Genomic DNA, 57,671 nt, shown 5'->3' on the forward strand with positions numbered 1-57,671 from the left:
CCGTGGTGGTCGAGGAGGGCCAGCATCTCGGCCCGGTTCATTCCCCGGACGCGCGTGGCGAACTCGTCGGCGACGGTCTGCCGGAACTGGCCGACGACCTGCGGGTGCAGCCGCCCTCCACTGCGGCCCACATGGCCCTCGACATAGGACCGCATGGCCCTCAGCACGACCCGCGAAGGGCCGGTCGTGGTGCGGAGTTCGCGGCGTACGGTGTCGGGGTTCCCGAGCCAGTCGTAGGCGGCGGGGTCGGTGGCGGCGAGTCCGGGCAGACGGCTTCGGATGTGCACGGGGTCGCCGGCCATGACGGAGTAGAGGAGGCACTCGCCCGTGCCGGGCACGGGTACGCGGCGGCCTCTCGCCGGGCCGCTGTCGCGCTCCGGCTCGGGGATCTTCTTGTCGCCCTTCGGCCCCGTGACCTCGGGCTCCACGGCCTTCGTCTTCGGGGCCGGCGGCTTGGTCGCGTGTGCCGCTTTGGGCGGGGGCTCGGCCCCCTTCGGCAGGGGGGCAGTGCCCTTCGGCAACGGTTCTGTACTCTTCGGCAGCGGCCCGGAGGCCTTCGGCAGAGGCTCCGCGCTCTTCGGCAGGGGCTCCGCGGCCTTCACCAGCGGCTCCGTGCCCTTCGGCAACGGTTCTGTGCTCTTCGGCAGCGGCTCGGGGGCCTTCACCAGCGGCTCCGCGCTCTTCGGCAGAGGCTCCGCGCTCTTCGGCAAGGGCTCCGCGCTCTTCGAGGGCGGCTCCGGGGCCTTCGGCAGAGCCGCTGCGGTCGGCAGCGCCAGTTGGTAGTGGCGGTCGTCGAGGCTCAGGACCACCTGGGCGTCGGAGTGGGGGGACGCCCCCACGAGGGTGTGGAGGGCCGGGTCCCCCGTGGGGCCCCCGGGGTGAAAGTCCTGGAAGGAGCCGTCGCTGCCGACCACCGTGACGCGCACGCCGAAGGTCCGTGCGGCGAGCAGCGGGAGCAGGTCGGACGCGGCGTGGTTCCAGCCGGCCTCGGACGGGGCGTCACCTCGGCGCAGGAGCTGGGCGATCGCCAGTTCGGCCCGTACCTCGGGCGTCAGGTCGACCGCGTGCGGCACCAGTCCGCCGAGGCCGTCGAACTCACGGCGCCCGGGTGTGTCCGTTCCGAGGTCCAGGCCCGCCGCGGCGATCTCCTCCGCGCTGAAGGCGTCGGTGTGGTCGGGGGCGACGGCGGCCAGCAGGTCCTCGTCGGCGTGGTCGGTGAGCCAGGTGGCCATCCTGCGGCGCAGGTCGGACATCGCCCGTGGATCGTCGAGGTCGACGCCCTGCGCGGCGAGCAGCCCCGGTGCGGCGCGTTCGAGGCCGAGGGCGAACGCGCGGAAGAAGGCGTCACCGTCCCTCGGCACGTCCTGGAGCGTGTACCTCTCGTTCGTGGGTGACGTGAGGACGACGTCCGGTGCGGTGCCGGTCCTGGTGTAGCGGGGCGGGGCCGGGGCCTTCGGCGCGGGCGCCTTGGGCGGGGCCTCGTAGGTCACCGGGGGCGGTTCGGCGAGGCCGTCCAGTTCCTCCCGGCCCTCCGCGGTGGCCGCGAGCCGGTGCCAGCGGGTGAGCTGGTCCGCCCCGGCCCGTACGCGGTGGTATTCCGCGGCGGCCTTCTCCGCCGTGTCCCTGAGCGCGTCCAGCTCGGCGCGCCGGGTGTCGAAGGCGTCGCGTGCCGTGTCCCGGCGGGCGGTGGCCTCGTCGAGGGCCCGGCCGGGCGCTCTCGCGGACAGCAGGGCCGCGTCGAGCCGCGCGTCGGCCAGCGCCTTCTCGGTGCGCGCGGTCTCCAGCCGCAGATCGGCCGCCTTCCGCAGTTTCCCGGCGGCGTCCTCCGCGTCGGCGAGGCGGGCCAGGGCGGCGTCCCGTTCGTCCCGCAGGAGTTCCGCCCAGCCGTCGTGCTCGGGCTGGGTGTACTCCCCGTCGGGGAGGGCGTCGACCTCGGCCCGCGCGGCGGCCACGTTCGCGTCCGCGATGCCGTGGTCCCGGCGTGCGTCGGCCTCGGCCCGTGTCAGGGCCCGGTCCGCGTCCTCGACGCCCGTCCTGGCGAGGTCGACCGGGCGTGCCGCCGCGCGGGCGACCGCGGCGGCGTCGTCGAGGGCGGTCTGCGCGGCGTCGAGGTCCGCGCGCAGCCCGCCGGAGGCCCGCCGCTTCTTCCAGTAGGCCTTGTCCGCGTCGACCCACGCCTTGCTCGCGCTCTCGACCGCGTCCCACGCCTTCGCGACGCGCTCGGGGAAGTTCGCGTCGGTGATGATCCGCAGCTCCCGGGCGACGTCCTCCCGGATCCAGGTGACGACGTACGCCTCGGACTTCATCGCCTGCGGACCCGACCGGGCCTTGGCGAAGGTCCCGCCACGGATCCGGTTGGCGAGTCTGGAGTCCACGATGCCGCGGTGCACGTCGCCGACGCCGATCCAGGTGGCCGGGACGGCGAACAGGAACGAACGGCCCGTCTTCGGCTTGAGGTTGCGGGAGGTCAGGTGGTCGTCCCCGACCGGCATCCCGTCGCCGTCGAGGTCGTTGGGGCCGGGACCGAAGACACCGATCTGGTTGAGTCCGGCGTTGTTGGGAGAGTCGTACAGGAAGCCCGCGCCGAAGCCCGAGGACTGGCCGTGCTCGACGGACGACGACGTGCCGGCGTTGTCCCCGTACCGTCTGAGCACCTCCAGCTTCTTGCCGTCGGCGACCGTCAGCAGCAGCGCGCGGCTGAAGTCGGGCGCCGAGCGCAGCGTCAGCCGTCCGGTGTCGGTGCCCACGAGGGACTTCTCGGTCAGCCCCGCCACCTGGTAGCCGTCCGGCTCGGTGGTGCGCGGGAAGAACGCCGTGATCGCGGTGGAGCTGGTGCCGTCCTCCAGTGCCTGCGCCGAGCCGGTGCCCAGGCGGGTCAGTCCGGTCTCCCTGGTTCTGCGCAGGAGTTCGGTGAGGGTGTCGTCGTCGGGACCGTCCTCGTCCTCCAGGGCCCGGAGGGAGAAGCCGACGTCGTACGCCTTCGTGAGGAGGAGGTCGCCGGCCATGCGGATGTTCTCGATGCCGATGATCCCGCGCGGGTGCATGCCGTTCTCCGGGAAGGTGAACGGCCGTGTGACGCCGTCCCCGTCACGGACCGTCAGCTCGTCCCCCGCCATGGGCAGGGGCACCGGGCGGGGCGGACCGGTCAGAGCGGGGTCGGCCGCCGGGTTCGGCGCGGGCAGCAGCCGGCCGGGTCCGGACGGGCCGGTCCCGTCCACCGCCTCCGGACGCGTCGGCTCCATCAGGCTGAGCGGCACGTGCTCGCGCAGCTCACCGACGTCGTCCTCCTCGACGATGCGCAGCCGGCCCCGGAAGCGGTCGAGGGCCGTGGACTGCGCCTCTTCCAGGTCCGGGTCGGCCGGGGCGCCGGTGTTGGGGGTGTCGTCGGCCTCCAGGGTGATGCGCATCCGGTAGGGGGTGAGGACCTCCGCGTGCGGTTCGGTGGACGCCGCCCGGTAGATGGTGACGGTGGTGACCGTGTGGCTCGACGCGACCGTCTTCCGGTTCGAGCCGCCCTCGGTGTACGTGGGTCCGGCGGCCGCGACCTGCGCGTTGCCGGTGTACACCAGCTGGCTGGTCAGGAAGCCCAGGTCCGCCCCGGACGAGGACTCCGAGTTCTGCTGGGCGGTCTCGATGGCTCTCCGGTTCTCCTCCAGCTCCGCACTGTGGTCGAGTCCGTCGAACACGGGTGTCCCGGGGATCAGTTCGACGCGTGCCCGCACCCGCCGACTGCCGATCCGGACGCTGTCCCAGCCCCACCTCCCGGAGGTGACCAGGGTCGACGGGCCGGTGGTCGTCATCTCCCCCTTCAGTGCCCGGGTGGCGCGGCCCGTCACCAGTTGCCGGATCCGCTCCCGGCTCTCGTCGTCGAGCCCCAGTCGCCGGATCCGCTTGTCGAACGCGAGCAGGACGTCCGTGGGGTCCAGCGCGTTCACCGCGTACGTGCCGAAGGCGGCGCCGCGCATCCAGGGCTGCGGTGTCCACACGTGAGCGGTGTAGCGGGGGACGTCGCCCATGCCGTCGTCGATGAGCCCCATCCGGTGCGCGCTCTTCTCCGGCAGGTGTCCCAGCAGACCGCCGGGGCTGGTCAGTGCCGTCCCCGCCGCTCCGGCGAGGGAGCGCGGTACGAGGGCGCTCGCCGCCGCGGCCGTACCGATGCGGCCCGTGCCCAGCCGGCTGGAGAGCAGCGCGAACCAGTGCTGCACGTCGCCGGCCACCAGCACCTGGTGGGTGAAGCCCTTGCGGTTCATGTCCGCGACGACCGTGCGTACGACGCTGAGGCTGTGCGCGTGGGACGTCGAGAGGGGGTTGGCGACGATTCCGTACGCGCCCATGAGGCCGTGTCCCGGATTCTGGGCGACGGAGTAGACCAGCTGGCCGCCGAAGACGAAGCTGGTGCTGTTGCTGATCTTGCCGGCGGCCTGCCGGGTGCCGCCGAGCGTCATCTCGGTGTCCATGGACATCGACGGTGTGAGGGCACGCAGGTTCCCGACCGTCGTCGCGTACCGGAAGGTTCCCCACAGTTCGCCGTACGGTCCCTTGCCCAGCAGGCCGCTGCCCACCAGGCCCAGCGGCCCCGAGCTCTGGTCGAAGCTCGACGCCAGGTACTGGGGGGTGAAGGTGCGGACGATCGCGTCCCGGGTGGCGGCGCCCTCCTTCACCAGCTGCCAGACACTGCCCGACGCCGTTCGCAGGACCCGGTCCACCTCCGCGAGCAGCGCGGGCGACAGCACCATGTTCACGATGACGAACGGATGCTGCCGGAACTCCTCGAACTGCCGTGTCCCGCGGTCGGCGAGCCGCCCGGCGGGCTGGCTCGCGTCGGGGCCCGCGGGCAGTACGAGGTCGCCCTTCGCCAGTGCGAGGGCCCGCTCGGTGGACAGGGACGTGGGTGCGGGCTCGTCGGACAGATAGGGGTTGAGCGCCCCGTCCGCGTACGGGTCGGCGTCGGGGGTGTGCTGGACGGGGACGCCGATGAGCACCTGGCCGGTCATCGGGCCGCCGCCCCGCAGGTGGCCCAGCGGCGTCCGGCCGAAGAGCACGTTGACCGGCTCGTCCAGGACGAGCAGGCCCGGCAGCCCGAGGCCGAGGCCGCGGATCAGGCCGCGGGGCCGCCAGTAGCCGCCCATGGTCGCGGTGAGGGAGAGGTCGTAGCGGTAGAGGTGGGTGGGCTGGTTGCTCACCGACATCGGTTCGTTGGTGACCGTCGAGCCGAAGGCGGTCTCCGCCTCCCACTGCCATCCCTGGCGCGCCCCCAGCGTCAGCCCGAGCGTGTTCCGGGGCAGTCCCGCTTCGTCGACGTTGTTGTCGCGGCCCGAGAACGTGCCCTCGAAGCCCAGGTCCACGCCCCGTTTCGCGCTGGTCTGGCCGTCGAGCCGGTCGATGCCCTGGGCGCTGAAGCGCATTCCCTCGTCGACGTCCTTGCCCTCGTACCGCCGCCCGGTCAGGGTCCCGTGCACCCGGACGGTGTAGTAGGTCTGTCCGACGGAGTCGGGGTCGGTGAGTCTGATCGGCAGGCCGATCGTGGTCAGGGCCTCCAGGTTCGCGGTGACGTTCTGCTGGGACAGCACACCGAGGACCTGCAAGGTGTTCTGGAGCGCGATCCGGTACTTGACGGGGTCGGTCCAGCGGGGCGGCATGGGAAGGCTCTCGGCCGCCCGGAGCACCCGGTCGGGCTCGCGCTGGAGCAGGGCGCCCAGGCCGGCGCGCCAGCCCTTCGGCAGGTTCGGCGGCAGCAACTGGTCGAGGGGCACCACGAGCCCCTGGCGCAGATTGGAGATGGCGTCCACCACGCCGTCGGCGAACGCGTCCAGCAGGGTGCGGCCGACGCCGTCCGCCGCGTCCGGGGTGACACGGGTGCGGCGGCCGTCGTCGAAGGCGAACTCCTTCACCCGGTGCATGCCCAGGGTGCGCGGGCGGTCCACGGTCAGATAGGCCGGGACGAACGGCGGGGCGGCGCCGTTGCGCAGGGCGAGTGAGGTCCCGTCGTCCCATCCGGCCAGCCGCCGCGCCTCGGAGCTGGTCATCCGGTCCAGGCTCCAGGTGAGGAAGCGCGTCGGCGGCCCGTTGTCGCCGGCCCGCCGCACCCGCACCGACTTCACCACCAGGTAGAGGGCGGTCCTGGGGCCCTTCACCTGTCCGGCCGACTTCAGGGTGCCGGCCGCGCCGAGCCCGACCGACCAGGTCTTCGCGTACGAGTACTGGACGGTCGGCCCGACCTGGAGCCGCAGGTCGAAGGGGGCCGTGCCGGGGTCGAAGAAGTTGAAGGCGGGTCCGGCGACGGCTTGCAGCAGCAGGCTCCTGCCCTGTGCCCGGCTCCGCTCGCTGCGGACCGTCGAGGTGTTGATGTCCCGCATCTCGGCCTGGTCGGTCTCCCCGACGAGCACCGCCGACTGCGGAATCAGTTCCTCCACGACGAAGACGCCCAGCGGTGACTTCTTCTTGTCGTCGGCGAACAGCGGCGGGGTGGTGATGCGGCCGCGCGCCATCGTGCCGCCGTGCCGCTGGAAGCTGTCGCCGGAGAAGAAGATGTCCAGCTCGGTGTAGGCGGAGCTGCCGGGCAGGGCTCCGATCTGTGCGGCGGCCCAGTCGCGGATCGCCGCGACGGGGCCGAACCCCTCGATGCGGACGAAGCGGTACTGGGAGTCGCGGTCCAGGTCGATCGACCTGGGGATCCGGCCCGGCTCCGGAATCCTCGTCACGCTGTCGGGGAGCCGCACCGAGAGCCCCTTGCGGATGCCGAAGGTGAACCGGGCGGGCGCGGCCGGGTCGGTGTCGGTGCCCGTGACGACCCGTCCGGCGGGGTCGGTGACGCGTATCTCGTAGTGGATGTCGTCCAGGTACGAGCGGGACTTGTCCAGCGTCCGGGTCTCCATCTGGTTCATGCGCTGGTCGGTCAGCGTGTAGCCGACCTTGTTGATGAAGCCGAACCGCAGGGCGAGACGGCCGAAGCCGCCGAACGCGGCCGTGCCCGCCGGGCCGATCGGCCCGCCGAGGCCGTACTGGGAGTTGGCCTGCATGTTCTTGGTCAGCCCGAAGGTCGCGGCCGCCCGGTGCATGCTGTCGATCTTCGTCGAGTCACCGATGCCGTCGTCGAACGGGGCCCAGTTGCCGTGGTGACGCGCTCTGATCCACAGGACGCGGGCCTTTCCGTCCGCGTTGACGTACGGGAACGGACGTCCCCCGCCGTCCGCCAGCGTCTTCGGCTTGTCCCGGAGCGTCTGCCGGATGTCGTCCAGCAGCTGGGCGCCGTCCGCGGGCCGGGCGTCCGGCCTGGTCCCCAGTTCGCTGTCGATCGTGTCCAGGGCCTGGTCGAGGCCGCGCAGGACGACCGTGCTCTGACCGAACGTGCTCGGATTGGCGAGGAGTTGTTCGAGCTCGGCGGCGGTCAGCCGGGACGGCAGCAGCGACGGGAGGTCGTCGACGTACGCGGGCATCCGCCTGCCGTCCGGGAACCGGGCCGGGGCGCGGCGCCTCGGCGGGGGCGCCAGGGTGCGGTCGAGACGCGGGGCGTCCGGGGACGACGGGCCGGGAGCGGTCGCGGTCACGCCGCCGGTCGTCGCGGCCATGGTGGGCGGTATGGGGGTGTTCGCCGGGGACGCGGGGGCCGGGCTGACGGCCGACCAGTCGTCGGCCTGCTGACGCCGGCCGTCCGCCATGGGGAGCAGGGAGAGGACGTGCGGCCTCGACGGGTCGCTCTGCGCGAGCAGACCCACGGGCCCCGGTGAGGTCCATACGCGGCGAGCGGTGCCGGCGCCGAGGAGGGCCCGCCGGTCGGTGGTCCCCGGGTCCGTCGGGGTCGTGGTCGTGCTCGTGGAGGCGAGGACGATGTCGGCCTGGCGCGGGAAGTCGTTCAGCGACGGGTCCACCGCGAGGAGTTCGGCGAGCTCCTCGTAGGGGACCTTGGCGCGGAATCCGCCGGGCAGTTCCATGGTCAGATGGTCCGGCCCGGCATCGCCCCGCACCAGGTACGGGGCGGGCCTGGTGGTGTCGGCGGTCCAGGGCATCTTCGCCCGGCGCAGCGGACGGTGGCCGCCGTCCGGTGTCGCCGCCATGACGAGGGCGGTGCCGACGTCCACCGCCGCGCCCGGCGCTCCCCGCACCCAGCTCCGGCCGGCCGGGGCGCCCGCTTCGTCGAACAGCTGGGTGTCCGGCGCGAGGGCGCCCAGGGTCTCCAGGTGGAAGGCGGCCAACGCGGTCGGGTCGTCCACGTCCACGCCGACGGACGCCGCCCGCGCCACCAGCTCCAGGAGATCGGACAGCCGGGACGGGTCCGGCCGGTCCAGGTGCAGCACCCTGCCGGTGAGGGCCTCCGGGTCGGGGGTCCTGCTCTCCCATTCCAGGGTCCTCACGGTCGCCCAGAACAGGCGTGCCCGCTCGGGCGCCCCGATGTCCGCCCGGTCCGGGTCCAGCCCCAGGACATGGGCGGCCTCGGCGTCCACTTCCTCGTCCGTGAGACCGTTCAGCCCCTCGGCCACGGTGGTCACGTGCGGCAGGGTCACGAAGTCGGTGAGCACGGCGCCGGGGTTCAGGCGCACGGCGTCGACGGCCCTGGCGAGCAGGTCCCGGTAGGCGTCGGGTCCCGGTTCGGTGTCCGGGTCGCCGTGCTCCGTCGCGAGGATCTCGCGGGCCGCGCGCTCGAGCAGGTCCAGGCTGAACGGCACGACGTCGCGCAGCGCCGGGTCGGACGCCCGCAAGGTCTCCAGCGCGCCGATCCCCGCGAGGAGTTCGCCGTAGCGGCTGTCGTCCTCGATCGCCACCCCGAACGTCAGCCGCAGCGCGCGGACGAGTCGCAGCGTCCGCTCACGGATCTCCTCCGAGGCCGGTCCCTCCGGGTCGGTGTGCAGGCCCGCCGCGCGGGCGCGGTCGTCCAGCAGGGCGCCGGTGGGTTCCGGCCGGTGCTCCACCCACTCTCCGCGCCGGCCTCGCGAGTCCGTGATCATGAAGTGGGAGACGTGGCCGTCGTCCCACTGCTTGAAGCCGACCTCCTGGGTGGCGCCGTAGACGGTCCGGCCGGTCTCGTTGGCCACGTGCTGGCTCTGGCTGACGTCGGCCAACGGGTCGGGGACGAAGGTGTCCGTGACGAGTCTGCGCCTGCGGGTGAGGCCCGGCGGTGTCGCGGCGAAGCACTCCTGCATCAGGATGGCGTGGTCCTTGGGGAGCCGCGCCAGGCTCGGACGGCGCCTGAGCATGCCGCCCGTGGCCCGCTCCCGTTTCCGGTGGCGGGGGTTCGACCGGGTCGGCAGCGCCGTCTCGCCGGGCAGGCCGTGCGCGGCCCAGACGTACACCGGCTTGCCCGCGAACGGGACGGGCCGGTCGTCCTTGGTCCACGTCCCGTCCAGCCGGTTGACGTGGTAGAGCTCCGTGGCCGTCGCCGCGTGCCGGATCCCCGGCAGCAGTCGTACGCGTTCGCCGTCCCGGAACACGGCCCTGCCGATCGGCCCGTCGTCGGTGACGATGGTGTGGGACTGGAGGTCCTGTTCCCAGTAGGGGGCGTCGGCGGACTCAGCGGGGTCGGGCAGCAGGCCGGGAGAGCTGCGGATCCAGTCGGTGCGGTCGGCGCGCCGGCCGCTCCGCAGCGCCACCGCGTAGGGGTGGGAGGCGGTTCCGTCGGGCCCTTGGGCCACGCCCACAGCGCCGTTGGCCGACCAGACGTCCCGGCCGATCCGGTCCGCCAGCCGTCGCGGCGGCTCCAGACCTCCCGCGCCGGCGTCGGAGACGAGCAGCAGCACCGGCACGTCCGCCGGGAGTCCGCTCAGCTCCGGGTCGAGGGCGAGCAGTTCGGCGAAGACGTCGTACGGCACCTCGCGCGGGGCGCCGTCGAAGCCGCGCACGACGACATGGTCGCGGTCGCCGTCCGCCCTCAGGACGTACGGCTCCGGGCCACCCGGCCGATGCCAGGGCGCGGTCCCCATGTCGCCGGGCAACAGGCCGCCGTCGGTCTCGGGTCCGTCGCTGCCCGTACGGGTGAGGTCCAGGTCGGGGAGCCCGTCGGTGCCGTGGGTCCAGTCGCGGCCGCGGGCGCGCCCGCCGGGGCCCGTGGACAGGGCGGTGCTGGGTGACAGCGCGCCCTGGCCGCGCAGATGGATCGCCGCCAGGGTGGCCAGGCCGGTCGCCGACCGCGCCGCCTGGTGACCCGCCGCCGCCAGGAGGGCGCTGCGGTGGGCGCCGGTCACCGCAGTGGTCACGTCCAGGAGCAGCACCCGGCGGGCCACCGCGTCCAGGTCGAGCGGGCCGAGGTCCAGCAGCGGGTCGGTCGTGCGGAGCCGGTCCAGGCGCGTGATGGCGTCGAGGAGCTCGGGGTACAGGGGGCCGGACAGGGCGTCGGGGCCGTACACGTCCGCCAGCAGTTCCCGGTACCTGGCCTCCTGCGGGTCCGGCTCGTCGGCCGGGTCCGCGAACAAGGCGTCGTCCAGGTGGTCCGGCAACGAGGCGTCGGGGCCGGCCAGCACGGCGTCCAGGCTCGGCAGCGGCACGTCGAGCCCGCCGGCCGGTCCGGGATCCAGCAGGTCGGCGAGAGCGGCGGGCGGCGGCCCGGTCGCGGGGCCGTCCGCGAACGTGATGTCGTTCGCTCCGGTGTCGCCGGGCCGGACGGCCGACCAGTCGGCCGCCGCGGGACGCCCCGGCGCGCTCGGCAGCAGGGAGGGGACGTACGGCCGCGAGGGGCCGGCCGGGGCCAGGCTCACGCTGCCCTGCGAGGCCCACACGGCACGACCGGTCCCGGCGCTGACGACGGCCCGCGGATCGGTGTCCGGGGTGCCGTCGGCGGTCGGTCCGGTGGATGCCGCCGGGGCGGCCTTCGGGACGGCCAGGACGATGTCCGTGGTCTCCTGCGGGAGGGTGTTGAGCACCGGGTCGCGGGCCAGCAGCGCGGCGACCTCGTCGTAGGGCACCCGGGCGCGGAAGCCGCCGGGCAGATTCATGAGGAGGTGGTCCCGGCCGCCGCCCGCCCACACCAGGTAGCCGGGTGACCGGTCGGGGGCGGTCCACGGCGGGCGTTCCTGCGCCACGGCCTGGTAGCCGCCGCCCTGTTTCGGGGCCGCGACGACGACACGGTCGGTGGCCGTGGTCGTGGTCGCGTTCGGCGGGGTCGGGGCCCAACGGCGTCCGGTGGGCACGCCGTTGAGGTCGAGCAGCCTGGTCTCCGGCGCGAGGGCGCCCAGGGTCTCCAGGTGGAAGGCGCCCAGTTCGGTCGGGTCGTCCACGTCGACACCGACGGCCGCCGCCTGCGCGACCAGGTCGAGCAGCTCGGGCCGCCGGGACGGGTCCGGCCGCTCCAGATGCAGGATCCTGCCGGTCAGGGCGTCCGGGTCGGGGGTCCGGCCTTCCCATTCGAGGGCCTTCACCGTCGCCCAGAACAGCCGGGCCCGCTCGGGCTCCCCGACGGCCGCGGGGCCGTCGTCGAGGCGCAGGACGCGGGCGCCCTCGGCGTCCAGGTCCTGGTCCGGGAGGCCGCCCAGCCGCTGCGCGGCGGCGGTGACGTGGGGCAGGGCGACGAAGTCGGAGAGTACGATGCCCGGTCGTCCGCGTACCGCGTCGGTGGCCCGGTCGAGCAGCGCGCGGTAGGCGTCGGGGCCCGGAGTGCCCTGCTGGTGCGCGTGGGCGGCGCGCTCGAACAGGTCCATGCTGAACGGGCCGAGGTCACGCAGGAGCGGGTCGGCCGCGCGCATGGTCTCCAGCGCGCCGATCCCGGCGAGGAGTTCGCCGTAGCGGCTGTCGTCCTCGATCGCCACCCCGAACGTCAGCCGCAGCGCGCGGACGAGTCGCAGCGTCCGCTCACGGATCTCCTCCGAGGCCGGTCCCTCCGGGTCGGTGTGCAGGCCCGCCGCGCGGGCGCGGTCGTCCAGCAGAGCGCCGGCGGGTTCCGGCCGGTGCTCCACCCACTTGCCGCGCCGCCCCCGCGAGTCCGTGTACATGCGGTGGACGAACTTCCCGTCCGGCAGGACCGCGAAGCTGACCATGTGGGTGCCGCCGTACACGGTGCGCCCGGTCTCGTTGGCCACGTGCTGGCTCTCGCTGACGACCGCCAGCGGATCCGGGACGAAGGTGTCGTCGATGCCCCTGCAGGTGCGAACCACACCCGGCGGCGTCGCGCTCGAGCACGCCTCCATCAGGACGGCGTGCTCCCGGGGCAGCTGCGCGAGGCTCGGACGCCGCTTGAGCATCCCGCCGGTCTCCCGCTGCCGGGAGTGGTGGCCCGGGTCGGTCATGGTCGGTACCCGGGTCGCGCCGGACTTGCCGTGCGCGCTGAAGGCGTACAACGGTTTGCCGGCGAACGGGACGGGCTCGTCGTCCAGTTCCGACTCCCCGGTCACCGGGTTGTAGTGCCACAGCTCCGACGACTCCGTGGCAAGTCGCAGCGCCTCCATCCTGCGCGGGGCCTCGGAGTCCTGGAACACGCCTCTGCCGACGGTGGTGCCGCGTTCGGTGACGACGCTGTGGGACCGCAGCTCGTGCTCCCAGGCCGGGGCGTTCTCGTACTCGGCGGGGTCGAGCACCTGACCGGGGGTGCTGCGGATCCAGTCGGCGCGGGGCAGCCCCTCTCCGAACAGCAGGGAGACGACGTACGGCTGGGACGGGTCCTGCTGCGGGGACACCTTCACGGTGCCGTTGGCCGACCAGACGTCCCTGCCGATCCGGTCCGCCGCCCGGCGCGGCAGATCCAGGCCCCGGGCACCGGCGTCGGGAACGAGCAGCACCACGGGGGTGTCCGGCGGCAACCCGGCCAACTGCGGGTCGAGGGCCAGCAGTTCGGCGAACACGTCGATCGGGACCTGACGCGGGGCGCCGTCGTAGCCGCGTACGACGATCCGCCGGTGGTCGCCCTCGGCCATCACGACGTACGGCTCCGGCTCGCCGGGACGGTGCCAGGGAGCGGTGTTCACATCGCCGCGGCCCAGGGCGCCGTTGGGCTGTCGGACCGCCTTTCCGGTGTGGGCGAGGTCCAGGTCGGGGATCGGGGCGTTCGTCCAGTTGCGGCCACGGACAGCGCCGCCGGGGGCGGTCATCGCGCGCGTGCCGGACAGTACGCCCCGCAGCTGGAGGTGGAACGCGGCGAGCGCCGCCAGACTGCCCGCCGACTCCACCGCCGGGTCCGTCGCCACCCGGAACAACTCGCCGCGCTGCGCGTCGGTCACCGGGGCGGCCGGGTCCAGGAGCAGTACGCGGCGGGTCAGGGCGTCCAGGTCGAGCGGGCCGTCGCGCAGGGCGGGATCGGCCTGGCGGAGCTGGTCGAGGTGGGTGAGGGCGTCGCGGAGGGCGGGGTAGATCCGGTTCGTCTCGATGCCGGGGCCGAACGCGCCCGTCAGCACCTGGTGGTGGAGGGCGTCGGTGCCCGTACCGTCGTCCTCGCTGTCCGCGTCGTCCTCCCAGTCCATGATCATGTCGACCGAGTCCGGGGAACCGGGCGAGTCGGACGGGGAGGAGGGGCCGGCGGGGCCGACCGGTGTCTCCGCGGGCGCCTGCGAGCTGAGCGGCATCCCGTCGACGGTGCCGGGCGGTACGAACGGCACCTCGCGGGAGACGGCCGGGGCCGGCTCCAGCGGGTCGGCGGTGACCGGCAGTTCCTCGGACTCGGTCCGGACGGGCCGGTACGGCGGCGGCACATCCGATGCGGCCGGCGGCTCCGCGGACTTGGGCGTGCGGGTGTCGGCCGGGGTCCCGGTGTCCGAGGGCGACGGCTGGGAGCTGACGGCCGGGTCTTCCGTGGTGACGGGGTCGGCGTTCGCGGGGGTGGGGGCGGTCTCGCCGGGCGGGACGGTCTGCGGCCGGTGCTGCGGGGTGGTGTTCGGCGCGGAGGATGCCGGGGCGGGGGACGTGGTGGGTGCGGGGGTGGTGGCGGGGGGCGCGAGGGGCTCCTGCGGGGCGCGCTGGTCCCGCCGGTCCGGCGCGTGCGGGGTCTCGGGCGTCCTCGACGTCTCGGGCGTCCTCGACGTCTCCGGCGTTCTGGAGGTGTCCCTGGGGGTGTCGTCGGAGAGGTCCTCGGGGACGCCCTCGGGGATGTCCTCGGAGGTCTCGCTGTCGTTCGTCGACCACTGCCGCTCGGACTCGTCCGGCGCGAAGGTGTTGCCGCCCGTCTGGGTCGGGGGCAGTCCCGGGGCGGAGGAGCCGACGGTGGAGGGCATGTTCGTCGGCAGCCCGTTGTCCGTGTCGGCGGTCCAGTCGGTGCCCGGTGTCGTGGTCGCCGGGGGGTTGAGGGTGGAGAAGACGGTGTCCGGGTCCAGGTTGGACTCCGGCTCCGGAACCGTGTTGTCCACGTCGTCCACGGTGGGGTCCCCGTAGGCGTTCCCGTAGGCGTCCGTGCTGGTGGGCGTGGTGGAGTACGACGGTTTGACCCCGCCCAGCGCCCCCGGGCCGGTCGGGGCACCGGTTCCCCCGTTGACCAGGCCGCCGGCGTCGTAGTCGGAGCCGTGGTCGGAGCCGTAATCCGAGACGGAGGAAACATCGCTGATGTCGCTGCTGTCGCTGAAGATCGATTCGACGTCGCTCGTATCACCGACGGAGGACGCCGTGTCGAAGGTGTGGTCGCTGGTGTGGTCGTAGGTGTCGGAGGGGTTGTCCCAGGAGTCGGTGGTGTCGACGGTGGAGAACGTCCGGGGGCTGGGCCGGGGTCCGGCCGTGTAGTCGTTCGGGGTGTTGTACGTGATGTTGTTCGGCGTGTTGTACGGGGTCTCGTACGTGGTGTCGTCCGTCTTCCCGTAACCACCCCCGCCCGTCGAGTGGTTGATGTCGTCGGGGCCGAAGTCCAGGTTCCGGAAGAACTTGTCGTACAGGAACTTTCCGCCGTACTCCGCGCCGGTGGAGGCCGCTTCGAAGACGAGGCCGCTGAGTCCGGCGCTCAGGAACGTCGCGGGATTGAGGGCGAACGTGCCCAGGAAGATGAGGCTGGTGAAGGCCTCCGCGAAGGTTTCCGCCTGCCCCTCGTTGACGAAGGCGAGGGGCAGGTCGAACACCTCCTTCCACGTGTTGTTGTTCTTGAAGATGTTGCGGACGATCGGGTCGGCGAACTGGGAGAAGATCCCGCCGAAGAGTCCGGCGAAGGCACCGGCGACCGCCGACTGCCCGATGTCCTTCCAGTCGAAGTGGGTGCGCCGGCGGTCGGGATCGTCCGGCGCGGTCATCGAGATCAGCTGCGCGGCGAAGGTGACGAACGCCTCCTGGATGGCCTCCAGCAGCACCGAGAGGGGTGTGGGGACGGCGCGGCCCAGCCGCTGGAGGATCAGCAGAATGGCGAGTCCGGTGCGCGCCTTCTGGATGGCGATCTCGGTGAGGGACGTACCGCCGGTGAAGACGGCCAGCGCGGCGATCAGAGCCAGCTCGATGTTCATGATGATGAACTCGATGAGGATCTGGTACTTGCCCTCGGCGAGCTTCATCGAGCGGTCCACCTGCCGGGAGCCGATGTCCCGGAGTTCGTCGGCGAACTTCTGAAGGTGGTTCTGGCCGTTGTCGTCGACGAAGAGCTTCATCGCGGCGACGAACTCTTTGGCGATCTCCGGCGGGAGCGAGTTGCCCGCGGTGGAGATCGCTCCCTTCATCGCGTCGGACAGCGCCATGACGTCGTCGGCCGCGGTGTAGTAGGGCTCGCGGCTGGCGAACCCCAGGTCCTCGTTGCCGGTGGCGACGTTGGCGCCCACCCAGACCTCGACGAACTCCCGGAAGCCGTCCGGGAAGGTGATCGCCATTCAGCGCCTGTTTTCGCCGTCCGTGTCGTGCGCCCCGATGTCGTCCAGCGCCTGGTTCTGCGGCCGCTGCACATGGTCGGCCTCTGCGGCGACCGCGTCGACCAGCGCCAGGAATCCCCCGGTGATCGACGTGATCGTGGCCGCCACCTGCTCCTGCTCCAGCCGGACCTGATATCCGACCGCGTTGGCGAACTCGTCGTCGCCGCCCTCCTCGCCCCACCAGCCCGCGTACGCGGCGCAGCCCTTCTCGAATCCGGGCAGCAGCGCGTCGCCGTACCGGACCGCGTCGGCGAGGTGCCGGGAACCCTGGAGGATCGCCTGGATGTCGGCGGAGTAGTTACCGGCCATGGCTACGCGCCCTCCTGGCGTTCCTGTCGTCGGTCATCCGTGTCGCGGGTCCCGGGCGGGACGGCGGAGTCCTCGTCCTCGACGATCTCGTCGCGGAGCCGGCTCATCGCCGTCGGCCCCTTCGTCACGGACGTCTCGCTGAGCAGCGAGCCGAAGATCGACTTCCAGTCGACCCCCATCCGCTCGGGGGCGGCGCCCCGTGCGGTCATCCTGGTCAGCGGGTCGAGCGTGTCGACGACCCGGCGGGCCATCTCGGCCCGCGCCTTGTTCGTGGCCTCCAGTACGGCCGCGGACAACTGGGCGGCCGCCATGGTGCGGTACTTGCCGTCGAGGAACTCCAGGCTCGTCAGTTCACCCTTCGCACCGACGCTGACCCGGACCGAACGGTCCGCCGAGCGCGCGGTGACCGAGGCCGCGTCCAGCTCGGCCCGCGCCGAGGCCGCGGCCCGCTCCGCCGCCTTGAGGTGGGCCATCGCCTGGGCCACGCGGTCCTCCATCGACTGACTCAACTCGGTGTCCTCCCTGTCAGCGGCCCAGTGCCTGGGGCGCGCCGCCCTCGTCGGTGCCCCACACGTCCTCGTCCTCGGCGAGCCACGTGGTCCGCTCCCTGTCCCCGCTCTCCGTCTGCGGCCTGCCGTCCCCGGCCCCGCCCATGGGTCCCATGGGCGGCATGAAGGGCGTACTGCTGCTGGTCTGCGTCCCCCGGGGGGCGACCCGGTGCTCCTCCTCGTCGGTGGTCGGCGTGGGGGGCGCCACCCTGCCCGGCCGGCCGACGGTGGACTCGATCACGTTCCTGGTGCGCTCGCCGGAGCTGCCGCCGGCCTCGCCTCCGGCGCCCCGCATCATCGGCGGGTACATGCCGGGCGATCCGGCTCCCGTGCCGGTGCCGTCGGCGGTGGCGCCCGCCATCGCGTCGCCGCCCTGGGGACGGCCCAGCGCCGAGGCGAGGTCGTCCTGGTTGTAGAGGTTGTCGTTGAAGGCGGAGGAGTACGCCGAACCGGGCGATCCGCCACCGGGGTTGTAGGCGGAGAGGTCGGGGGGCTCGGGGAGGTCCGCGACGCGCTGGCGGATCAGTTCGTCGATGTTCTTCTGGTCGGCGTTGATCCGGTCGTACTCGGCCTGGATGTCGCCCATGCGCTGGTCGTACTCGGCCCTGGCGTCCTTCCGGGCCTGTTCCGCCTCCGTGCGCGCCTGGTCCCGCTCCTCCTGGGCGGCGGCCTTCTCCTGTTCGTACTCGCTCCGGGCCTCCCGCTCGGCGGCGTCCGCCCGGTCGACGGCCTCGCGTTCGGCCCGGTCGATCTCCGCGAGCCGGTCCTCGTACTCCTGCCGGGCCGCGTTCTCGTCGGCGCCGGCGGCTATCTCACGGTCGTACTCCCGGCGCGCCTCCGCCCGGTCCTGCTCGGCCTCTTCCCGCGCCTGCTCGCGCTGTTCCTGGGCGGCGGCCTTCTCCTGCTGGTACTCCCGCCGCGCCTCCGCCTCCTGGCGGTCGGCCTCCCGTTCGGCGGCTTCGCGCTCGGCCCGGGCTTCGGCCTTCTGCTGGTCGTACTGCTCCTGCGCGTCGGCCTTGGCCTGTTCGGCCTCCAGCCTGGCCTGCTGCTTCTCCTGGAGGGCCTCGCGACGGGCCTGCTCCTGCTGCGCCTCCGCGTCCGCCCTGGCGTCTTCCTGCTCCTGCTTGGCGGCTTCCCTGTCCTGCTCGTACTGGGCCCGGGCCGCCTCCTGCTCGGCTTTCGCCTCGGCCTTGGCCTGGGCCTGCTCCTGCTTGGCGGCTTCCTTCTCGGCCGCCGCTTCGGCCTTGGCCTGCTCCTGCTCCCGCTCGGCCTCCGCCTTCGCGGCTTCCTGCTCCGCCTTGGCGGCGGCCTTCTCCTTGGCGGCCTCTTCCTTGGCCGCCTGCTGCTCGGCCTCGGCCTCCGCCTTCTCCTTCTCGGCTTCCGCCTTGGCCGCTTCCTTCTCCTTCTCGGCCTCCGCCTTCGCGGCTTCCTGCTCGGCCTTGGCCTCCGCCTTCTCCTTGGCGGCCTCTTCCTTGGCGGCCTGCTGTTCGGCCTTGGCCTCGGCGCGGTCGGCCTCGTTCTGGGCCAGGGCGCGTTCGCGTTCCTTCTTGGCCTCGTCCTGCGCCTTCTGGTTCTGCGCGAGGATGAAGGCCCGCTGCTCGTCGGCCTCCTGCTTGGCCGCCGCCTTCTCCTTCGCGGCCTCTTCCTTGGCGGCCTGCTGTTCGGCCTTGGCCTCGGCCTTCTCCTTCTCGGCTTCCGCCTTGGCTTCGGCCTTCTCCTTCTCGGCCGCCGCCTTCTCGGCGTCCCGCTCGGCCTTGGCCTCCGCCTTCTCCTTCTCGGCCTCCGCCTTGGCCTCGGCCTTCTCCTTCTCCGCTTCCGCCTTGGCTTCGGCCTTCTCCTTCTCGGCCGCCGCCTTCTCGGCGTCCCGCTCGGCCTTGGCCTCCGCCTTCTCCTTCTCGGCCTCCGTCTTGGCTTCCGCCTTCTCCTTGTCCGCTTCGGCCTTCGCCGCGGCCGCCGCCGCTTCGGCGTCCGCCTTCGCCTTGTCGGCTTCGGCCTTCGCCGCGGCCGCGTCCGCCTCGGCCTTGTCCTTCGCGGCCTCCGCCTCCGCCTCGGCGGAGATCTCCGAGAGGGGCCGGTCGTCCCTGTCGGTGATGCTGGTGTCGAAGGCCTTCTCCGCGGTCTTGAAGGCATTGTGGATCTCGACGATGGCCGTGGCGCCCGCCGTGCTGAGCCAGTCCTGTACGGACTGTTCCCACCGGCGCACCGCCTCGTCGGCGATCGCCTTCCAGGTCGACATCTCCTTCGGCGGGCCGTACGACTTGCCCTCGATTTCGATGTCGTACTTGAAGCCCGCCGTCGACACCACGTAGTTGTGCCAGGTGGTGGCCATCCCCGAGCCGCTGGACACCGTCTCGATGTCCGTCTTGTCGAACTGCGTGTCGAAGAGGGTCAGTCGGGCGTCCTGGAGCATGTCGTAGAGCCAGCGCTGCGGATTGCTCTCGGGCTTCCACGCCTCCCAGGCGTCGTAGAGGTTCTGCGCCTGGGTGAGGATGGTCTGCTGGGCCTTGGCCAGGGCACGGGCCGGCTCCGAGGTCACCGTCACGTCGTCGATGGTGACCTCGGAGCCCTCGCCGCCCTTGCCGTTGAGCTGGTCGGCGTACCCCTCGTAGTTCCGTGCCAGCTTGTGGATGAGCTCCTTGAAGATGCCGGCCGAGTTGCCGTCCCAGGAGTCGCTGCCCTCACCGATGTTCTCGGTGTCCCACTTGCCGACGGTGACCGCGCCGTCCTCGAAGAACTTGACCACCCGGTCGAACGCCTTGGCCGCCTCCGTGAAGGACCGCAGATCGACGTAGGCGTCGTCGTACACGGGGATGCCACGGTTCTCGAAACCGTGGGTGGAGTACGGCCACATGGTCAGCTGCGCGAGGGCGGCCTTGGAGCCGTAGATGTACTGGACCAGGGGGTTGGTGTCCCAGTCGAGCTTCTCGCCCTCCTTGTTCCAGCCGCCCTTGTCCTTCAGGACCTCGCTGGTCTTCGTGTAGCCGGGGATGACGTCGTCCCCGCCCGGCGGAGCGTCCTGACCGGACGCGAGGAAGGTGATGTACGCCCGGTACTGGTAGAGGTAGCTCCCGTCTGACACCTCCGTCGAATCGCCACTGGGGGCGTAGAACGGAATGGTGTAGTCGGTGTTGTGCGTCTTCCACCCGCTCGGCGAAATGAAACCGGACGAGTAGCCCGGCCCGCCTTCCTTGTCCAGCCGGACGTGGATCAGCGGGATGTCGTCGTTACCCTTCAGAGTGTCGAACAACGTTTTGCGATCCGGCAGCAAATAGCCGGTGAGCATGTCAACTGCCTTTTTCCAGTTGTCGTTGTTGTTGTCCTCGGGGTTGGCCATCGCCGAGCTCCGCCGCCCTAGTCTTCGTCCTCGGTAGCACCGCCCGGATTCTCGAGGTCGGTGTCGACGTCCTCGAAGATGTCCATGAACTCGTCAGCGGTGATGTTCTCGAGGTTCTTGCCCTGGCCCTTGGCCAGGAGGTCGATCGTGTCCCACATCGCCTGCTCGAGGTCCTCGAAGAGGATTCCCTGCGCCTCCAGGATCCGCTCGACCTCGGTCGCGCCCTGCTGGATGACCTTGTTCAGATCGCCCCCGCCGACCGAGTTGTTCTCACCCGCCATGAGGCCGATGACGAGTGGCTTCGAGGAGTCGATCGTGGTGTCCGACATGCTGTCGACGAGGAACGAGATCGCCCGTCCGGCGTGCGGGTCGTCCTTGAGGATGTTCTCCAGTTCCGTCCTGAATTCATCGATGTGGTTCTTGATGAACTGCTTCAGGAATTCACTGTCGAGGACCGTGACGGCCACGTCATCACCCTTCCGTCACCGGCCGGCGTCAGCGGCTGCCGATCCGGATGTCGCCCCACCGCTGCGAGAGGTTCTGCTCCGTGTAGCGGTAGTTGGAGGAGATCTCGGTGAGCAGGCCGGAGTGGTTGGCGAGCAGGTTCTTGATGTTCTCGACGGCCTGGTCCCACGCCGCCTGCACTTCGCTGTAGACGTCCTTGTCGTCACCGATCCAGCTGTTGCGGAGCTCGGCCAGTTCCATCTCGAGGTTGGCGAGAATGCTCATGATCGCCTGGGACTGGCTGACCATGTCGTCCGCCGCGCCTTCGGCATGGTTGTAGTCGACGTAGATATAGCCGTCGGAGAAGTCCATCGCAGTCCTCGATTCGCCGGGAGAGAGTACGCGTTACGGTGAGATGCGCGGCGTCGGCCGGTGGGCGGGCCGGGGCCGCAGAGCGGTGGTTCCTGGTTTGCCGGGAATCAGGACGCCGACGTGTTGGTGCCGTTGAGCTCGTCGAACACTGCGGTCGAGCGCGAGTACTCGGCGTCGATCGCGTCACTCGTGGAGCCCTGCACCAGACCGTGCTCCCGGAGGGTGCCGTTGAGCTCGTCGACCATGCGGTCCAGGTTGATCAGGATGGTGTCGACGTGCCCGTCCCACTGCTCCAGCAACTGCTTGTACTTCCCGCCGTCCGCGCCCCCGTAATTCGAGGCGAGGGTCTGCGCCGTGGACTGGACGTCCTGCTGACAGCGCTGAACACCGCTGAAGGCCTGTTCCAGCGCCATGATCCCGTTGCGGGTCGACTGTTCTTCCGACTGCTGCATCGCCATGAGAGAACTCCCTTTCGGCGAAAATCACCGATCTGCGGCCCCCACCGCACTCCGTGGGCAGACGAAGTGTCCCTGCGTCACGACTGGTTCGCCGGGTCATGGGGTGGCCAGATGCTATGCAGGCTGCAACTTGTTTGGCAATTGCCCACCGAACCCGTGCGTCACTCCCGCACCACAATTCCGGACGCTCAAGTGAGCATTTCCCAGTGAATTTACGCGCTCATGTGAGCAACGATGTAAAGGCAGCCGGACAGATCGGGCATCCTCGCCGTCCGTCGCCGCGCGGCCGGGCTCCCGGCTGAACGCGAGGTGACCGAGTGAAATCCAAAAGTTTCCCCTGGCGGGCGATCCCCCGGCGGGGCCGAGTGTTCCCTCTCGCCCGCTATTTCCGCGGGCACCGCAGCGTCACCCGCGCCTCGCCCGAGGACGCCGCTTCCGGGGTCAGGTCCGGGCCGCTGGGCAGCATGGCCAGCATCGGGGACGGCATCGTCCGCTCCGGGACGCCCTCGTAGCCCAGCGCCTTCACCCCCTCCTGGGACAACAACCGGTACTTCACGCCCTCGTCGGTCACCAGGTAGGTGGTGTCGCCCAGTGCGCTGCCGCTCGCGCTCAACGCCCTGACCAGCGCGCCCTTCCCGGCCCGTACCGCGATGGCGTCGACCTTCAGGCAGCCGGGTTCGACGTCGGGAGCCGGTTCCTGCACGGGTTCGGGCAGCGCGCTCTCCGGCAGCACCGACGCGCCCACCCGCACACCGGTGTCCGCGGAGTCGACCGCGGCGCAGGCCACGGAACCGGCGCCGGCCGTGACCGCCGTCGGCGGCTTCGCGGGCAGTCCCGCCGAACCCGCCCCGCCACTAGCGGAGTTCGGCGCGAGGTGCTCGGTCAGCGTGTCCGCGCCGAGCGTCGCCACGGTCGCGGCGTCACCGTCGTACGCCTTCTCGCGCGTCCGCGGATCGCCCAGCAGGAGGGTCGCCCCGGTGGCCGTGAGGGGGACGAGACCCTCCCGGGTGAGCAGGTGGTAGCGGGGGTCGGAGCCGGGCACGTCGACCCGGAAGAGCTGTCCGATCCTGGTGCTCCGCCCCGCCAGTTCGGGGCCCTCCTCGCCCCGGCCGGGGACCTCGGCGGGGGCCAGGTCCGGGCCCAGCGGGAAGGCGTCCAGGAAGGCCGCTGACACGGGACGCGGGGTGACGCTCCCGTAGCCGAGGGCCTCGGCGGCGTTCGCCCGCTCGTCCAGGCGCAGCCGGCTGCCCTGCCACAGCAGATACGTGGCCTTGTCCGGCCCGGTGACCAACAGACCCTCGCCCTGGCTCAGTTGCTTGCCGCCGGGTACGTCCTGCGGCGCTTCGGTGCCGAGGGCGAGCGTGGTGGTCGCCGTGACCACGCCCGTCGTCCTGGGGCGGACGCCGGAGCACACCAGCCAGGGGGTGCGGTCCAGGTCCCCGGCGCCCGGCAGCGCCTCGGGCCCGCCCGGGATACCGATCGGCGTCCCGTGCGGCGTACCGGCCAGCGAGGACGTGCCCACCGTCGTGACGCCGACGTCGCCGCCGGCGACCAGCCGGGCCGACGCGTAGTTGCGCACCGGGCGCAGCCGCCCGTCCAGGTACAGGTAGCGGGCGCCGGTCTGCTTGTCGACGACCAGCTTCTCGCCCGAACGCCACGAGTCGTTGCCGCCGGGCCTGATGAGCCCGAAGACGAAGGCCCCGGCGCACACCAGCACGGCGATGATCACGCCGATCGCGGCACCGCGGTTGGTTCTGCCGAGCGGGCTCTCCGGGGCGTCCGGCTCGGCGCGCAGCATGGCCGAGGCGAGCCGGCCCATGATGAAGAGGTGCGCCTGTACTTGGTCGCGCTTGCTGTGCATGGTGGCGGTTCTCCCGGGTTCAGCCGTTGATGCCGCGGAGCCATCCGTAGACGCCCATCGACCAGAGCGTCAGCGGCAGGATGCTGATGGCGGCGAGTGAGTGCAGCAGCTCGGCGGCGCGGCCCCAGTACGGCACGAGCCGCCGGCCGGGCACGGTCCACGAGGCGATGGTGATCGCGGCCGCCAGCCCCATCAGGCCGGCCGTCAGGGTCAGCCGGTCCGCCGGGTCGAGGGCGAGCGCGGCGCCGAACAGCAGCAGCACCACGCCCCAGGCCCCGGCGGTGGTCAGCGCCAGCCGCTGCCAGACGTTCCCCAGCCCCCGGCTGTGCAGCAGCAGGAGCAGCGACAGGGCCACCACGGTGAGGATCTCGGCGAGGCCCGGCTCGGCGGCGAGTGCCACCAGGCAGGGCAGACAGATCAGGCCGATGGCGCCGTAGAAGGCGGTCATCCAGCCGTCGGCCAGCGTGGACCTCACCTCGACGTCCGAGGACGGGTAGGGGTCGATGCCCTGTTGCAGCTGCTGGACGTTGGTCGGCAGCGGCGGCATCCGCATGCCGGCCAGCCGGAAGGACAGGGAGGGCACGAAGCCGCCGAACAGGACCACCACGACCGCCACCACGCCGGCCGCCTGCTCCGGCGCCAGTTCCAGGATGATCAGGGTGGCGCCGAGGGCCCCCGCCACGGCGACGCAGCCCACGCCCATGAACAGCGCCGGGTACACGCCGACCGCCGCCAGGGCGAGGATCGCTCCCGCGCCGCCGGCGGCGGACGCCGCCAGCAGCCGTGCGCCGAGGACGGCTTCGCCGTCGGGGCCGCCCAGCTCCCCGCCGGGCAGCAGCCAGCCGGCCAGGGCGAAGTAGGGGGCCGCCATCAGGCCGAGCGCCGAACCGGCTCCCGCGTCCCCGACGGCGCGGGTGGCGGAGCCCGCCCCGGCGAGCAGCAGCATCCCGGCGGCCGAGGCGGCGACCGCCCGCACCCAGCCCTCCGTCCCGGGCATGGCCAGCAGTACCAGGCCCAACGTGAGGGTGGCCACGGCCAGTCCGCGCAGCAGCCGCCGCCCGGCCTCCGCGCTCCAGCCGTGCGGCCTGGCGTTCATGCTGGTGGAGATGCCGTCGACCAGGTCGTCGATGTGCACTTCGGGCAGCGCGTCGGCGCGTGGCCGCAAGTGAAGTTCCTCGCCGTCCCGCAGACCGAGGGAGTCCAGGGTACTCTCGGGGTCGAGCGGTGGGCCGCCGAGGCGTTGCAGTACCCAACCGCCGTGTTCCAGGCCGGATTCCTCCAGATCGTCCCCTCCGTAACCGATCACAGTGGGCAGCAGATCGGCGACGGGGACGTCGGACGGCACGGCCAGGTCGACGGTCCTGGCCGGAGCACGTACGGTGACGCGGCACAGGCTTGCCGCCTGGGTTTCAGTCATGGGTTTCGGGTTCACGCTTTCTGGCGGACCACGGGATACGCGGTGGCTGGAAGGTGGCAGCGGCGCCGGTCGGTCGCGGAACGCGACGGAACGTCGGACGGGGCACGCGCCCGACGAGTTTGACCGCACGCCGGGCCTTTTCGCAACACCACTCAAGAGTTCAGCTTTCCACAACCCGGCGGAAATTTACCCGCTGCCGTCCCGCCGGACGCTGGCTCATTGCGACCGTAACATCTCGCTTTCGCGGCACCGGACTTCGGGCGAACCGGTGCGCGGGCGGACTTCGGAACTTTCCCGCGACGTTTCCGCGGAATCCTTCCGAAATCGTTGAGGAGGACATTCGTTGAGCGTGATCCTGTTCCGCAGGCCGGCCCGCCGCAAAGGCCCGGAAATGCCGTCGGGGGAACTGAGTCTCCAGGAGCCGCCGACGCTTCCGGAAGTCGTGCCGGACAGTTCCGCGGTGTGGACGTATCTGCCGATGGCGCTGATGTCGGTGTCCATGATGCTGATGTTCATGCGCCCGGGGATGAGCCGGGACAGCGGTGGGTTCATCTACATCGCGCTCGGTGTGATGGTGGTCGCGTCGGCGGGGATGATGCTGGGCCAGGTCATGCGCCGCAACGCCGAGCGCAAGCAGCGGATGAAGGGCGAACGCCGTGACTATCTGCGCTATCTGCGGCAGACCCGGCGCATGGTGCGGTCGTCCATCGTCGACCAGCAGCGCGCCCTCGCCTGGCGTCATCCCGAGCCCGACGCGCTGTCGTCGCTGGTGCGCAGCACCCGGCTGTGGGAACGCCGGGCGTCCGACGAGGACTTCGCCGAGGTCCGGATGGGCGTCGGCGACCAGCGGCTGGCGCTGAAACTGACTCCGCTGTCGACGAAGCCGGTCGAGGACCTCGAACCGCTGTCCGCGCACGCGCTCCGCAGCTTCACCCGGGCCTACTCCACGGTCCGGGACCAGCCCATCGCGATCTATCTGCGCGCCTGGTCGAAGGTGCTGTTCCGGGGGGACGAGGAGCGGATACGGGCCCTGGTGCGCGCCCTGCTCGGCCAACTGGCGGTCTTCCACTCCCCCGACGACCTGTGGATCGCGCTCTGCGTCTCGGACGAGCGCCGCGCGGAGTGGGAGTGGGCGAAGTGGCTCCCGCACAGCCTGCACCGGCACGAGGAGGACGGCGCCGGGCCGGCCCGGATGATCGCGTCGGCCTTCAACGAGCTGGAGAACCTGCTCGGCGCCGAGTTCCTGGAGCGGCCGGGCGCCGACCCCGACGCGGTCCCGGGGCGCGAGGAGCCGTACACGATCGTCGTGATCGACGGCTGCACGGTGCCCGCGGGGCACCGCTTCGACGGGTACGGGTTCCGCAACGCGGTGGTGCTGGACCTGTCGGAGGCCCTCGCGTGGAAGCCGGGCCGGACCACGCTGCGCCTGGAGGTGGACGAGGACGGCGTCGCACTGGTGCGCACCGACCGCGACCGCAAGGAGCAGTCGACGCCGCTCGGCCGTCCCGACGCGCTGGGCACGGTGGGGGCGCTGGCCCTCGCCCGGCTGCTCGCGCCGTACCGGATGAGTGTGGGCGGCGACGACTCCAAGCCGCTCGCCAACGACGTCGAGCTGACGTCGCTGCTGAACATCCCCGATCTGCACCGGCACGAGCCGGCCACCCTCTGGGAGCGGTACACCGGCAGTGCCCGGCTGAGGGTGCCGATCGCGGTCAGCGGCGAGGGCAGGCCGGTGGAGCTGGACATCAAGGAGTCCGCGCAAGGCGGCACGGGGCCGCACGGCATGCTCATCGGCGCCACCGGCTCCGGCAAGAGCGAACTGCTGCGCACCCTGGTGCTGGCCCTCGCCCTCACCAACTCCTCGGAGACGCTGAACTTCGTCCTCGTCGACTTCAAGGGCGGCGCCACCTTCCTCGGCCTGGACGAGCTGCCGCACACCTCGGCGGTGATCACCAACCTGGCGGACGAGGTGGCGCTGGTGGCGCGCATGCAGGACGCCCTGCACGGCGAGCTGATCCGGCGCCAGGAGCTGCTGCGGGCGGCCGGGAACTACACCTCCGCGCTGGAGTACGAGAAGGCCCGGCAGTCCGGGGCGCCGTTGCAGCCGCTGCCCAGCCTGTTCGTCGTGGTCGACGAGTTCAGCGAACTGCTCGCCTCGCACCGCGACTTCATGGAGCTGTTCGTGATGATCGGCCGGCTCGGGCGGAGTCTCGGGGTCCATCTGCTGCTGGCCTCGCAGCGGCTGGACGAGGGCCGTATGCACCAGTTGGAGAGCCATCTGTCGTACCGGATCGGTCTGCGGACCTTCTCGGCGATGGAGAGCCGGGGTGTGCTGGGGGTGCCGGACGCCTACGAGCTGCCCGCGCAGCCTGGTGCCGGTTTCCTCAAGAGCGGTGTCGACGCGCTGACCCGGTTCCGCGCCGCGTACGTCTCGGGGCCGTACCAGCGGCGCCGGGCCGTCGTGCAGGCGCAGGTGGCGCGTCAGGTGGTGCCGTGGACGGCGGAGTGGGTGGTGCCGCGGGCGCCGGCCGACCCGGACCTCACGGGTGAGCCCGACGAGACGGAGCCGGAGCCGGACGGCGAGGGGGACGGCACGGGCGAGACCCTGCTGTCGGTGGCGCTGGACCGGCTGCGCGGCTCGGGGCCGCCCGCCCACCAGGTCTGGCTGCCGCCGCTGGGCCGGCCGGCCACCCTGGACCAGATCCTGCCACCGCTGGCGCCCGATCCGCGGTATGGGCTGACCACGGCGGACTGGCCGCTGCGGGGGCAGCTCACCGTGCCGGTGGGCGTGGTGGACCGGCCGTTCGACCAGCTGCGCGACCTGCTGACGGTGGACCTGTCGGCGGCCGGGGGCCATGTGGCGATCGCCGGGGGTCCGCAGAGCGGCAAGAGCACCCTGCTGCGGACCCTGATCACCGCGCTGGCCCTCACCCACACACCGCGTGAAGTGCAGTTCTACTGCCTCGACTTCGGCGGCGGCACGCTCGCCGCGCTCGATGAGCTGCCCCATGTGAGCGGGGTGGCGGCCCGGGTCGACACCGAGCGGGTGGGCCGTACGATCGCGGAGGTCACCACCCTGCTCAGCAGGCGGGAGCGGTTCTTCCTGGAGCACGGCATCGACTCCATGGCCACCTACCGCAGGCGGCGCGCGGCGGGCGAGTTCGCCGACGAGCCGCACGGGGACGTCTTCCTGGCCATCGACGGCTGGGCCACGGTGCGCCAGGACTTCGACCGGCACATTCCGACGTTCAACGCGCTGGCCGCCCGCGGGCTCAACTACGGCGTCCACCTGCTGGTCACCACCGCCCGCTGGGTGGAGCTGTCGTCCTCGGTGCGCGACCAGACCGGGACCCGCCTTGAGCTGCGGATGGGTGACCCGATGGACTCCCAGATCGACTCCCGCAAGGCGGCGACGATCCCGCGCAGCGCGGGGCGGGGGCTGACCTCCGAGAAGCTGCACTATCTGTCGGCGCTGCCGCGCGTCGACGGGGTGGAGGACGCCGACGACCTCGCCGAGGGGGTCGCGGGGCTGGTCTCCGCGATCGGCGAGAGCTGGACGGGGCCGGCCGCGCCCCGCGTGCGGATGCTGCCGTCCAGCCTGCCGGTCGGGGAGCTCCCGGAGCCGGAGGGCGAGCACGGGCTGCGGATCGCGATCGGTCTGGACGAGAACGAACTCGCCCCGGTGTGGCACGACTTCACCGAGAATCCGCACATGATCGTGGTGGGCGACAGCGAGAGCGGCAAGACGAATCTGCTGCGGCTGGTCGCTCGGGGGATCACCGAGCGGTACACGCCCGCGGAGGCGCGCATCATGACGGTGGACTACCGGCGGGAGTTGGTGGAGAGCGTCCCCGAGGCGTACCGGCTCGGCCACGCGGTGTCCCTGGACATGCTGCGGGAGCTCGTGGACGGGGCGGCGCGGGCGGTCAAGCAGCGGGTTCCCGGGGAGGACATCGCCCCGTCGCGGATGCGGCTGGCCGACTGGTGGCAGGGGCCTCGGCTGTTCATCCTGGTCGACGACTACGACATGGTCGGCAGCGGGCCCATGGCGCAGCCGTTCGCGCCGCTGCTCGACCATCTCGCGCTGGGGCACGAGGTGGGGCTGCACCTGGTGGTGGCGCGGTCGTCGGCGGGGGCGGGGCGTGGGCTCAACGAGTCGTTGCTGCGGCGGTTGCAGGAGGTCAATACGCCTGGGCTGCTGATGTCCTGTCCGCCGAGTGAGGGGTATCTGTTCGGGAGTGTGAAGGGGCGGGAGCTGATTCCTGGGCGGGCGGTTCGGATTGCCCGTCGGAAGACTCTGCAGGTGCAGACGGGGCTGGTGGATGCGTCGTGACGCGTCGTGCGTGCTGGTGCCGGCCGGGGGGTGTTCGCGCGGCCCGGCGCTTGCGGGGTGCCGTCGCGCCCACCCTCCCCCACTCTCGGCTTCGCTCGAGCGGGGGGACCCCCATCGCCCCAGCGGCACGACTGCCCGCGGGAACGAAAAAGCGAGCGTGCCCGGCAGCGGGAACGGAAACGGGAGCGGGAGCGGGCCCGGCAGCCGGCGCGGGAGTCGGCGCGGGCGCGGGCCCGGCAACCAGCGCGGGAACGGAAGCGCGAGCGTGCCCGGCAGCCGGCGCGAGAGCCAGCGCGGGAGCGGACGCGGCAGCCGGGGCGGGAGCCGGCGCGGGCGCGGGCCCGGCAGCCAGCGCGGGAACGGAAGCGCGAGCGTGCCCGGCAGCCGGCGCGGGAGCCGGGGCGGGCGCGGGCGCGGGAGCCGGGGCGGGAGCCGGGGCGGGCGCGGGCGCGGGAGCCGGGGCGGGCGCCGGTGGTGGGCTACGGGGTGGTAGGGGGGCGCCAGTTTCGGGCTCGGCCTCTAGGGAGGACTGCGGCCAGGGCCGCTATCAGGAGGACGGTCGTCAGGGCTGTCGCGGCGATCGTCAGGGAGCGGTTGGTGGAGGTGGGGTCCGGCGGGGGTGGGAGCTGGGCCGGGGCGGGGTCGGGGGCGGTCGGCTCGGTCTTCTCCTGGATCAGGGACAGGGCGGCGTACGGGTCGAGGCGGGGCGTGTCCGACGGGTAGGCGGTGGCGAGCAGTTGCTGCGCGGTCTCCTCCGCGGTCAGCTCGGGGCGGTACGCGCGGACGAGCGCGGCGGCCCCCGCGACACCCGCCGCCGCCAGCGAGGCGCCGGAACCGATGTAGTGGCCGGAGCCCTTGGGCCCGACGCTGACCATCCCGCTGCCGGGCGCCGACAGGTCGGGCTCGTGGGCGGGCGGCGCGTTCTTCTGCCGTACGCCGCTGGGCCCGAAGTCCACGACGGCCAGTGCGCCGGAGACGGCGGCCGGCCAGTACGGGCCCTCGGGCATCTCACCGTCCGGCCCGAGCTCCTCGCGGGGCACGGCGTCCGGAGCCGCGGGGGCGACCACCAGTGCGTCGCGCCGCGCGGCATGGGCGACGGCGGCGGTCAGTTCGGCCCTGCCGGTACGCAGGGCCTGGCCGACGTAGATGACCCGCGCGCCCCGGTCCGCGGCCGTCCGGATGCCCTGGGCGACCCGTTCCGCAGAGGGCACCCCCCGGTCGTCGGTCCCCGGAAGCGCGAGGATCTCCGCCTCCGGGGCGACCCCGGTGATGCCGCTGCCCGTCTCGGGCGCCGCGGCGATGAGCCCCGCGGCGAAGGTGCCGTGGCCCACGCAGTCCTCGTCCGCCCCGCCGACGGACTCCACCCGGCCGGACAGGCTGGAGACCCCGGAGGCGACCCCGGTGTCGACCACCGCGACGGTCACCCCGCCGCCCCGGGAGATCCGCTGGGCCCGGGACAGTCCGAGCGCCGACTGCGACCAGGCGGCCCCGGTGGCCGTCTGCTCCGAGGCGCCGGTGCAGGCGTTGCCCTCGCCGAGGCGGACGGGCAGCGGGGGCAGCAGCGTGGCCCCCGGATCGTCGGCCCCGGGACTCGCCGACGGGGCGACCGGGGCGGCGACGGCCGGTCCGCCGGTGACCGGCAGGGTCACGGCGACCGCCAGCACGAAGCCCGTACACCCGCGTTTCACGACATTCCGCATACCGCGCATGATATGCACACAACATGTACGGCGCACAACGCCAACAACACAGCGGCACAAGGAGGTTCGAGGCGTGGCACGCCAAATACTCACGGTCGGCCCGGAACGGTCGGACGGCTTCCAGACGATCGGTGAGGCACTGGCCCAGGCCCGCACCGGGGCGGTGATCCGGGTCCGTCCCGGCCGCTACGCCGAGAACCTCGTCATCCGGCACCGGGTGACGATCGTCGGCGACGGCGAACCGGGCACCGTCGAGCTCTGTCCGCGCAGCGGTTCCGCCGTCACGCTCATGGCCGACGCCGTGATGCTCAACGCCCTGACCGTCCGGGGCCGCGACAAGGAGGCGGCGGTCGTCGACGTACCGGCCGGCCAGGCCGCCCTCGACGGCTGCACCGTGACCGGTGCCGGATGGACGGCGCTGCTGGTCCGCGGCAAGGGCTCGCTGGCCGCCCGCGGCTGCCGGATCAGCAACCCCGGCGGCGCCGGACTCGTCGACTCCTCGGAGACCGAGAGCATCGTCGAGGACTGCGTCTTCGAGAACTTCGGCACGTCCGCCGTGGTCATCGGCGAGACGGCCGGCCCGCTCGTCCGCGACTGCCGCATCCGGGGCGCCCGGGCCAACGGTGTCCTGGCGAGCGGCGAGGCCCGGGGCATCGTGGAGGGCTGCGACATCTCCGGCACCGACAAGCCCGCCATCGCCCTGGAGGGCCACAGCTCGACGCGGGTGGTGCGGTGCACCGTCCACCACACGTCGGTGGGTCTGCTCGTGACCAGCATGTCCCGGCCGGAGATCGAGGAGACGTCCTTCGAGACCATCGCGCAGAGCGCCGTCGTCATCTCCGGCGGAGCCGACCCGCTGCTGAACCGGTGCGCCACCCGGCGCACCAAGAGCAGCGGACTGCTCGTCCTGGACCGCTCCCGCGGAACCCTGGAGGGCTGCGCCTTCCACGGCTCCACCGAGGCCGCCGTCCGCGTCGTCGAGGGCAGCGCCCCACTGCTGCGGGACACCACGGTGACCGACTGCGCCGACACCGCCGGGGCGGTGCTCCTCGCGGACGACTCCACGGCCGAGTTCGACCGCCTGGAGGTGCTGGACGCGGCGGGCGTCGGCATCTCGGTCCGCTCCGCCGCCAATCCCCTGCTGCGCCACGCCCGGGTCACCGGGGCGGGCGGCCACGGCATCGAGTTCACCGACGACAGCCGCGGCCGGGTGGAGCACTGCGAGATCGAGTCCGCCGGCGGCAGCGCGCTCAGCATCGACGACGACTCCGACCCCGAGATCAGCGACACCGTACTGAACTCCGCGGCGCGCTCGGGTCTCGTCGTGGGCGAACGCGGCCGGGGCACCCTGCGGGACTGCGCGATCAGCGACAGCGCCGACGCGGGGGTGAGCGTGCGGGACGGTGCGGAGATCACCCTGGACCGGGTCCGGGTGACCGGCTCCAGGGCCCACGGCGTCCAGGTGTCGCGCGGCGGCCGGGCCACCCTCACCTCCTGCGAGATCACCGGCAGTACGGGCGACGGCGTACGGGTCGACAGCGCCGAACCGGTCGACGTCACCCGGTGCGTGGTGCGCGACAACCGGGGCGCGGGCCTGCGCCAGAGCCGCGCGAGCGAACGGCTCTCGGTCGAACTGCTGACGAGTGCGGACAACGGCCTGCCGGACAGCTGGGGCGAGGGTGCCGAGCCGGCCGGCGAGGACGGGACCCCGGGCGGGCCCGGCAAGGAGCACAAGCCCGAGGGCCCGCTGGCCGAACTGGAGGCGCTCATCGGCCTCGACAACGTCAAGCACCAGGTGAACACGCTGGTCAACCTGAACCAGCTCGCGGAGCGCCGTCGCCGGCTCGGCATGCCGGTCCCGTCGATGAGCCGGCATCTGATCTTCGCCGGGCCGCCCGGCACCGGCAAGACGACCGTCGCCCGCCTCTACGGGAGCATCCTGGCCGACCTGGGCGTCCTGCGCAGCGGACATCTCGTCGAGGTCGCCCGCGCCGATCTGGTCGCCCAGGTCATCGGCGGTACGGCCATCAAGACCACCGAGGCGTTCACCAGCGCGCTGGGCGGCGTGCTCTTCATCGACGAGGCGTACACCCTCACCGTGGAGGGCACCTCCAACGACTTCGGCCGCGAAGCCGTGGACACCCTGCTGAAACTCATGGAGGACCACCGCGACGACGTCGTGGTGGTGGCGGCCGGCTACTCCGAGCAGATGGAGTCGTTCCTGTCCGCCAACCCGGGTCTCGCCTCCCGCTTCACCCGCACCATCGAGTTCGGCAACTACGCGGTGGAGGAGCTGGTGACCATCACCGAGAGCATGTGCGCCCAGCACCAGTTCGAACTCGGGCCGCTGACCCGTGAGGCCCTGGCCGTGCGCTTCGAGCAGATGACGCGCGACGCGTCCTTCGGCAACGGCCGGGCCGCCCGCGCCGTGTTCGAGGACATGGTGGACCGGCAGGCGTTCCGGCTCGCGGCGATGACCGACCCGGCGGAGAACGACCTCACCCTGCTGCTGCCGCAGGACGTCGGGGACGCGGAGGCGGCGGCCGTCGGCGGGACGGCCCAGGACACCGACGACGCGGCCGATCCGATGACCGAGCTCACCGCCATGGTGGGACTCGGAGCCGTGAAGCGGGAAGTCGCCGACCTGGTCAGCCTGCTCACCAACGCCAGACAGCGGATCGCGGCCGGACTGCCCGCGCCCCGGATCAGCAACCACCTGGTCTTCAGCGGACCGCCCGGCACCGGCAAGACCACCGTCGCCCGGCTGTACGCCAGGCTCCTGCACTCGCTGGGGGTGCTCCCCCGCGACACCCTGGTGGAGGTGGCGCGGGCGGACCTGGTGGGCCAGTACGTCGGCCACACCGCCCAGCGCACCAAGGACGTCTTCACCAGCGCGCTCGGCGGTGTGCTGTTCATCGACGAGGCGTACACCCTCACCCCCGAGGGATCGTCCAACGACTTCGGCCGCGAGGCCGTGGACACCCTGCTGAAACTCATGGAGGACCACCGCGACGAGATCGTGGTCGTCGTCGCCGGATACACCGGGGAGATGGAGCGCTTCCTCGCCTCCAACCCCGGACTGACGTCCCGGTTCTCCAAGTTCGTGCACTTCGAGGACTACAGCACCGACGAACTCGTCACCATCGTGTCCCGGCACGCCGCCTCCTCCGGGTACGAGTGCGCCGAGGACACCCTCGAAGCACTGCGCGCCCACGTGGACGCCATTCCGCGCGACCGGTCCTTCGGCAACGCCCGGCTGGCCCGGCAGTTGCTGGAGTCGATGATGACGAGCCAGGCCCGTCGGCTGGGCGCACTGCCGTCGCCCACCCTCGCCGACCTCACCACGCTGCTGCCCGAGGACCTGCCGCCCGCGCGGCGGCACCAGTCGGCCCTGTAGTCCGTGAGGGTGAACGCCCGCCGGCCGGTGCCGACGGGCGTTCACCGCGCCGCGTCCCTCACACGGTGAACTTGACGGCCTCCAGCCAGAGCTGGGGTTCCGTGGAGCCGCCGAAGATCCAGCCCTCGGGCGACTCGCACGCCAGGCCGCCCCAGTCACGCTCGCCGAGCTTGTGGTTCTGGCAGACGTTGCCCGCCTCGACACCGATGGTGAAGCCACTGAGGCTGGGCGCGTTCGCGGCGGCGCTGCCCAGGACCAGGTCGACCCCGTCGGCCGCGCCCGACCACTTGGTCGTCCATCCGTCCTTCTGGACGAACTCGTTGCCGTTCACCCGCTTCGTTCCGGACACCGCGATGTTCATGGCCGTGATGGGCCGTCCCTTGCCCACGTGTCCGGCGGTGGCCCCGTCGCACACCGGGGCGGTCCAGCCGGAGCCCTTCACATGGACCCGGTAGCAGATGTGCCGGCCGGGGTTCGACGCGGCGAGCCGCTGGACGGCGTAGGCGGCGGTGTTGGGCGGCAGCTTCGGGGGCCGGTGCTCCTTCACCACCTCGGCCTCCGCCGTCTTCTCCGGCTCGCGGGAGGGAGTCGAACTCGGCGTGGGCGGCGGCGCCTTGACGACGGGGGCCGGCTTGGCGGACGGCTTCTTGGTCGACGGCTCCGGGGTGGGCTCCGCCGGGGCGTACTCGCCCTTCGGCGCCTCCAGGGGCTCCTCGTCGAGCAGCGTGTCGGAGCCGGCGGCCACCTCCACGTGGTCCGTCTTCTTCTTCTCCGAGTCGTCCGTGGCCCAGATCAGCAGCGGTACCGCGAGGAGGACGACGCCCGCGATGCCGGCGGCGGCGAGCAGGGGCTTCTTCGGGTTCCCGGACGGCGGTTCGTCGGCGCCGCCCGAGGCCGCCGTACCGCCGGTGCCCGCCGTGGCGCCGCCCTCGGCGGCTCCGTCCGCCGACGCCTCGGCGTCCGGCTCCGGTCGCCGGAGTGCGGCGGCGGCCGGCCCCTCCGCCGTCCCGCTCGCCGTTGCGGGGCGTACCGGGGCCGTCGCGTTCTCCGAGGTGTCCGGGGCCGGTCGTGCCGCTTCCTCTTCCTCGTTCCGTCCCTCGGTCTCGTTCCGGCCCGGCGTGGCGGAGGGGCGTGCGGCCGGTGTCGGCATCAGGCCCGGGTCGGCCGCGGCGGCCGGCCCCAGGGAGACCGCCCTGCGGACGGACGCCCCTTCTCGCTCCGGCCCGTCGGGGGAGGACTGTGTCTGACTGCTTGCCATCATTCTCCTCGGACTGTGCACGTGATCGGTGGTGGTGTCGGTCCTGCGCGTGCTCGGTGGTGCGTGCGGTCCCCTCGCTACCCGTCCTGGCCCACCGGCCCGGAACAGCGCTCCGGCCAGCCCCGGCCCTCCCCCGCGCGGAACCCCTTGGTCAGCGCGTCCTCGAGGTGCCCGAGTGCCTTGAGGTCCAGGCCGCTCAGTTCTTCCGATCCGTCCATGTAGGCGGTGGCGTTCCCGGGGAGCTCGCGCAGCAGCACCACGGGCGGGCCGGCGGGCACGGTCCGTACCCCCAGCACCCGGAAGCCGGTCCCCGGCACGAAGACGATCTCCTCGTCCGCCTCCGGGGAGCCGGCGGGCCGGTCGAGCAGTTGCCGCACCTTGCGCCCGGTGACGGACCAGATCGCATAGCGCACGGCGGCTCCGGCGGGGAGCGGCGCGGTTCCGGCCAGGGTGCTGACCGGCCCGGGGTCGTGCAGCAGCGTGCCGACCCCGGGTTCGGGGCCGGCGGCGTCCCCGCCGCGCAACGCCACGCCCCGGTAGGACGGCAGCCGCCGCAGGGCGGACGCCAGACAGCCGGCGTAGGGCAGCAGCCGCCCCTCGCCGGTGCGCAGGTCCCGGATCAGCTCGCGGTGGTGCAACGGCCCCTCCACGGTCGTGAGGTAGGCGTGCGCGGCGACGAGATCGGTGCGCGCCGCCTCCAGTTCGTGGCCGCGCAGCGCGGGCATCCGGGTGAGCATCCGGGACACGGCCGCGGCGTGCCCCTCCCAGGCGCCCGCCGCGAAGTCCCGGAACGCGGCACGCTCGGCGGCCCCGCTGACATGCCCCGGAACGAACGGGAGGTGCGGAACCTTCGGCGGAGGGCTCGGGACCGCTGCCGCAGGCGCGGGTGCCGCGGCGGTACGGGCCCGTTGTGCCGGCACCGGCGGCGGCTCGCTGTGCGGCTCCGGGCCACCCGAGCCGTCACCTGCGGGCGCCTCACCGCCACCTTCCGGCTCAACAGCCGTCACCGCTCCGGCTGTTGAGCCAGGCCCGCCCGTCTCACGCTCAGGTTCCGCACCGCGCCCCGAGGCGGACGAACGCGTCGAGGCCGGCTGCCCCCCGCCGACCGCCCCGGTGTCACCACCACCGCCGCCGTCCGCGCCCTCGCCGACCGCACTCGCCGATGCCAGCGCCCCCGCTTCCCGCGACGCGGGGCGACCGGGCACCGTACGACCGGACGGACGCGTCGGGGCCGACTGCCCTCCGCCAACCGTCCCGATGTCACCACCACCGCCGCCGCCCGCGCCTTCGCCGACCACACGCACCGCTCCCGCAGAGGAAGCCGACCCGCCCGCCGACGCCGACGCCCCCGCCTCTCCCAACGCGGGGCGACCGGGCACCGTACGACCGGACGGACGCGTCGGGGCCGACTGCTCCCCGCCGACCGTCCCGGTGTCACCACCACCGCCGCCTGCGCCCTCGCCGACCACACGCACCGCTCCCGCAGAGGAAGCCGACCCGCCCGCCGACGCCCCCGCCTCTCCCGACACGGGGCGACCTAGCCCCGTACGACCGGACGGACGCGTCGGGGCCGACTGCCCTCCGCCAACCGTCCCGGTGTCACCACCACCGCCGTCCCCGCCCTCGCCGACCACACGCACCGCTCCCGCAGGAGAAGCCGACGCCCCCGCCTCTCCCGACGCGGGGCGACCGAGCGCCGTACCCCCGGGCGGGCGTGTCCCGAGGGACGCTCCTGCCTCCGGCGTCTTCCGGCCTCCGGCCCGTTCGCCGGGCCCTTCACGGGTCGCCCCGCTGTCGCCGCCGACGGCGGGCAGCACGGACGAGGACGTGGACGTGGACGGAGAGCGCGGTGTCGCCGCCTCCGGAACGGCCGTCCTCCGCGCGGGTGTCGCGGACTCCGTACCCGGGCGGCGGGCGACGGTACCGATCGGCGAGGGACGCTTGGCCGTGACGTAGCGGATGCCCGGTACGCCGTGTTCGGCGGCCAGCCGGCGCAGTTCGCCGTCGCCGCCGACGAGTCGGCCGCGCACCAGCAGGGTGGTTCGCGCCCGGACGTCGGTCCCGAGGCCACTCAGCAGCCGGGACAGCGCGGGCAGCAGGGAGCCGTCCAACGGCTGCCCCGGCAGGCCCAGTTCGATGGCGCACACGTCCGGGTCCACGGTCGGTCCGAGCGGCCCCGGTCGGGGACCGTCCGCCGGCCACAGGGCGAGCCCGGCACGGGTCACCGTGGCCCGCCAGTGGTCCGTCAGCCGTACGGTCCCCGGTTCGGTGCCGCCGAGCAGCCAGTCGGGCGCATGGCTCCCCACCGGCCGGGGGACGGGAGCCCTCCCCTCCGCGTCGACGGGCCCGCAGACCACGGACGGGACGAACGGCCGCCAGGTCGGCCTCCCGTCCCGCCCCACCAGCGTCGGCCGGGCCACCGCCCCGGGCGGTGCGTGGTCGGCGAGCAGCGGCAGGCCCGTGAGCACCTCCGTCTCGGTGCCCAGCAGATCGGCGACCGACTGGCTGAGCCGCAGCAGATCACGGTGGCCACCCGGCGCGAGCCGGACGCGGGAGCGCTCCGCCTCGGGCAGCGCGGCGAGCACGGCCGCCACCTCGTCGGCCGCGACGTCCTCCGCGCGCGGCGCGCCGACCAGCACCGTGGGCCGCTCGAAGTCGACGGGAACGGAGAAGCACAGGTCGTCGGGGGCGGGGACGGGGGCCTCGGCCGGGCGGATCAGCAGACCCGCGGGAATCCGCTCCACGACACAGCCGCCGTTCGTGCGCGTGGGCACCCGGCCCAGCGCCTCCTCCCAGGCGGGGACCGGGGCGCGCGGGCCCAGCTTCCGGGGTTTCTCACCGGGCGCGAAGCGCCACCAGGCGCACCCCGGGCGGGAGTCGCCGTGGACGAAGAGCGTGCCGCCGGGGGTGATGAGCACGGCCCCGTCCGGCGCGGTCACTTCCAGTTCCCAGGCGTCGGCGATCCGGCGGGCGACGCAGGGCCGGTCCGGCCGGTCGTCTCCCGCGCCGGACATGACGAGCCGTATCCGGTCGGTGCCCTGGGAGCGGAGGGAGTCCAGCAGAACGCCCAGCCGCGCCCAGTGGTCGGCGTCGGGCGCACCGCCCCCCGCGGCGGAGCCGACGATCACCGTGACGACGTCCTCCTCCACGCCGACGGCACCCGCCACCTCGGCCAGGACGTCCAGCGGGAACGAGTCGTCCTCGACCGAGCGCACCAGCAGCACGCCGTCGACGTCCTCGACCGGTGGTCCGCCGGCTCCCCGGCGTCCGGTGCCGTCCCGGCCCGCGGCCGGCCTCGCCGTGTCACGGCCCGTGCCCTGTCTGCGGCCCCGGCCCGGCAGGACGGACGACCAGCGGCTCACGCGTCCGTCCCCCGTACCGGGTGAACGGCCTCGGTCAGCACCCGTACGGAACGGCCGGTGGCCGTCACCGGGTCCCCCCGCTCACCGTCCCGCGTCGCATCCCGTACGGCGTCGGGTTCCAGCAGCATGCTCGCGGCGGCCGACGGATTCAGATAGAGCGCGTGGCCCTCGGGGAGCCGCGGCACGAGGTCGTCCACTGTGACCACCTCGAAGGCGAACCCGCCGGTGGCGTGCAGGAACACGGACGACGTGAACAGCGGCACCACCGGGGTGCCGTCCGTCGCCGCGGCGCTCAGCAGCCCGCCGTCCGGCCCCGTCAGCACCGCCACCTCGCGGCCCAGGAGCGCCGCCGGCACCGCCTCGCCCGGCCCGTAGCCGGTCGACGCGAGCTGGACGGCGCGGTCCACCTCGTCCACCGGTTCGGGCCAGCCGAGCGCACGGGGCGACGGCCGGTACTCGGGGTTCTCCTGCCATTCGACGATCTCGCCGTCGAGGCCGGACCGCCACCGGCCGAGCATCGCCCAGTCCGGGGGCCTCCCCTCGCCGGACCACATCGGGTCGACCACCCCCAGCCAGTGGTCCGGGGCGCGGCGGCCCGCCTCCCGGATGTCGTCCGGTACGGGCGGGAGTTCCCCGTCCGTGCCCGGTTCCACCGTTGCCGCCGGCTCGGTCCCGGCCGGGGCGCTGTCGGTGCTGTTCTGGCTCACTGCTGTCCTCATTCGGTGGATCGGGGCGACGGGACGGTCCACGGCATGCCGTCCGGGCCGTCCTGCCGGAGCAGGCGGCGCGCGGTCGTCGCGTCGGTGACGACCCCGGTGAGCAGGCCGGACCTCAGCACGGCACGGATCGCCTCGGCGCCGCGTCCCCCGTTCGCGACACCGATCAGCTCGGGGACGCCACGGAGTTCGGCGTCGCCGATGGTGATCATGCGCGCGTTCAGCTCCGTGCGAAGGACACGGCCGGCCGCGTCGAAGACGTGCCCGGCCAGCTCCGCGCACGCCCCCATCCCGCGGAGCGTCTCCCGCTCCGGCTCCGACAGGGCGTCGTACACGGTCGAGGACGTGGCGTCCCAGGCGCCGATCCCCACGACGGCCTTGGTGACGCGGGCGAACTGGTCCAGCGTCTCGGCGGTGGCCGGCTGGCTGCGGAGGAGGGCCGCCGTCGCCGCGTCGGTCAGGAGGAAGGGGGTGTGGAGGGGGAAGGCCCGTCCGCCGCTCGCCGCGGCCGTACGGCGGACGGCGGCGACCGCGGCGTCATGGGCGAGGTCCGGCCCGTGCACGCCGGTCAGCTGGACCACGTCGCACAGGGGCAGCCGGGTCACCGCCTCGCTGAGCGCGTCCACCGCGTGGCTGCCGTCCAGCCCGAGGACGTCGCCGGCCTCGGCGACCCGCGTGAGCAACTGGGCCGCCGCCGTTCCGAGCCAGCGGCCGGCCTGGCGCCGGTCCGCCGGGGTCACGGCGCCGCCCTCGCCGCCGGCCAGGTTGACAACGATGCCGTGACGGAGCCCGAACCGATCGGCCAGCGCCTGCCCCAGGGACACGTCGATCTCGGCGGGGACGGTGATGTCGATCCGTACGATGTCGTGGGCCACGGCCGCGTCGAGGAGGCGGGCCACCTTGAAGCGGCTGATGCCGAACTCCTTGGCGATCTCCACCTTGGACCGGTGCCCCAGGTAGAAGCGCCGGGCGACGGCGGCGGCCAGGAGTTTGTCGACCGGGGCGGGCGGGGCCGCCACCTCGCCGGGCCCGGCCATGTCGTTCCTCCGCAGGCTCATCGGCCGGTCCGGTCCGCGCCGAGGAGGAAGTCGTAGAGGTCCCTGGGGGTCCGCTCCCCGCCGTCCTTCCGCACGGCGGCGTTCCACTTCCGGGTGAGCCGCCGGTGCTCCGCCCACGCCTCCCGGTTGCGTTCCAGGTCGCGCCGGTACGTGGTCAGTTCCATCGCGGCGAGATTCCACGAGTCCGGTCCGCAGACGGTGTCCTGACGGATCCCCACCGCACCGCGTTCGAGGGTCGTGGGGAAGTTGCTGCACACCAGGGGGCGATGGGCGTACACCCCGCAGCGTGCCTTCCCTGTATCGAGCTCCATCAGGAACACGCAGGCCCCGGTCCCCGGTCTGCGCACGAGATAGAGGTCGAGGGTCGGCCCGTCCGGGCTCAGCCGGAAACCCGAGTCGTCCTCGAGCAGGGTGACGAACTCCTCGGGGTGCAGGGCCGTTCCGGCCGCGACCCTGCGGACGTCCGCGGCGGTCACCCCGACCTTGTACCGGCGGCAGCAGTCGCCCGTGCAGCCCGCGCAGCCGGCGACATTGACTCCGCTCCCGTTCACGACGCCGCCTCCCCGGGCCATGCCGTCCCCGCCTCGCGGGCGGCGTGCGCCTCCAGGAGGTAGCGCTGGAAGTCCCGGATGCCGGGCTCGTCGTCACCGGTGGCGTCCTCGGTCAGCGCGTTCCACCGCTTGACCACCTCGAACCAGTGGTCGCGGTCCGCCGCCCAGGCCGCCCTGGCCTCCGCCAGCTTCTCCTGGTCGAGATCGTCCTCGGCCCACTGGCGCGGCCCGCCCGTCGGGTTTTCGGCCCTCGCGACGGCCGGATCGGCGCCCTCCCCCAGCCGCGCGGGGAACGCCCGGCACGACACGGGGGCGAGCTCGCCGAGCCCGCAGTGGCCGAGCCCGCCCGAGGTGCGCAGCAGGAAGAGACAGCCGTGCGGGCCGTTCGCCAGCCGGAGGTTCACCCGCCGCCGGCCACCGTCCGTGACGATCCCGGTCGGATCGCTCGCCGCAGCGGGCGCGGACTCGGTCACATGCCACGGCTCCAGGGCGAGGGTGCGGGAGATGCGGACGATGTCCGCGCCGGTGACGAAGCGGGGCCCGCGGGTGCAGAGCGCCTCGGTCCGGGAGGCATGCCATGCGGCGCGCGTACTCGGTGCGCCGTCGGTTAACAACACGTCACTCCCCTCACGGGCCACCCATTGGCCAACACGTGCCATTCATATGCCTAGTTGACCGGGGCGGAGTGGCCAGCACATGACCGGGAAACGACATTGGAGTTACACGGGGGGCCAAAGTGACGTCCGAGACCGGAGTTGACGGTCGAAGAATCCCTCGTCGCGGGCGAGTCGCCCCGGTCACGGAGGGGAATGAGACAAGCGACTCCCCTCCCCCCACAAGCACTTCAGGGAGCGCGCATGCTGCGTGGCATCGACGTGAGCTCGTACCAGCCGTCCTCGTACGACACCGACGGTCTGTCCTTCGTCTTCATCAAGGCGACGGAGGGCCGTTCGTACACCAACCCCAAGCTCTCCGCCCAGACGAAGACGGCCCGCGACGCCGGTCTGGTCGTCGGCTTCTACCACTTCCTGTGGCCGGGCAACCTCACGGCCCAGGCCGAGTACTTCGTGAGCAAGGCCCCGGAGCGGCGGGGCGACCTCCTCGCCGTCGACTGGGAGACGACCGGCGAGGGGACGCACGCGAGCAACGCGGAGAAGGACCGCTTCATCCGCAAGGTGAAGGAGCTAAGGCCGCATCACAGAGTGATCCTCTATGCCAATAGGCACTTCTGGCTCAACGTCGACACCACCTCCTACGCCGGCGACGGCCTCTGGATCGCCGACTACGTCACCGCCGGAAAGCCCCGCATCCAGGCGAAGTGGCGCTTCCACCAGTACACCGACGACCCGCTGGACAAGAACGTGGCGGACTTCTCCAGCAAGACAGCTTTAAAGGAATGGGCCGAGGGCACCTGAACATGGGTCACCCGCCCCGGCCAGCAACTGCACATGGAGACGCTTGGCAGGCGGATCTGCGAGATACCCGTTCAGCAGGTCAAAGGTACGCAGTTCAGGTGGTAGTGCCTCGTACCACCCCAGAGCGTGGATGTTGCAGTTGTTGCAAACGAGCCCTCGAACGCACTCACCACAGCTGCGCCTGCCTGGACAACATCCGTGGTCGTGATCGATGTCCAGAGCCCTTCTCCCTGGGGCGACAACCTGGCACACCGCGCACCTGCCCTCCTGCAACAGCAGCAACGCGTCGATAAACTCCTTGGTCACGTTGTAGTGCCCAAGTCGTACACGCTCGGCATTGCACGGCTTGCAATACGGGCGCGGAGCACCTGATGAATTGAGCATCGAGTACTCGGACAGAACCTTGTCTTCACCGCATCCGAGACACTCGATGACCCCTCGCTCAATCATCGCCTGCACAGCACCATTGCCTCGCTTTCGCTGGAGTGACGTGAGGGGGCGGCCGTTCCTCTGCTGCTGGTAGTGGCCTGTACAGAGGCCCTTGGCTGAGACCGCTCTCCCGCATGCGTCGAACTTACACATACGCCGTTCCGTCACCGCGCGAGCCGCACCGATCGGTTCCATGCGCCCGCCTCTTCGGTGTTGCGCGTAATGGGCGGCGCACAGGCCTTTTGTGAACCGGTGCGCATCAGATGTCCGATCGCAAAACCAACCATCCCCACGCGCCCTGCAAATCTCCACGCCATCCCCCGGCCACCACGCCCCGACAATTGCCTTTCCTCGACTCAACGACCGTGTCGAACATGCGTAACGCTCCCGCACGCCAGACCGTCGGACAGCACTCAAGGGCGCTCTCGTCGAGGGCACAGTGCGCCACAGGGAGAGCCGACCGGGAGGTTCCTTGGACCAGGTGAGAACGATTGCCAGGGATGGTGTGAACAGGGAAGATCTAGCCGCGGAACTCCGGCTTGCGTTCCGGGGAGGCCTCGGCCAGTGCCTTGGTGACGGACTCGGTGCCCTCGCGCAGGCCGTAGACGGGTGTGTCGGGCTGCTGGCGCCAGGACTCGTCGATGCCGCCCGCGTCCACGGTGTCGAAGCCGAGCTCCTCGATCAGGGCCCGGACCTTCCGCTTGGCCGCCTCGTCGTCACCGGCGACGGGCACGGCCAGCCGGTCGGGGTCGCCGGCGGGGCGGTGGCGGTCCAGGATGTCCTGGGCGTACGTGCCGTTGAACGCCTTGATCACGGGGTGGCCGATCTGCCGTTCCGTCCAGCGGCTCTCCGTGAGGCCCTCGTCCTCGATGCCCGCGATCCTGCCGTCGCGCTGCCGGGGGTAGTAGTTGCCGGTGTCGATGACGGCCACACCGTCCGCGGCCTCGTCGAAGAGGCCGGACGGCAGGTCCGGTACGGCCTTCAGCGGGACCGTGACGACGACGATCTCGGCGCCGCGTGCCGCGTCCTCGGCCCGCACCGGTGTCGCGCCGGTCTCCTCCGCCAGATCGGTGAGCGTCTCGGGTCCGCGGGAGTTGGCGACGGAGACGTCATGGCCGAGGGCCGTGAGCCGCCGTGTGAGGTTTCCCCCGATGTTGCCCGCACCGATGATGCCGATCTTCATTTCGCGCTCGCCTCGCCCTTCCGGGGATCGATGTCCGCTTCGGTTCCCTCCGGGAACCACACGGTCGGCACCAACCCCCGGGACGGGCGGGCTATTCCGGACCTACTTGTTCAGGTGGGCCCAGAACTCGTCGAAGGACAGGACCTTGTCGCCGTTGAGGTCCCGGGACTTGATCACGGCCTCGGCGACCGCCTCGGTGACGTTCCAGTCACCGCCCTGGGCCAGGGCGCTCTTGAACTCGGCAGCGGTGATGAACCCGTCCCCGTCCGTATCGATCCGCTCGAACTGCTTGCGCGCTTCCTCGATGTCCGCCACCGATCCGCCCCTCGTCTCGTACTGTGCGTCTAACTGGCGTAGGTCAGATTAACCGCCCACCTGAGCCCTCAGTGCGGCGACCACCCACCCGAACTGCTCCTCGTGCGACGACGGCGGTTCCAGGCCGTTCACGATCGCGCTGAGTTCGCGGTAGCGGGCGAGGCGTACGTTGGTCGCCGCCGAGAGGCGTTCCAGGACGGCGGCGGCGTCGGCGTCGCCGATCAGCTCGCGCAGGATGCCTGCGGCCCGCGGCGACTCCGGCGCGACCCCCTCCCGCACGGCCTCGCCCGCGAGCCGGACCAGGCGGCTCATGAACCACAGGGAGCTTCCGGCGGGGACGTCGGGCCCCCGGTCCGCCGCGTTGAACTCGATCATCCTGCGCATGGTCGCCCGGAACTCCGGGTCCTGGATCAGCTCGGCCAGCTCCACCCAGGCGTCCACCTGCTCGGGCGTGGGGTCGTCGGGCAGGTTGGCCGCGGCGAAGCGCAGGCGGGTGCGGATGTCGGGGTCCGCCGTGTCGATGCCGTCGAAGACCTCCGCCATGAAGTCCTCGATGATCCGTTCGCGCTCGGCCGCCGACAGTCGGGCCAGCTTGTTCATGAGCGTCATCTCCTCCGCGGTCGAGCCGCGTCGTGCCACGGTCGACAGCACCGCGCGGGTCACCTTCAGCGATCTGATCTGCGCGTCCAGCGCGGCCACGTGCGCCGCCGCGACCCGCGCGACCGTGGTCTCACCGGTCAGCACGCGGCGTACGTCGTCGAGGCCGAGGCCCAGCTCGCGCAGGGTGCGGATCAGCTCCAGGCGGGCGACGGAGCCGGCGTCGTAGAGCCGGTAGCCGCCCGCCGAGCGGGTCACCGGGGGCAGGGCGCCCTCGTCGGACCAGTAGCGGATGGTGCGCACGGTCAGTCCGGTGGCCCGGGCGAGCTCGCCGATGGTGAGAAGTCCGGTGCCGTCGTCGATCATGTCTGCGAGTCTGGGCCTTCCAGTGGGTGGAGACTCAAGGAGCGCGAGGGTGACGGAGACTCTGGGGACCATTCTCGACGCGGCGGCGCGCGGCGTCTTCCCGCCGGCGGACGGGGGGACGACGGTGGTGGCCCAGCCGTCCGGCCGGGACGCGGGGGTGCTGGCGTTCACCGCGCACTCCGTCGTCTTCACCGACGAGGACCCCGCGTGGGTGCGGCGGACGCTGGCCTCGGCCGACTGCGACGCCCTGGCCGCCACCATGAACGTCCGGTTCCTGGCCGCCTTCATGGAGCGCACGGGGCGGCGGACGGACACGATCGACGTGATGACGGTGGCGCCCGCGCTCGAAGGGGATCCGCCGCTCGCGCTCGAGGAGGTCGGCGACCCCGGCCATCCCCGGGTGACGAGCTCCCTCGGGCGGCGTGACGACGTGCGGGTGTGGGCGGCGGACGGGGGCGTACTGGTTCTCGGGCGCGGCATCGCCGGGCGGCTGGAGGTCGCGGTGGAGGTGGCGCAGGAGGCACGGCACCGGGGTCTGGGACGGCGGCTGGCGCTGGCGGCGCGGCAGCTGGCCGGGGGCGAGCCGGTGTGGGCGCAGATCTCCCCGGGGAACGCCCGCAGCATGCGGGCGTTCCAGGCGGCCGGATACCGGCCGGTCGGCTCGGAGGCGCTGTTCCTTCCCCGTTGACGAAGGCGGGCGGGGACGGGCCCTCAGCGGTCCGTGACCCGCATTTCGAACCAGGTGGTCTTGCCCCGGGGCAGCAGGTCGACGCCCCAGCGGTCGGCGAGTTTGTCGACGAGGAAGAGGCCCCGGCCGCTGACGTCCATCTCCTGGACGGGCATGAGACAGGGCAGTCCGCGGGACGGGTCGCGGACCTCGACGCGGATCCAGCCGCGCCGGTGGCGCAGCCGGAGGCCGAAGACACGGGCGCCGGTGTGCCGTACGGCGTTGCCGACCAGTTCGGAGACGAGCAGGACGGCGTCCTCGGCGGTCCTGGCGCCGAGGCCCCACTCCCGCAGGACGACCACCTGTACGAGCCGGCGGGCGGTGGCGGCGGACTCGGGGCGGGACGGCAGCGGAACTTCTGCCTCCGTCGGGTTGCCGAACAACTCCAGTGCCTTCAGGGCGCGTTCGTCCTCGACCGTCGGCGACCAGCGCGACGCGGTCGCGCGTCCGTCTCCCCGCGGCTGTTCCATGCGCTCCAGCCCCGCCATGCCCCCATCATGGCCGTCCGAGGGGTCCTCCGGGGCCGTTCCGGGGGAATACGCCCCCTGCACGCCCCCGTACGACACCAGTCCACCGGCATATGCCGACGGCACTTCGGAGCCGCCGGAAGCCCCTCCTGCCTGCGGAAACGGCTCGCTCTGGGGCAATCGACGGGCTCCCTCGACACGAACGGCTTAAGGGTGCACTAAGGCTGCCATAAACCGCCCCATCGAGGGACCCGGATCAGACATCGCGTCAATTGCAAGCCCCGGGAGGCACTTCAGCGCGTGTTCAGAGGAACTTCGCCTTGCCCGGGCCCTCCTCCACGAAGCTGCGCATCCCGCGCTCACGGTCCTCGGTGGCGAACAGGCCCGCGAACCAGTTCCGTTCGACGGCCAGACCGGTGTCGATGTCCGTCTCCAGACCGGTGTCGATGGACTCCTTGGCCGCGCGGAGCGCGATCGCCGGGCCCTGCGCCAGCTTCGCGGCCCACGCGTGCGCCTGCGTGTGGACCTCCTCGGCGGGGACCACCCGGTCCACCAGGCCGAGCGTCAGCGCCTCGTCGGCCCGCACCTGGCGGCCGGTGAAGATGAGGTCCTTGGCCTTGGAGGGGCCGATCAGCCGGGACAGGCGCTGGGTGCCGCCGGCGCCCGGGATCAGGCCGAGCAGGATCTCGGGCTGGCCCAGTTTGGCGTTCTCCCCGGCGATGCGGAAGTCGGCGCAGAGCGCCAGCTCGCAGCCCCCGCCGAGCGCGTAGCCGGTGACTGCGGCCACGACCGGCTTGGGGATACGGGCCACGGCCGTGAAGGAGTCCTGGAGGGCACGGGCGCGCAGGACCATCGCCGCGTGGTCCATGGCCTGCATCTCCTTGATGTCCGCGCCCGCCGCGAACACCTTCTCGCCGCCGTAGATCACGACGGCGCGCACGTCCTCGCGACGCGCGGCCTCCTCGGCGAGCTCCTTGAGCCGGTCCTGCGTGGCGATGTCCAGCGCGTTCATGGGCGGGCGGTCCAGGCGCAGCGTGCCGACGCCCTCGGCGACTTCCAGATGTACGGTCATGCCAGCAGGTTAACGGTGACTAACGGGGCGGGCGAAGGTGCCGTCGGTCACGCCCGGCCGGGGGTGCGGTCGACCAACGACTACGGCCCCGGTGCCGTACCTCGCACACCGGGGCCGTACGCGTCGGGAAGGGGCGTCCCTTCCGTCGAAGGGCTACGCCTTCCACTTCTCCCAGGACATGTTCCAGCCGTTGAGGCCGTTGTCCGGGGCGATGGTGGCGTCGTTGGAGTTCTTGACCTCGACGACGTCACCGAGCAGCGAGTTGTTGAAGAACCACGCGGCCGGCGCCTGCTTGTCCCAGCCGCCGCGCACGTCGCGCAGTCCGACGCAGCCGTGGCTGGCGTTGCGGTTGCCGAAGGCGTCGCCGCCCCAGTAGTTGCCGTGGATGAAGGTGCCGGAGGTGGACAGGCGCATGGCGTGCGGGACGTCCTTGATGTCGTACTCGCCGCCGTAGCCGACCGTGTCGCCGTTCATCCGGGTGACCGTCAGCTTCTCGCTGATGACCATCTTGCCGTTCCAGGTCTCGTAGCCCGGCGCGCCCGTGGTGACCGGGATGGTCTTGACGACCTTGCCGTCCCGCATGACCTTCATCGTGAGCTTCTTGGCGTCGACGACGGAGACCTGTTCGCGGCCGATGGTGAAGGAGACCTTCTTGGACTGCTTGCCGTAGACGCCGTCGCGTCCCTCGACGCCGTCGAGGTTGAGGTCGACGGTGACCTTGGTGCCGGCCTTCCAGTACTTCTCGGGACGGAAGTCGAGGCGGTCGTTGCCGAACCAGTGGCCCTCGACCTCGACGGCCGGCTCGGTGGTGATGCGGATGGCCTTCTCGACGTCCTCGGGCTTGGTGATGCCCCGGGTGAAGCGGAGCGAGAACGGCATGCCGACGCCGACCTTGGAGCCGTCCTCGGGGGTGAAGGTGCCGATGAAGGTGTTCTTCGGCGTCAGCGTGGTGAAGCTGGAGTCCTCGGCGGCGGTGCGGCCCTCGGAGTCCTTGGCGACCGCGTGCACCGTGTACTTGGTGGAGGCGGCCAGGTGCGTCGACGGCGTCCAGGAGGCGCCGTCGCCGGATATCTCTCCCTCGATCCGGTCACCGTCCGGGTTCTTGACGACGACCTCGGTCAGCTTGCCGTTGCTCGCGTTCACCTTCAGCGCGCCGCTGGTCCCGACGGACTTCGCGCCGTCCTTCGGCGCGATACTGACCACGGCCTCGGACTGCTTGCTCTGCGCGGCGGTCGAGTCCTTGCCCTTGCCCCTGCCCTTGCCGTCGCCCGAGCCGGAACCCCCCTCCGATCCTCCGCCGCCGCAGGCGGTCACCGCCAGCATCACCCCGAGTGCCAGCGCCGCCAGCTTCCTGCCGCCACGCCCCCGCGCGCCAACCGACGCCCCCGAAATCGGCACGTTCACTTGTTCTCCCCTCGGCGGGCCTCACGCCCTGGCCGGGCCCGCGCCCCCGCGCGCCCCTCGCGCGCTCGGCGCATCATAACCACTGGCCAGGGGCGTTACCGGCGGCGGTTTTGTCACCGTTCCGTTCCAACTTCAACGGTCCGCCCGAGGGTTGACGTCCGCGCTACTTCACCGCGCTGCCCGCCTTCCATTTCTTCCAGTTCATGTTCCAGCCGCCGAGGCCGTTGTCGGGGGCGACCGTCCTGTCCTTGCTGTTGACGACCTCGACGACGTCGCCGATCAGACTGCGGTCGAAGAACCAGCCCGCCGGGGTGTCCGCGCCGCCGCCCTTCGCGTCGCGCAGGCCGACACAGCCGTGGCTGACGTTGGTGCTGCCGAAGACGTCCGGGTCGGCCCAGTAGTTGCCGTGCAGGAAGGTGCCGGAGCTGGTCAGCCGGATGGCGTGCGGGACGTCGGGGATGTCGTACTCGCCCTTGCCGTCGTCGTCGGTGAAGCCGACCGTCGCGCCGTTCATGCGGGTGACCTCGAGCATCTCGGTGATCACCATCCTGCCGTTGTAGGTGGGCGTCTTCCGCGCCCCCGCCGTGATGGGCACGGTGGCCAGCAGTTCTCCGTCCCGCCGCACCCGCATGGTGTGGTCGGCGGCGTCGACCACCGACACCTGGCTGCGGCCGACGGTGAAGCCGAAGGTGCGGCGCTGGAGGCCGTAGACCCCCGGCGCTCCCTCCACGTCCCGCAGGTTCAGGTCGACGGTGACCCGGGTGCCGGGCTTCCAGTAGTGCTCGGGGCGGAAGTCCAGGCGGGAGTCGCCGAACCAGTGCGGGCGGACCTCGACGGCCGGGCGGGCGGTGACGCGGACGGCGCGTTCGACGGCCGCGCGGTGCACGATCTTCCGGTTGAACTCCAGGGAGACGATCATGCCGGTGCCCACCGTGGAACGGTCCTCGGGAGCCACGTAGCCGATGAAGCGTTCCTCCGGGACATAGGTGGTGAACGTGGTGTGGCGGGCCGAGCGGCGGCCGGAGCCGTCCAACGCCACGGCGTCGACGGTGTACTTGGCGGCCAGCGCCAGCCGTTCGTCGTCCGGCTTCCAGGTCAGCCCGTCGCGGGAGATCCGCCCCGGCACCGGGGACTCCCGCGCGTCCTGCGACACGACGACCTTCACCGACTCCAGCCGCCCGTCCGGCACCCGCACCCGCAGCCCGGAGTCGGGGCGTACGTCCTCGCTGCCGTCGTCGGGCGTCACCCGGATGACCTCTTCGGGGGCGGGGGGCCCGAACGCCCCGCCGACGGTGCCGTCCGCCGTGCAGCCGGCGGCTCCCGCCAGCAGTCCTGCCCATGTCACTACGGCGGCCAGCGCGGCCCTCGCGCGCCGTGCGCGCCCTTGTACGTACGTCACGCGGTGCCCAACGACGGGCCGCACCTCCGGGAAACGACCATGCCGCCCTTGGGGGAAACGTGAGTGCGAGGCACGGTCTGGGCAGAACCTTGGGAGGACGATGCGCCGGGAGCCGCGGCCGAGCCGATGAAACGGGCCGTACACCCCTGTCCGCCGTCGTCCCCCACGAGCCGCGGGAGGCTGACAGGTGTCCAGCGCAGCCGAGCAGGAGGCGGTGGCCGGAGAGCGGGCCACCGGGGACGGGCGTCCGGCCGCCGTCGTGAACGGCGTGCGGCCGGCGCAGCCCGTGCCCACGGTGCCCGTGCGGCCGGGCCGGCCGACGCCGCTGGGCGCCCGGTTCCGGGTCGGTCCGGACGGGGTGGCGGGGACCAACTTCGCGTTGTGGGCGGGCGGGGCGGAGGGCGTCGAGCTGTGCCTGTTCGACGAGCGGGGCCGGGAGAGCAGGGCCCGGCTCACCGAGCTGACGCACGAGATCTGGCACGGCTTCGTGCCCGGGGTGCTGCCGGGGCAGCGCTACGGCTACCGGGTGCACGGCCGCTGGGACCCGTGGACGGGCGCCCGCTGGAACCCGGCGAAGCTGCTGCTCGACCCGTACGCCCGCGCGGTGGACGGGGACTTCGGGCTGCCGGGCGAGGTGTACGGGCACGTCCGCGACTGGCCGGAGCAGCATGTCGCGGACACCGTGCGCGACGACCGGGACTCAGCGCCGTACGTCCCCAAGGGTGTCGTCGTCCACGATGACGACGACTGGGCGGACGACCACCGGCCGAAGACGCCGTGGGCGGACTCGGTGATCTACGAGCTGCACGTGCGCGGCTTCACGATGCGCCACCCCGGCGTCCCGGAGGAACTGCGCGGCACGTACGCCGGTCTCGCGCACCCCGCGGCGGTCGAGCACCTGGTGCGGCTGGGCGTCACGGCCGTCGAGCTGCTGCCCGTGCACCAGTTCGCGCACGAGGACCATCTGCTGCGGCGTGGACTGCGCAACTACTGGGGCTACAACTCGATCGGCTACTTCGCCCCGCACTCCGGCTACGCGGCCTCCGGGACGACCGGGCAGCAGGTCGGCGAGTTCAAGCGGATGGTGCGCGCCCTGCACGCGGCCGGCATCGAGGTGATCCTCGACGTGGTCTACAACCACACCGCCGAGGCGGGCGAGCTGGGGCCCACCCTGTCGTTGAAGGGCATCGACAATCGCGGCTACTACCGCCTCCAGCCCGACGCGCGCCGCTACGCCGACTACACGGGCTGCGGCAACACCCTGCACGTGGTCCAGCCGCACGTGCTGCGTCTGATCACGGACTCGCTGCGCTACTGGGTGACCGAGATGGGCGTCGACGGGTTCCGCTTCGACCTGGCGGCGGCGCTGGCCCGTTCGATGCACGACGTCGACATGCTCTCCCCGTTCCTCGCGGTGATCGCCCAGGACCCGGTGCTGCGCCGGGTGAAGCTCATCGCCGAGCCGTGGGACGTGGGCTCCGGGGGCTACCAGGTGGGCGCGTTCCCTCCGCTGTGGACGGAGTGGAACGACCGGTACCGCGACGCCGTACGGGACTTCTGGCGGCACGCGCTGCCGGACGTGCGGGAGATGGGCTACCGGCTGTCCGGGTCCAGCGACCTGTACGCCTGGGGCGGCCGGCGTCCGTACGCCTCGGTCAACTACGTCACCGCGCACGACGGTTTCACCCTGCGCGACCTGGTGTCGTACGGGCGCAAGCACAACGAGGCGAACGGCGAGGGCAACCGGGACGGCACGGACGACAACCGTTCCTGGAACTGCGGGGCGGAGGGGGAGACGGAGGACGAGGACGTACGGGCCCTGCGGCGGCGGCAGCTGCGGAACCTGCTGACCACGCTGCTGCTGTCGACGGGCGTGCCGATGCTGGTCGCGGGTGACGAGATGGGCCGCACCCAGCGCGGCAACAACAACGCCTACTGCCAGGACAACGAGATCGGCTGGGTGGACTGGGACCTGCTGGAGGACCCCGGCTGGCGTCCCCTGTTCGAGCTGGCCTCCCGGCTGATCGCCCTGCGTCACCGGCACCCGGTGCTGCGCCGCCGGGCCTTCTTCTCCGGCCGCGCGCACTCCGCGGACGGGCTGCGCGACCTGGCCTGGTTCACCCCGCACGGCGCGGAGATGACCGAGGGCGACTGGTACGCGCCGGCCGCCACGCTCGGCATGTACCTCTCCGGGCGGGACATCCCGGGGCGGGACGAGCACGGGGACCAGATCCTCGACGACAGCTTCCTGGCCGTCCTGCACGCGGGGGAGGCACCGGTGGAGTTCGAGCTGCCGGGTCCGCCGTGGGCCGAGCGGTACGAGGTGGTCGTCGACACCGCGCGGGAGGAGCAGACCGCACCACCGGGAGTGGAGCACCGCGCGGGGACCCGGATCACGGTGCCGGGCCGGTCGGTGCTGCTGCTGCGGGTGCGGAGCTGACCGCCGGTGGGGCGGGCCGAGGTCAGCCGAGGATGCCCCGGTCGTAGGCCACGGCCACCGCGGCCGCGCGGTCCTTGGCTCCCAGCTTGCCGAAGATGTGGGTGAGATGGGTCTTCACGGTCGCCTCGCTGATGAAGAGTTCGCGGGCGATCTCACGGTTGGAGGTGCCCCTGGCGACCAGGACCAGTACCTCGCGTTCCCGGACGGAGAGGGGTTCGCCGCCGGGGGTTCTCGGTGTGCGGACGGCGGAGACCAGCCGGGAGGCGACGGCCGGCGACAGCACCGTACGGCCCTGGGCGGCGGCCCGGACGCCGGTGAAGAGCTCCTCGCGGGGCGCGTCCTTGAGCAGATAACCGGTGGCGCCCGCCTCGATCGCGGGGATGGTGTCGGAGTCGGTGTCGTACGTGGTCAGCACCAGCACCCGCGCGCGGGCGCCCCGGCGGGACAGTTCCCGGATGGCGTCCACCCCTCCCCCGCCCGGCATCCGCAGGTCCATGAGGACGACGTCCGGGTCGAGCGCGGCGGCCCACTCCAGCGCCTCCACGCCGTTCGCGGCCTCGCCGAGGACGCGGAAGCCGGGCTCGGACTCGAACATGCCGCGCAGGCCGTCGCGTACCACGGGGTGGTCGTCGACGATGAGGAGGGAGATCACGGCGTCATCGGTCATGGCGGACCAACGGTACGCGAGCCGACACGGCGGTGCCCTGGCCGGGTTCCGCCTCGACGGTGAGCGAACCGGCGAGGCGCTCGGCGCGGGCCCGCATGCCGTCGAGGCCGAAGCCGCCGGTGCTCGTGCGGTGCCGTACCGCGCCGCGGTCGAATCCCTTGCCGTCGTCCCGGATGTCGAGGGTGACCTCGTCGCCCATGAAGGAGAGGGTGACGCCCGCCCGGCCGGCGGCGGCGTGCCGGGCGGTGTTGGACAGGGCCTCCTGGGCGATGCGCAGGAGGGTGGCGGCGACCTCGTCGTGCAGGGGTTCGATGGTGCCGGTGACGGTGAACCCGGCCCGGACGCCGGTCCGTTCGCCCCACTCCGTCACCGTCCTCCGCAGCGCCTCCGGCAGTCCGTCGTCGGCGAGGTCGACCGGGGAGAGGTTGTGCACGGAGCGGCGGGCCTCGCCGAGGCTGTGCCGGGCGAGGGCCAGGGCCCGGTCCGTGTGCGCGCGGGCCAGGTCCGCGTCCCTGGTGTTCGCCACCACCTGGAGCTGGGCGATGATGCCGGTCAGGCCCTGGGCGAGGGTGTCGTGGATCTCGGCGGCCAGCCGACGGCGCTCGTCCGCGACCCCGGCCTCCCGGGCCTGGACGAGGAGTTGGGCGTGCAGGGCGGCGTTCTCGTCGAGCGCCTGCTGCAACGCCGTGTTGGTGCGCTCCAGTTCGGCGATGGTCGCGGCCTGGATACGGGTGCGTTCGTCCTCGCGGGCGGTGAGGTGGCCGAAGACGGCGATCATGCCGAGGTGGACGCCGAGCAGCGCCCCGAACACCGCCCAGCCGAGCGGTCCGCGCGGGGGCAGCCCGCCGGACTGGGAGCCGGCGATCGTCACGGCGGTGAGGAACAGGCCGGCCCTCAGCAGCCGGGGCGGCAGCAGACGGTCGGCGTCGAAGTAGCCGACCGCGGCGAGGAAGGCGAAGAACGGGTTCAGCCAGCTCAGGGCGAAGGCGGCGACCCCGCGTACGAGGTAGTAGCAGGCGGAGAGCGGTGTCCGGACGGCCCGGGTGCGTGCCGACCGCCGGTCCCACCACAGCTGCCACAGCAGTACGGCCGTGGCGAGCCCGGCGGTGGCGTACCGCTCGGCCGCGCTCATGCCGATCACGTCCATGGTGGCGGCGGTGAGGACGCTGCCGACGCCCAGCATCGCGTACGGCCCCCAGCGGCGTACGGTCGCCCAGCGCTGTTCCACTCCCGCCACGTCCGCCATGGCACCAGTGTGGGTCATGGCGGCCTCACTCCCAGCGGAACCAGCGCGAGGCCGCCGCCGTGAGCAGTACCGTCCAGGCCGCAAGGACACCGAGGTGGATCCAGCCGGGCCAGTCGCCCGCCGCGGCGTCGTTCAGGGCCCGGGCGGCGGCGCCGAACGGCGTCCAGCCGACGATGTCGCCCAGCACGTCCGGCATGGCCTCCACCGGCAGCCACACGCCCGCGCAGAACATCGCGGGGAAGAGCGCGGTCGACCCGATCGCGGTGGCGATCTTCGTCGTGCGGGACAGGGCGGCGAGCAGGGCCCCCAGGGCGAGGGAGGCGAGCAGGGCGAGCAGCAGCGCGAGGAGGTAGCCGAGCGGCTGCCCCGGGAGCGTCACGTCGAAGGCGAGCCGGCCGACCGCGAGGGTGACCAGGGCCGACAGCAGGCCGGCACCTCCGACCACCAGCATCTGCGCGGTCAGCAGGGCGGAGGGACGCACCGGCGTGGTGGACATCCGGCGCAGGATGCCGTTCTCCCGGTAGCCGGCGATCGTCGGCGGCATGCCCTGGAGCCCGCCGACGATCAGTCCGAGCAGGACGGCCACCGGCACATAGGCGTCGACCGGCCGCAGACCGCCGAGGTTCGGGTCGCTCTCGCGGAACGACGGGATGGAACCCAGGACCGCCAGGAGCAGGGTGGGGAAGAGCATGATCCAGAAGATTCCGCCGGGTTCCCGCCGGAAGAGGCGGATCTCCGTCTTCAGTACGGCCGTATTGAGGACGTCGGTGCTCATGCCGTGGCCTCCGTGAGGTCCAGGAAGGCGTCGTCCAGCGTGGCGTCGGTGACGCGCAGTTGGTGGGCGGTGACGCGGGTGCGGGCGAGGAGGGTGATGACGGCGTTGACCGTCTCGTCGGTGCCGGACAGCGTGAGGCGGTCGTCCTTGCGATGGACCGAGGCCAGCCCCGGCAGCGCGTTGAGGTCGTCGTCGTCCAGCGGGGCGGAGGGGGTGAAGCTGATGACGGTGGCCCCCGCCGACCGGCGGATCAGTCCGGCCGGGGTGTCCAGCGCGGCCACCCGCCCCTTGTCGATGACCGCGATCCGGTCGCAGAGGCGCTGCGCCTCCTCCATGAAGTGCGTGACCAGCAGGACGGTCACGCCGCCCGCCCGGACGTCCTCGATGAGCTGCCAGGTGTCGCGCCGGGCGCGCGGGTCGAGGCCCGTGGTCAGTTCGTCCAGCACCACGATCCTCGGGTCGCCGATCAGGGCGAGCGCGATGGACAGGCGCTGCTTCTGACCGCCGGAGAGCTTGGCGAAACGGGTGTTCAGCTTGGGGGTGAGCCCGAGGCGTTCGGCGAGCGGACGCCAGTCGGCCGGCTTCGGGTAGAAGGCGGCGTACAGCTCCAGGGCCTCCCTGACGGTGAGTTTGGGCTGGAGTTCGCTCTTCTGGAGCTGGGCACCGAGGACGCGGGTGACCTCCTTGTGGTCGGCGACGGGGTCGAGGCCGGTGACGCGGATGCGGCCCGCGTCGGGGACGCGCAGCCCCTCGACGCACTCGACGGTGGTGGTCTTGCCGGCGCCGTTCGGGCCGAGGATGCCGAAGATCTCGCCCTCCTCGACGGTGAAGGAGACACCGTCGACGGCCGCACGGCCCCCGTAGGACTTGCGCAGATCGGTGACGTCGATGACGGACATGGCTCCAGCCTCGCCGTACGGGGACCACCGCCACATCGGCCGGTGCGCTCGGACCGGCATCAACCGATCGGCTGATGGGGTGTAAGACCTCCCCCGCGGCCCCGCCCGTCCGCGCAGGTCGTAGGACCAGCGGCGGAGGCCGGCCCGGTCAAAACTCGGTGGGCAGTGTCAGTGGCGAACCGTAGGCTCGCTGCTGATGCCCACTACACCTTCTCCCCCGGAACCCCGCTCCGCCGTGCGTACGCTGCTGCGGCTGTGGCCGTATGTGCGGCCCGTGCGGGCGCGGCTGTTCACCGCCGCGTTCATCGCGATCCTCGCCTCCTGCATCGGGCTGGTCATCCCGCTCGTCCTGAAGTGGATGGTGGACGGGCCGATCGCCGACCGGGATCCGGCGGGGGTGTGGCTCGGCGCTCTGTACCTGCTGCTGCTCGGGCTGGCGGAGGCGCTGTTGTTCGGGTTCCGGCGGTGGCTGGTGGCCCGGCCGCTGTCGCACGTCGAGGCGGAGATGCGGGCGGATCTGTACCGGCATCTCCAGCGGCTGCCGGTCGCCTTCCACGACCGCTGGCCGTCGGGGCAGTTGCTGTCCCGGGGCACGACGGATCTGATGCTGCTGCGGATGTTCCTGGCGTTTCCGCTGACGTTCCTGCTCGTCAACGGCGTGACGATCCTCGTCGGTGTGATCATCATGCTCATCCAGGACTGGACGCTGGGGCTGGTCATCCTGGTGCCCGCCGTCCCGGTGATGATCACGTGCGCCGTGTTCGAGAAGCGGTACTCGCGCGCGGCGCGGCTGGCGCAGGACCAGGTGGGTGATCTGACGACGGTCGTCGAGGAGGGCGTGCTCGGCATCCGCATCATCAAGGGGTTCGGGCGGCACCGGAGTCAGGCGCGGGCGTTCCGGGAGCTGTCGGGGAAGCTGCGGGGGACGGAGCTGCACAAGGCGCGGCTGCTGGCGACGATCCTGGGCGTCATAGTGACGCTGCCGGAGCTCGCCATCGGGGCGGCGTTGGTGCTGGGTGCGGTGCAGGTGGCGGACGGGGAGTTGTCCGCGGGGACGTTGGTCGCGTTCCTGTCGACCGCGCTGGCGCTGCGCTGGCCGGTGGACTCGATCGGCTTCCTGCTGGCCATGAGCCAGGAGGCCGCAACAGCAACGGAACGCTACTTCGAGGTAATGGACGAACCCCCGGAGTCCTCCGCAGCAGCGGCCAACCACGCCGCCGCTGCGGACGAACCCGCCGCCGCTGCGGGCAGTCGTGCCGCTGGGGCGGCACGGGTGGGCGCAGCGGCACCTCGCAACGCCGAGCGGCGAAGTCACCCCCCGAGCGAGTCGCGCAACCCGGCGCTGGCAGGGCGCCGTCCGCGCCCACCCTCCCCCACTCTCGGCTTCGCTCGAGCGGGGGGACCCCCATCGCCCAAGCGGCACGACTGCC

General features: G+C 72.4%; 34 protein-coding genes (2 of these 34 cut by a window edge). 6 read left to right on the top strand and 28 right to left on the bottom strand.

Translation table 11 applies throughout. From position 1 onward, the window contains the following. The 9 genes from ACZ470_RS16325 to eccD all read right to left on the bottom strand — a co-directional run. Positions 1–15,683 carry the 5' portion of a lonely Cys domain-containing protein gene (locus tag ACZ470_RS16325; RefSeq protein WP_468427703.1) on the bottom strand. The gene continues 5,494 nt to the left of window position 1, outside the view, so only the first 15,683 of its 21,177 coding nucleotides appear in the window; its start codon is at positions 15,681–15,683; its stop codon lies beyond the left edge, outside the window. Then, on the bottom strand, positions 15,684–16,031 hold the full coding sequence (locus ACZ470_RS16330; protein WP_468427705.1) for a hypothetical protein: 348 nt from the start codon (positions 16,029–16,031) through the stop codon (positions 15,684–15,686). A 2-nt stretch (positions 16,032–16,033) separates the two neighbouring features. Next, entirely contained in the window at positions 16,034–16,540 is a 507-nt protein-coding gene (locus tag ACZ470_RS16335; protein ID WP_468427706.1) for a YbaB/EbfC family nucleoid-associated protein, read from the bottom strand. Between the two features lie 16 nt (positions 16,541–16,556). Beyond that, entirely contained in the window at positions 16,557–19,913 is a 3,357-nt protein-coding gene (locus tag ACZ470_RS16340) for an AAWKG family protein (protein WP_468427708.1), read from the bottom strand. Positions 19,914–19,930: 17 nt separating this feature from the next. Continuing rightward, positions 19,931–20,380 (bottom strand): type VII secretion system-associated protein, encoded by a 450-nt coding sequence (locus tag ACZ470_RS16345; protein ID WP_468427710.1) that lies wholly within the window; start codon positions 20,378–20,380, stop codon positions 19,931–19,933. Positions 20,381–20,408: 28 nt separating this feature from the next. Next, positions 20,409–20,729 carry a WXG100 family type VII secretion target gene (locus ACZ470_RS16350; RefSeq protein ID WP_468427712.1) on the bottom strand — a complete coding sequence of 107 codons (321 nt, stop codon included), beginning with the start codon at positions 20,727–20,729 and terminating at the stop codon, positions 20,409–20,411. 107 nt (positions 20,730–20,836) lie between these two features. After that, the gene (locus tag ACZ470_RS16355; RefSeq protein WP_468427714.1) at positions 20,837–21,187 is read right to left on the bottom strand and encodes a hypothetical protein; all 351 of its coding nucleotides are present in this window, start codon (positions 21,185–21,187) and stop codon (positions 20,837–20,839) included. Positions 21,188–21,569: 382 nt separating this feature from the next. After that, a complete protein-coding gene (eccB, locus tag ACZ470_RS16360) occupies positions 21,570–23,048 on the bottom strand; it encodes a type VII secretion protein EccB (protein WP_468427715.1) in 1,479 nt (492 codons plus the stop codon). 19 nt (positions 23,049–23,067) lie between these two features. Continuing rightward, on the bottom strand, positions 23,068–24,465 hold the full coding sequence (eccD, locus tag ACZ470_RS16365) for a type VII secretion integral membrane protein EccD (protein WP_468427717.1): 1,398 nt from the start codon (positions 24,463–24,465) through the stop codon (positions 23,068–23,070). 349 nt (positions 24,466–24,814) lie between these two features. Between eccD and eccCa the strand changes: the two genes are divergently transcribed. Then, complete coding sequence (gene eccCa, locus ACZ470_RS16370; protein ID WP_468428137.1) at positions 24,815–28,798, top strand: type VII secretion protein EccCa; 3,984 nt, start codon at positions 24,815–24,817, stop codon at positions 28,796–28,798. Positions 28,799–29,277: 479 nt separating this feature from the next. Here the strand turns inward: eccCa and ACZ470_RS16375 are convergent, their stop codons facing one another. Continuing rightward, complete coding sequence (locus tag ACZ470_RS16375; protein WP_468427719.1) at positions 29,278–30,498, bottom strand: S8 family serine peptidase; 1,221 nt, start codon at positions 30,496–30,498, stop codon at positions 29,278–29,280. A 73-nt stretch (positions 30,499–30,571) separates the two neighbouring features. Here ACZ470_RS16375 and ACZ470_RS16380 point away from each other — a divergent pair, with 73 nt between their 5' ends. Continuing rightward, positions 30,572–33,895, top strand: coding sequence for a right-handed parallel beta-helix repeat-containing protein (locus tag ACZ470_RS16380; protein WP_468427721.1), 3,324 nt, complete (start codon positions 30,572–30,574; stop codon positions 33,893–33,895). A gap of 58 nt (positions 33,896–33,953) precedes the next feature. On the opposite strand, the gene ACZ470_RS16385 is transcribed toward ACZ470_RS16380, so the two are convergent. The 6 genes from ACZ470_RS16385 to ACZ470_RS16410 all read right to left on the bottom strand — a co-directional run bounded on the left by ACZ470_RS16385 (position 33,954) and on the right by ACZ470_RS16410 (position 41,499). After that, positions 33,954–35,156, bottom strand: coding sequence for a hypothetical protein (locus ACZ470_RS16385; protein ID WP_468427723.1), 1,203 nt, complete (start codon positions 35,154–35,156; stop codon positions 33,954–33,956). 74 nt (positions 35,157–35,230) lie between these two features. Then, the gene (locus tag ACZ470_RS16390) at positions 35,231–38,515 is read right to left on the bottom strand and encodes a hypothetical protein (protein ID WP_468427725.1); all 3,285 of its coding nucleotides are present in this window, start codon (positions 38,513–38,515) and stop codon (positions 35,231–35,233) included. Next, complete coding sequence (locus ACZ470_RS16395; RefSeq protein WP_468427727.1) at positions 38,512–39,222, bottom strand: type VII secretion system-associated protein; 711 nt, start codon at positions 39,220–39,222, stop codon at positions 38,512–38,514. Before ACZ470_RS16395 ends, ACZ470_RS16390 begins: the two co-directional genes overlap by 4 nt. 8 nt (positions 39,223–39,230) lie before the next feature. Then, positions 39,231–40,289, bottom strand: a complete 1,059-nt coding sequence (locus ACZ470_RS16400; protein WP_468427729.1) for a sugar-binding transcriptional regulator — start codon at positions 40,287–40,289, stop codon at positions 39,231–39,233. Beyond that, entirely contained in the window at positions 40,286–40,840 is a 555-nt protein-coding gene (locus ACZ470_RS16405) for a YkgJ family cysteine cluster protein (RefSeq protein ID WP_468427730.1), read from the bottom strand. The genes ACZ470_RS16400 and ACZ470_RS16405 overlap by 4 nt, the downstream gene beginning before the upstream one ends. Then, positions 40,837–41,499, bottom strand: a complete 663-nt coding sequence (locus tag ACZ470_RS16410) for a hypothetical protein (RefSeq protein WP_468427732.1) — start codon at positions 41,497–41,499, stop codon at positions 40,837–40,839. The genes ACZ470_RS16405 and ACZ470_RS16410 overlap by 4 nt, the downstream gene beginning before the upstream one ends. Before the next feature lie 198 nt (positions 41,500–41,697). Here ACZ470_RS16410 and ACZ470_RS16415 point away from each other — a divergent pair, with 198 nt between their 5' ends. Continuing rightward, positions 41,698–42,255 carry a glycoside hydrolase family 25 protein gene (locus tag ACZ470_RS16415; protein WP_468427734.1) on the top strand — a complete coding sequence of 186 codons (558 nt, stop codon included), beginning with the start codon at positions 41,698–41,700 and terminating at the stop codon, positions 42,253–42,255. On the opposite strand, the gene ACZ470_RS16420 is transcribed toward ACZ470_RS16415, so the two are convergent. The 4 genes from ACZ470_RS16420 to ACZ470_RS16435 form a co-directional block, all read right to left on the bottom strand. Next, a complete protein-coding gene (locus tag ACZ470_RS16420; RefSeq protein ID WP_468427736.1) occupies positions 42,229–42,879 on the bottom strand; it encodes an endonuclease domain-containing protein in 651 nt (216 codons plus the stop codon). The two genes, ACZ470_RS16415 and ACZ470_RS16420, sit on opposite strands and share 27 nt — an antisense overlap. A 325-nt stretch (positions 42,880–43,204) precedes the next feature. Continuing rightward, complete coding sequence (locus ACZ470_RS16425) at positions 43,205–43,927, bottom strand: NADPH-dependent F420 reductase (protein ID WP_468427738.1); 723 nt, start codon at positions 43,925–43,927, stop codon at positions 43,205–43,207. Between the two features lie 42 nt (positions 43,928–43,969). Further along, the gene (locus ACZ470_RS16430) at positions 43,970–44,182 is read right to left on the bottom strand and encodes an EF-hand domain-containing protein (RefSeq protein ID WP_468427740.1); all 213 of its coding nucleotides are present in this window, start codon (positions 44,180–44,182) and stop codon (positions 43,970–43,972) included. A 48-nt stretch (positions 44,183–44,230) separates the two neighbouring features. Continuing rightward, on the bottom strand, positions 44,231–45,145 hold the full coding sequence (locus tag ACZ470_RS16435; protein ID WP_468427741.1) for a helix-turn-helix domain-containing protein: 915 nt from the start codon (positions 45,143–45,145) through the stop codon (positions 44,231–44,233). Between the two features lie 49 nt (positions 45,146–45,194). Between ACZ470_RS16435 and ACZ470_RS16440 the strand changes: the two genes are divergently transcribed. Next, positions 45,195–45,833, top strand: a complete 639-nt coding sequence (locus ACZ470_RS16440; RefSeq protein WP_468427743.1) for a GNAT family N-acetyltransferase — start codon at positions 45,195–45,197, stop codon at positions 45,831–45,833. 23 nt (positions 45,834–45,856) lie between these two features. Here ACZ470_RS16440 and ACZ470_RS16445 read toward each other — a convergent pair whose 3' ends face one another. The 4 genes from ACZ470_RS16445 to ACZ470_RS16460 all read right to left on the bottom strand — a co-directional run bounded on the left by ACZ470_RS16445 (position 45,857) and on the right by ACZ470_RS16460 (position 50,214). Beyond that, positions 45,857–46,465, bottom strand: a complete 609-nt coding sequence (locus ACZ470_RS16445; RefSeq protein WP_468427745.1) for an ATP-binding protein — start codon at positions 46,463–46,465, stop codon at positions 45,857–45,859. A 178-nt stretch (positions 46,466–46,643) separates the two neighbouring features. Continuing rightward, positions 46,644–47,411 carry an enoyl-CoA hydratase/isomerase family protein gene (locus ACZ470_RS16450; protein ID WP_468427747.1) on the bottom strand — a complete coding sequence of 256 codons (768 nt, stop codon included), beginning with the start codon at positions 47,409–47,411 and terminating at the stop codon, positions 46,644–46,646. A 153-nt stretch (positions 47,412–47,564) separates the two neighbouring features. After that, positions 47,565–48,734, bottom strand: coding sequence for a L,D-transpeptidase (locus tag ACZ470_RS16455; protein WP_468428138.1), 1,170 nt, complete (start codon positions 48,732–48,734; stop codon positions 47,565–47,567). A 244-nt stretch (positions 48,735–48,978) separates the two neighbouring features. Further along, positions 48,979–50,214: a L,D-transpeptidase gene (locus ACZ470_RS16460; protein WP_468427748.1), complete on the bottom strand. Its 1,236-nt coding sequence runs from the start codon at positions 50,212–50,214 to the stop codon at positions 48,979–48,981. 187 nt (positions 50,215–50,401) lie between these two features. On the opposite strand from ACZ470_RS16460, the gene glgX reads away from it, so the two are divergent. Further along, positions 50,402–52,654 carry a glycogen debranching protein GlgX gene (glgX, locus tag ACZ470_RS16465; RefSeq protein WP_468427749.1) on the top strand — a complete coding sequence of 751 codons (2,253 nt, stop codon included), beginning with the start codon at positions 50,402–50,404 and terminating at the stop codon, positions 52,652–52,654. A gap of 22 nt (positions 52,655–52,676) precedes the next feature. Here the strand turns inward: glgX and ACZ470_RS16470 are convergent, their stop codons facing one another. Genes ACZ470_RS16470 through ACZ470_RS16485 form a run of 4 tightly spaced genes read right to left on the bottom strand, consistent with a single transcriptional unit; the run spans position 52,677 to position 56,241 of the window. Further along, positions 52,677–53,321: a response regulator gene (locus ACZ470_RS16470; protein ID WP_468427751.1), complete on the bottom strand. Its 645-nt coding sequence runs from the start codon at positions 53,319–53,321 to the stop codon at positions 52,677–52,679. After that, positions 53,311–54,585, bottom strand: a complete 1,275-nt coding sequence (locus ACZ470_RS16475) for a sensor histidine kinase (RefSeq protein ID WP_468427753.1) — start codon at positions 54,583–54,585, stop codon at positions 53,311–53,313. Before ACZ470_RS16475 ends, ACZ470_RS16470 begins: the two co-directional genes overlap by 11 nt. Before the next feature lie 7 nt (positions 54,586–54,592). Then, positions 54,593–55,342: an ABC transporter permease gene (locus tag ACZ470_RS16480; RefSeq protein WP_468427754.1), complete on the bottom strand. Its 750-nt coding sequence runs from the start codon at positions 55,340–55,342 to the stop codon at positions 54,593–54,595. Beyond that, positions 55,339–56,241 carry an ABC transporter ATP-binding protein gene (locus tag ACZ470_RS16485; RefSeq protein ID WP_468427756.1) on the bottom strand — a complete coding sequence of 301 codons (903 nt, stop codon included), beginning with the start codon at positions 56,239–56,241 and terminating at the stop codon, positions 55,339–55,341. The genes ACZ470_RS16480 and ACZ470_RS16485 overlap by 4 nt, the downstream gene beginning before the upstream one ends. 196 nt (positions 56,242–56,437) lie before the next feature. Between ACZ470_RS16485 and ACZ470_RS16490 the strand changes: the two genes are divergently transcribed. Continuing rightward, positions 56,438–57,671, top strand: partial view of an ABC transporter ATP-binding protein gene (locus ACZ470_RS16490; RefSeq protein ID WP_468427758.1) — the 5' portion only. 818 nt of this gene lie beyond the right edge of the window; the window shows 1,234 of its 2,052 coding nt (coding positions 1–1,234); the start codon lies at positions 56,438–56,440; its stop codon lies beyond the right edge, outside the window.

The organism is Streptomyces sp. NPDC031111 (assembly GCF_055570675.1).

What these genes read in the sequence shown, in the direction of transcription:
- ACZ470_RS16485 (WP_468427756.1), bottom strand. Translation starts at nt 56,241, where the DNA reads ATGTCCGTCATCGACGTCACCGATCTGCGCAAGTCCTACGGGGGCCGT.
- eccD (WP_468427717.1), bottom strand. Translation starts at nt 24,465, where the DNA reads ATGACTGAAACCCAGGCGGCAAGCCTGTGCCGCGTCACCGTACGTGCT.
- ACZ470_RS16385 (WP_468427723.1), bottom strand. Translation starts at nt 35,156, where the DNA reads ATGATGGCAAGCAGTCAGACACAGTCCTCCCCCGACGGGCCGGAGCGA.
- ACZ470_RS16415 (WP_468427734.1), top strand. Translation starts at nt 41,698, where the DNA reads ATGCTGCGTGGCATCGACGTGAGCTCGTACCAGCCGTCCTCGTACGAC.
- ACZ470_RS16410 (WP_468427732.1), bottom strand. Translation starts at nt 41,499, where the DNA reads ATGGCACGTGTTGGCCAATGGGTGGCCCGTGAGGGGAGTGACGTGTTG.
- ACZ470_RS16400 (WP_468427729.1), bottom strand. Translation starts at nt 40,289, where the DNA reads ATGAGCCTGCGGAGGAACGACATGGCCGGGCCCGGCGAGGTGGCGGCC.
- ACZ470_RS16470 (WP_468427751.1), bottom strand. Translation starts at nt 53,321, where the DNA reads ATGACCGATGACGCCGTGATCTCCCTCCTCATCGTCGACGACCACCCC.
- ACZ470_RS16420 (WP_468427736.1), bottom strand. Translation starts at nt 42,879, where the DNA reads ATGGAACCGATCGGTGCGGCTCGCGCGGTGACGGAACGGCGTATGTGT.
- ACZ470_RS16480 (WP_468427754.1), bottom strand. Translation starts at nt 55,342, where the DNA reads ATGAGCACCGACGTCCTCAATACGGCCGTACTGAAGACGGAGATCCGC.
- ACZ470_RS16475 (WP_468427753.1), bottom strand. Translation starts at nt 54,585, where the DNA reads ATGACCCACACTGGTGCCATGGCGGACGTGGCGGGAGTGGAACAGCGC.
- ACZ470_RS16340 (WP_468427708.1), bottom strand. Translation starts at nt 19,913, where the DNA reads ATGGCCAACCCCGAGGACAACAACAACGACAACTGGAAAAAGGCAGTT.
- ACZ470_RS16350 (WP_468427712.1), bottom strand. Translation starts at nt 20,729, where the DNA reads ATGGACTTCTCCGACGGCTATATCTACGTCGACTACAACCATGCCGAA.
- ACZ470_RS16375 (WP_468427719.1), bottom strand. Translation starts at nt 30,498, where the DNA reads ATGCGGAATGTCGTGAAACGCGGGTGTACGGGCTTCGTGCTGGCGGTC.
- ACZ470_RS16355 (WP_468427714.1), bottom strand. Translation starts at nt 21,187, where the DNA reads ATGGCGATGCAGCAGTCGGAAGAACAGTCGACCCGCAACGGGATCATG.
- eccB (WP_468427715.1), bottom strand. Translation starts at nt 23,048, where the DNA reads ATGCACAGCAAGCGCGACCAAGTACAGGCGCACCTCTTCATCATGGGC.
- ACZ470_RS16435 (WP_468427741.1), bottom strand. Translation starts at nt 45,145, where the DNA reads ATGATCGACGACGGCACCGGACTTCTCACCATCGGCGAGCTCGCCCGG.
- ACZ470_RS16330 (WP_468427705.1), bottom strand. Translation starts at nt 16,031, where the DNA reads ATGGCCGGTAACTACTCCGCCGACATCCAGGCGATCCTCCAGGGTTCC.
- ACZ470_RS16455 (WP_468428138.1), bottom strand. Translation starts at nt 48,734, where the DNA reads ATGCTGGCGGTGACCGCCTGCGGCGGCGGAGGATCGGAGGGGGGTTCC.
- ACZ470_RS16450 (WP_468427747.1), bottom strand. Translation starts at nt 47,411, where the DNA reads ATGACCGTACATCTGGAAGTCGCCGAGGGCGTCGGCACGCTGCGCCTG.